General features: G+C 63.4%; 42 protein-coding genes. 24 read left to right on the plus strand and 18 right to left on the minus strand.

Annotated features, from left to right (window positions below):
* Positions 1 to 7: 7 nt before the first annotated feature.
* From NKI96_RS14170 to NKI96_RS14180, 3 genes are all read right to left on the minus strand, one after another.
* The gene (locus tag NKI96_RS14170) at positions 8 to 1,225 is read right to left on the minus strand and encodes an NAD(P)/FAD-dependent oxidoreductase (protein ID WP_023694630.1); all 1,218 of its coding nucleotides are present in this window, start codon (positions 1,223 to 1,225) and stop codon (positions 8 to 10) included.
* A gap of 16 nt (positions 1,226 to 1,241) precedes the next feature.
* Positions 1,242 to 1,556 (minus strand): MocE family 2Fe-2S type ferredoxin, encoded by a 315-nt coding sequence (locus tag NKI96_RS14175; protein WP_023672328.1) that lies wholly within the window; start codon positions 1,554 to 1,556, stop codon positions 1,242 to 1,244.
* Positions 1,557 to 1,641: 85 nt separating this feature from the next.
* Positions 1,642 to 2,745 carry a fatty acid desaturase family protein gene (locus NKI96_RS14180; protein ID WP_352580526.1) on the minus strand — a complete coding sequence of 368 codons (1,104 nt, stop codon included), beginning with the start codon at positions 2,743 to 2,745 and terminating at the stop codon, positions 1,642 to 1,644.
* A gap of 174 nt (positions 2,746 to 2,919) precedes the next feature.
* On the opposite strand from NKI96_RS14180, the gene NKI96_RS14185 reads away from it, so the two are divergent.
* From NKI96_RS14185 to NKI96_RS14240, 12 genes are all read left to right on the plus strand, one after another.
* On the plus strand, positions 2,920 to 3,951 hold the full coding sequence (locus NKI96_RS14185; RefSeq protein ID WP_023684066.1) for a LacI family DNA-binding transcriptional regulator: 1,032 nt from the start codon (positions 2,920 to 2,922) through the stop codon (positions 3,949 to 3,951).
* A 370-nt stretch (positions 3,952 to 4,321) separates the two neighbouring features.
* Positions 4,322 to 5,263, plus strand: coding sequence for a sugar ABC transporter substrate-binding protein (locus NKI96_RS14190; RefSeq protein ID WP_023684065.1), 942 nt, complete (start codon positions 4,322 to 4,324; stop codon positions 5,261 to 5,263).
* A gap of 107 nt (positions 5,264 to 5,370) precedes the next feature.
* On the plus strand, positions 5,371 to 6,447 hold the full coding sequence (locus NKI96_RS14195) for an ABC transporter permease (RefSeq protein WP_023710443.1): 1,077 nt from the start codon (positions 5,371 to 5,373) through the stop codon (positions 6,445 to 6,447).
* A gap of 2 nt (positions 6,448 to 6,449) precedes the next feature.
* Positions 6,450 to 7,232, plus strand: coding sequence for an ATP-binding cassette domain-containing protein (locus NKI96_RS14200; protein ID WP_027049093.1), 783 nt, complete (start codon positions 6,450 to 6,452; stop codon positions 7,230 to 7,232).
* Positions 7,233 to 7,345: 113 nt separating this feature from the next.
* Positions 7,346 to 8,341, plus strand: a complete 996-nt coding sequence (iolG, locus tag NKI96_RS14205) for an inositol 2-dehydrogenase (RefSeq protein ID WP_023672333.1) — start codon at positions 7,346 to 7,348, stop codon at positions 8,339 to 8,341.
* Positions 8,342 to 8,371: 30 nt separating this feature from the next.
* Complete coding sequence (locus tag NKI96_RS14210; protein ID WP_352710622.1) at positions 8,372 to 9,166, plus strand: SDR family oxidoreductase; 795 nt, start codon at positions 8,372 to 8,374, stop codon at positions 9,164 to 9,166.
* A gap of 71 nt (positions 9,167 to 9,237) precedes the next feature.
* Positions 9,238 to 9,501, plus strand: a complete 264-nt coding sequence (locus NKI96_RS14215; RefSeq protein ID WP_023672335.1) for a type II toxin-antitoxin system Phd/YefM family antitoxin — start codon at positions 9,238 to 9,240, stop codon at positions 9,499 to 9,501.
* Positions 9,498 to 9,920, plus strand: a complete 423-nt coding sequence (locus NKI96_RS14220) for a type II toxin-antitoxin system VapC family toxin (protein WP_023823981.1) — start codon at positions 9,498 to 9,500, stop codon at positions 9,918 to 9,920. Before NKI96_RS14215 ends, NKI96_RS14220 begins: the two co-directional genes overlap by 4 nt.
* Positions 9,921 to 10,177: 257 nt before the next feature.
* Entirely contained in the window at positions 10,178 to 10,303 is a 126-nt protein-coding gene (locus tag NKI96_RS14225; RefSeq protein WP_280800225.1) for a hypothetical protein, read from the plus strand.
* Between the two features lie 89 nt (positions 10,304 to 10,392).
* Positions 10,393 to 11,484, plus strand: coding sequence for a 3-deoxy-7-phosphoheptulonate synthase (locus NKI96_RS14230; protein ID WP_023672337.1), 1,092 nt, complete (start codon positions 10,393 to 10,395; stop codon positions 11,482 to 11,484).
* A gap of 75 nt (positions 11,485 to 11,559) precedes the next feature.
* Positions 11,560 to 11,919 carry an ArsR/SmtB family transcription factor gene (locus NKI96_RS14235; protein ID WP_023672338.1) on the plus strand — a complete coding sequence of 120 codons (360 nt, stop codon included), beginning with the start codon at positions 11,560 to 11,562 and terminating at the stop codon, positions 11,917 to 11,919.
* Complete coding sequence (locus tag NKI96_RS14240; RefSeq protein ID WP_023672339.1) at positions 11,897 to 12,412, plus strand: SRPBCC domain-containing protein; 516 nt, start codon at positions 11,897 to 11,899, stop codon at positions 12,410 to 12,412. Before NKI96_RS14235 ends, NKI96_RS14240 begins: the two co-directional genes overlap by 23 nt.
* Before the next feature lie 115 nt (positions 12,413 to 12,527).
* On the opposite strand, the gene NKI96_RS14245 is transcribed toward NKI96_RS14240, so the two are convergent.
* Positions 12,528 to 13,163 carry a LysE family translocator gene (locus NKI96_RS14245; RefSeq protein WP_023672340.1) on the minus strand — a complete coding sequence of 212 codons (636 nt, stop codon included), beginning with the start codon at positions 13,161 to 13,163 and terminating at the stop codon, positions 12,528 to 12,530.
* Between the two features lie 126 nt (positions 13,164 to 13,289).
* Between NKI96_RS14245 and NKI96_RS14250 the strand changes: the two genes are divergently transcribed.
* Entirely contained in the window at positions 13,290 to 13,988 is a 699-nt protein-coding gene (locus NKI96_RS14250) for a helix-turn-helix transcriptional regulator (RefSeq protein WP_023672341.1), read from the plus strand.
* An 11-nt stretch (positions 13,989 to 13,999) separates the two neighbouring features.
* Here the strand turns inward: NKI96_RS14250 and NKI96_RS14255 are convergent, their stop codons facing one another.
* Positions 14,000 to 15,109: a Gfo/Idh/MocA family protein gene (locus tag NKI96_RS14255; protein ID WP_023687403.1), complete on the minus strand. Its 1,110-nt coding sequence runs from the start codon at positions 15,107 to 15,109 to the stop codon at positions 14,000 to 14,002.
* 213 nt (positions 15,110 to 15,322) lie between these two features.
* Here NKI96_RS14255 and NKI96_RS14260 point away from each other — a divergent pair, with 213 nt between their 5' ends.
* The 9 genes from NKI96_RS14260 (at position 15,323) to phnN (ending at position 25,127) form a co-directional block, all read left to right on the plus strand.
* Positions 15,323 to 16,168 (plus strand): MurR/RpiR family transcriptional regulator, encoded by an 846-nt coding sequence (locus NKI96_RS14260; RefSeq protein ID WP_023672343.1) that lies wholly within the window; start codon positions 15,323 to 15,325, stop codon positions 16,166 to 16,168.
* Between the two features lie 152 nt (positions 16,169 to 16,320).
* Positions 16,321 to 18,255 carry a bifunctional 5-dehydro-2-deoxygluconokinase/5-dehydro-2-deoxyphosphogluconate aldolase gene (locus NKI96_RS14265; RefSeq protein ID WP_352804877.1) on the plus strand — a complete coding sequence of 645 codons (1,935 nt, stop codon included), beginning with the start codon at positions 16,321 to 16,323 and terminating at the stop codon, positions 18,253 to 18,255.
* Positions 18,256 to 18,288: 33 nt separating this feature from the next.
* Positions 18,289 to 20,139, plus strand: coding sequence for a 3D-(3,5/4)-trihydroxycyclohexane-1,2-dione acylhydrolase (decyclizing) (gene iolD, locus NKI96_RS14270; RefSeq protein ID WP_352609069.1), 1,851 nt, complete (start codon positions 18,289 to 18,291; stop codon positions 20,137 to 20,139).
* Positions 20,140 to 20,285: 146 nt separating this feature from the next.
* Entirely contained in the window at positions 20,286 to 21,203 is a 918-nt protein-coding gene (gene iolE / locus NKI96_RS14275) for a myo-inosose-2 dehydratase (RefSeq protein ID WP_023695973.1), read from the plus strand.
* Between the two features lie 9 nt (positions 21,204 to 21,212).
* A complete protein-coding gene (locus NKI96_RS14280) occupies positions 21,213 to 21,461 on the plus strand; it encodes a hypothetical protein (protein WP_023672345.1) in 249 nt (82 codons plus the stop codon).
* Positions 21,462 to 21,640: 179 nt separating this feature from the next.
* Positions 21,641 to 22,453 carry a 5-deoxy-glucuronate isomerase gene (gene iolB / locus NKI96_RS14285; protein WP_023821756.1) on the plus strand — a complete coding sequence of 271 codons (813 nt, stop codon included), beginning with the start codon at positions 21,641 to 21,643 and terminating at the stop codon, positions 22,451 to 22,453.
* Between the two features lie 151 nt (positions 22,454 to 22,604).
* Positions 22,605 to 23,312 carry a DUF1045 domain-containing protein gene (locus NKI96_RS14290; protein ID WP_023821757.1) on the plus strand — a complete coding sequence of 236 codons (708 nt, stop codon included), beginning with the start codon at positions 22,605 to 22,607 and terminating at the stop codon, positions 23,310 to 23,312.
* Positions 23,313 to 23,346: 34 nt separating this feature from the next.
* Positions 23,347 to 24,501 (plus strand): alpha-D-ribose 1-methylphosphonate 5-triphosphate diphosphatase, encoded by a 1,155-nt coding sequence (locus tag NKI96_RS14295; protein ID WP_023821758.1) that lies wholly within the window; start codon positions 23,347 to 23,349, stop codon positions 24,499 to 24,501.
* The gene (gene phnN / locus NKI96_RS14300) at positions 24,498 to 25,127 is read left to right on the plus strand and encodes a phosphonate metabolism protein/1,5-bisphosphokinase (PRPP-forming) PhnN (RefSeq protein ID WP_352804899.1); all 630 of its coding nucleotides are present in this window, start codon (positions 24,498 to 24,500) and stop codon (positions 25,125 to 25,127) included. Before NKI96_RS14295 ends, phnN begins: the two co-directional genes overlap by 4 nt.
* Positions 25,128 to 25,129: 2 nt before the next feature.
* Here phnN and NKI96_RS14305 read toward each other — a convergent pair whose 3' ends face one another.
* From NKI96_RS14305 to NKI96_RS14315, 3 genes are all read right to left on the minus strand, one after another.
* Complete coding sequence (locus tag NKI96_RS14305; RefSeq protein WP_023672350.1) at positions 25,130 to 26,116, minus strand: ABC transporter permease; 987 nt, start codon at positions 26,114 to 26,116, stop codon at positions 25,130 to 25,132.
* 44 nt (positions 26,117 to 26,160) lie between these two features.
* Positions 26,161 to 27,699, minus strand: a complete 1,539-nt coding sequence (locus tag NKI96_RS14310) for a sugar ABC transporter ATP-binding protein (RefSeq protein ID WP_352804881.1) — start codon at positions 27,697 to 27,699, stop codon at positions 26,161 to 26,163.
* 122 nt (positions 27,700 to 27,821) lie between these two features.
* Positions 27,822 to 28,784 carry a sugar-binding protein gene (locus tag NKI96_RS14315; protein WP_023672352.1) on the minus strand — a complete coding sequence of 321 codons (963 nt, stop codon included), beginning with the start codon at positions 28,782 to 28,784 and terminating at the stop codon, positions 27,822 to 27,824.
* Between the two features lie 580 nt (positions 28,785 to 29,364).
* Here NKI96_RS14315 and NKI96_RS14320 point away from each other — a divergent pair.
* Both NKI96_RS14320 and NKI96_RS14325 read left to right on the plus strand, forming a co-directional pair.
* The gene (locus NKI96_RS14320) at positions 29,365 to 30,468 is read left to right on the plus strand and encodes a LacI family DNA-binding transcriptional regulator (RefSeq protein ID WP_031198361.1); all 1,104 of its coding nucleotides are present in this window, start codon (positions 29,365 to 29,367) and stop codon (positions 30,466 to 30,468) included.
* A 146-nt stretch (positions 30,469 to 30,614) separates the two neighbouring features.
* The gene (locus NKI96_RS14325) at positions 30,615 to 30,869 is read left to right on the plus strand and encodes a hypothetical protein (protein ID WP_196815243.1); all 255 of its coding nucleotides are present in this window, start codon (positions 30,615 to 30,617) and stop codon (positions 30,867 to 30,869) included.
* A 358-nt stretch (positions 30,870 to 31,227) separates the two neighbouring features.
* On the opposite strand, the gene NKI96_RS14330 is transcribed toward NKI96_RS14325, so the two are convergent.
* The 10 genes from NKI96_RS14330 to NKI96_RS14375 form a co-directional block, all read right to left on the minus strand.
* The gene (locus NKI96_RS14330; protein ID WP_286461242.1) at positions 31,228 to 31,821 is read right to left on the minus strand and encodes a hypothetical protein; all 594 of its coding nucleotides are present in this window, start codon (positions 31,819 to 31,821) and stop codon (positions 31,228 to 31,230) included.
* Between the two features lie 547 nt (positions 31,822 to 32,368).
* The gene (locus tag NKI96_RS14335) at positions 32,369 to 33,280 is read right to left on the minus strand and encodes an ABC transporter permease (RefSeq protein WP_352804884.1); all 912 of its coding nucleotides are present in this window, start codon (positions 33,278 to 33,280) and stop codon (positions 32,369 to 32,371) included.
* Positions 33,277 to 34,377, minus strand: coding sequence for an ABC transporter permease (locus tag NKI96_RS14340; protein ID WP_023744943.1), 1,101 nt, complete (start codon positions 34,375 to 34,377; stop codon positions 33,277 to 33,279). The genes NKI96_RS14335 and NKI96_RS14340 overlap by 4 nt, the downstream gene beginning before the upstream one ends.
* Positions 34,374 to 35,897 carry an ABC transporter ATP-binding protein gene (locus tag NKI96_RS14345; protein ID WP_352804887.1) on the minus strand — a complete coding sequence of 508 codons (1,524 nt, stop codon included), beginning with the start codon at positions 35,895 to 35,897 and terminating at the stop codon, positions 34,374 to 34,376. Before NKI96_RS14345 ends, NKI96_RS14340 begins: the two co-directional genes overlap by 4 nt.
* Before the next feature lie 3 nt (positions 35,898 to 35,900).
* Positions 35,901 to 36,998 carry a BMP family ABC transporter substrate-binding protein gene (locus tag NKI96_RS14350; RefSeq protein ID WP_196814159.1) on the minus strand — a complete coding sequence of 366 codons (1,098 nt, stop codon included), beginning with the start codon at positions 36,996 to 36,998 and terminating at the stop codon, positions 35,901 to 35,903.
* A 26-nt stretch (positions 36,999 to 37,024) separates the two neighbouring features.
* Positions 37,025 to 38,404, minus strand: a complete 1,380-nt coding sequence (locus tag NKI96_RS14355; protein ID WP_352804890.1) for an amidohydrolase — start codon at positions 38,402 to 38,404, stop codon at positions 37,025 to 37,027.
* Position 38,405: 1 nt separating this feature from the next.
* Complete coding sequence (locus tag NKI96_RS14360) at positions 38,406 to 39,065, minus strand: glutathione S-transferase family protein (protein WP_023683611.1); 660 nt, start codon at positions 39,063 to 39,065, stop codon at positions 38,406 to 38,408.
* Positions 39,062 to 39,907 carry an aromatic ring-hydroxylating oxygenase subunit alpha gene (locus NKI96_RS14365; protein ID WP_023739725.1) on the minus strand — a complete coding sequence of 282 codons (846 nt, stop codon included), beginning with the start codon at positions 39,905 to 39,907 and terminating at the stop codon, positions 39,062 to 39,064. Before NKI96_RS14365 ends, NKI96_RS14360 begins: the two co-directional genes overlap by 4 nt.
* Positions 39,904 to 40,557, minus strand: coding sequence for a Rieske 2Fe-2S domain-containing protein (locus tag NKI96_RS14370; protein WP_352770085.1), 654 nt, complete (start codon positions 40,555 to 40,557; stop codon positions 39,904 to 39,906). Before NKI96_RS14370 ends, NKI96_RS14365 begins: the two co-directional genes overlap by 4 nt.
* Before the next feature lie 156 nt (positions 40,558 to 40,713).
* Entirely contained in the window at positions 40,714 to 40,980 is a 267-nt protein-coding gene (locus tag NKI96_RS14375) for an acylphosphatase (RefSeq protein WP_352804902.1), read from the minus strand.
* Positions 40,981 to 41,319: the final 339 nt, after the last annotated feature.

Consider the following 41,319-nt stretch of genomic DNA (forward strand, 5'->3'; position numbering starts at 1 on the left):
GTAAAACTTACGCTGCCAGCAACGACTTCAGCTTCACATCCGGCGACCCCAACGCCTCCGGCGCCGGCCTAGCCCGCTTGGCGATCAGCATCTCGGCCAGCCTGATGTCGCGCGCCACGGCATTGCCCGTACCGAGGCCGCTCGCCGCCACCAGCCTGCCATCCTCGGCCAGATGAAACAGAATAAAAGCACCGTCGCCGAGATCGCGGCGGACCGTGCTTTTGCCCTCGTCCGAAAGGCCGGCGATCTGCAGCGACAAACCATACTGATCCGACCAGAACCATGGCACCGCGGCATGCGCTTCGCGGGCGCCCAGCATGTTCTTCGCGGCCAGCGCACCCTGTTCCTGCGCATTGCGCCAGGCTTCCAGCCGCACCCGCCGGCCAGCATAGACAGCGAGCGGAAACGAGCAGCAATCGCCGGCGGCGAAGATGTTGGGATCGATTGTTTGGAGTTCGCCATTGACGGCGATGCCGTTATCGACGGTCAGGCCCGCTTCCGCGGCAAGCCCGGTCACCGGTACGGCGCCGATGCCGATGACGGCGAGATCGGCGACGATGTCCTGCCCATCGGCGAGCATGATGTGCACCTCAGCGCCGTCGTCGGCGATATCAGCGATGCCCTGACCGGTGAGCACGGTCACGCCTTCGGCCTCATGCGCCTGATGGATGATTTCAGCGATCTCCGCCGGCACCCCGCGCATGAGGATGCGCGGCTGCGCCTCAATGACCGTGACGCTGGCCCCGAGCTTGCGCGCCGAAGCGGCGAGCTCCAGGCCGATAAAGCCACCACCAATGATGGCGATGCGGTTTGCCGGGCTGAGGTGGGCGCGAATGGCCAGCGCGTCGGCAAAGGTGCGGAGGTAGACGCAGCGCGACCCCAATCCCGGCATCGGCAGCTTGCGCGGTGTCGAGCCGGTCGCCAGCAGCAGCTTGTCGTAGGGCAGGGCCGAACCGTCCGACAGCCGCACCATATGCGCCGGGCGGTCGATCGCCACCGCTTGAACGGAATGGATATGCCGGATCGATTTCTCGGCCAGAATTTCGTCGCTGGCGATCGTCTTGATCTCGGCCGCGTCGCTCGTCATTGCGTCCTTGGACAGGGGCGGCCGCTCATAGGGCAGATGGGGTTCGTCACCCACCAGCGTCACCGGCCCGTCATAGCCCAGTTCGCGCAGAGCAAGGGCTGCCCGCCCGCCGCACTCGCCGGCGCCAATGATGACCATTCCCGCCTGCATGGTCCTACCCGATCTGGATCAGCACTTTGCCGGCCTCGACCTTTACCGGATAGGTGGCGAGATTGACGCAAACCGGCGCGCCGCGTGCCGCCCCCGTCTTGTAATTGAAGCGGCCATTGTGCTTGGGGCACTCGATGATGTCATCCATCACCAGCCCGTCGGCCAGATGCACCTTTTCGTGCGTGCACAGGCCATCGGTGGCGAAGTAGTCGTCATCGGGGCTGCGATAGATGGCGAAGGTGCGGCCGCCATGATCGAAGCGCATCACATCTTCTTCGTCGATGTCGCCGGCAGCACAGGCTTCGATCCAGTCGCTCATGTGTTCCTCCCAAAAGCAATTCCAGGAAAAGTGCGTTGCGGTTTTCCGTTCGGAGTTGCGTCAAAACAAAAGCTTGATCGCGCGATCATTCCGCCGCGGCGGCGACGGCGTCGTTGTGGAGTTCCTCGCGGTACGGCCGCGCCGTCGGCGGCAGTTCGCGCTTGAGGAAATAGTCCTCGTTGCGCAGCTGGCGCAAAAAGGCCGGGATCATCTCGCGATAGCCCGCCAGGATCGACGGCGTCGGCGCCGGCAGATCGTGCTTGATCAGCGCATGCAGTTTAGGCAGCGCATGATAGGGCACCATCGGGAACATGTGGTGTTCGACGTGATAGTTCATGTTCCAGTAGATGAAGCGGCTGACCGGGTTCATGTAGACGGTGCGGCTGTTCAGCCGGTGGTCGACGACATTTTCCGCGAGCCCGCCATGCTGCAGCAGGCCGACCATGACATGATGCCAGGCGCCGTAGAGCCGGGGCAGCCCGACCAGCATCAGCGGCAGCCATGAACCGAAATACAGTGCGATCGCGATGGTGACGGCATAGATGGCCGTCCAGATTCGGGCGATGCGAATGGCTTTAGGCTGCTCCTGTTCGGGGATAAAAGTTTTTTCCGCCGCGCTGATATTGCCGGCGGCGTTGCGCAGCATGTCCGACATCGCCTTCCAGGCGTCGATCACGCCGACGAAAGCAAGCGCGACGCGCAACAGGTCCGGCGGGCGCATCACCGAGATTTCCGGGTCGCGGCCGACGATGATGGTGTCGGTGTGGTGGCGGGTGTGGCTCCAGCGCCAGGTCACCGGATTGCGCATGATCATGAAGCAGGCGATCTGGTAAACCGCGTCGTTCATCCACTGGGTGCGGAAGGCGGTGCCGTGGCCGCATTCGTGCCAGCGTGAGTCGGTGGAGGAGCCGTAGAGCACGCCATAGACGAAGAAGAACGGCACGCACCACCAGCTGCCCCAGAACCAGGCGCCGCCGGCGGCACTCAGGATCAGCGCGGCCAGCCAGATCGTGGTGTCGCGGATCGCCGGCCCATCGGAGCGCTGCATCAGCTCCTTCATCTGCTTGCGCGGAATATCGGTGTGATACCACTCGGCCGCCGACAGGCCGGTCTCGACGGCGAGCTTGGCGTCGCGGCCGATCAGGCTGTAGTCGCGCCGGGACGGTGGTGTGGATAGTGTCGCTTCCATAGGGGCTGCCTCCGTCGGCCACAGCATCCGTCAGGATGGATATGTCCATTACAGGCGCCTGTGTCCGAGCGCAAAATAGCGCCATGCGGTGATAGTCTCAATATCACAAAGATAGTTTCTATCATTTTGCATCAGAACGATGTAAGCAGTTGCAGGCACTCATGCGGGACAGTCATGGCAAAACGGCCAACCATCACCGATCTGGCGCGCATCTCCGGCGTTAGCGTCGCCACTGTCGACAGGGTGCTGAACAACCGGCTGCCGGTGCGCGAGGAAACCGCGCGCCGCGTCTATGAGGCGGCGACCGGCATCGGCTACCACGCCGCCGGGCTGATCAAGCGGCGCATGCGCCAGGAATTGCCGGAATATCGCCTCGGCTTTCTGTTGCTGCGGGGCAATGATGTTTTCTACGGCGATTTCGCGCGGGAGCTCGAAATGGCGGTCTCGCAATCGCAGCGCTTCCGCGGCGTCGCCACCATCGATTTCGCCAGCTCGCTAGCCGCCGACGAGATCGCCGCCCAGATGCGCAAGCTGGCAGCGAAATCCAGAGCAATCGCCGTTGTCGGTCCGGACCATCCGACGCTGACGGCGGTCGTGGAGTCGCTGAAAGCGAGGGGGCAACCTGTCTTCTCGCTGCTGTCCGACTTTGCCGCTGGCATCCGTGAGGGATATGTCGGCCTCGACAATCGCAAGGTCGGTCGCACCGCGGCCTGGATGATCGCCAGGGCGGCAAAGAACCCCGGCAAGGTCGCCCTTTTCGTCGGCAGTCATCGCTTCCACGGCCATGAACTGCGCGAGATCGGATTTCGCTCCTTCTTCCGCGAACATGCGCCGGACTTCACGGTGATGGAAACGCTGGTCAATCTGGAAGCCAACCAGGTCACCCACGATGCGATGATCGATCTCCTGGTGCGGTATCCGGATCTTGCCGGCTGCTATGTCGCCGGCGGCGGCATGGAAGGCGCGGTCTCGGCGCTGCGCGCAGCGAAGCCCGCAAACATGCCGGTGGTCGTCTGCAACGAGATCAACGCCGAATCGCGCGCGGCACTCGCCGACAACATCCTGACAATGGTGATCTCGACGCCGCTCGCCGCCTTGTGCCGCGAGCTTGTCGACCTGATGGCGCATTCCATCGAGGCCGGCGCCGCCAACGCGCCGGGCCAGACCTTTCTGCCCTTCGACATCTATCTGCCGGAAAATATCTAACGCGTTGCCGCGCCGACCCGTTCAGCGCGGGCTCTCCGGCGATGATAGGATCTATCAGAGTCTGCCTTCAGACTCGGCCTGTGCCGCTGTCGGCCTTGATTCGACGTGAAATCGCGGCGCGGCGACCGAAAATCCGCTTTCCGACTTAGGAATCGCTCTTGACGTCTCGCGAAAAAATGGAATAAATATTTCATCAGATTGGTATTTTGGTTCTTTCGTTCCGGAACATCTGTTTCAAACTGGGAGCCTGGCGTTCCATCCCTTGGGAACCGCCATACGGAACAGGAAGGCATCAGGGAGAGATTCCTCGGGCTATCGGGGATTCCGGGTAGATCGGTGCAGCCGGACACCAATGTGGAGGAGAAACACAATGAAGAAACTGATTTTGGGCGTCGCCTTTGCGGCGCTGATGAGTTCGTCCGCTTTTGCCGCCAAGGTCGGCGTGTCGATGGCCAAGTTCGACGACAACTTCCTCACCGTGCTGCGCAACGGCATGATCGAGCAGGCCAAGGGCATGAGCGGCGTGGAACTGCAGGTCGAGGACGCGCAGAACGACGTCGCCAAGCAGCTCGACCAGATCAAGAACTTCGCCGCCTCGGGCGTCGACGCCATCATCGTCAACCCGGTCGACACCTCGGCCACGCAGGCGATGTCGGACGCCGCCGCAGCCGCCAAGATCCCGTTGGTCTATGTCAACCGCCAGCCGGTCAATGTCGACACGCTGCCGGACAACCAGGCCTTCGTCGCGTCGAACGAGGCCGATTCCGGCACGCTCGAGACCAAGGAAGTCTGCCGCCTGTTCACCGAGGCCGGCAAGAAGGAAGCCAATGTCTATGTCATCATGGGCGAGCTTTCCAACCAGGCCGCCGTGCAGCGCACCAAGGACATCGAAGAGGTGATCGCCACGCCGGAGTGCAGCTTCATCAAGATCATCGACAAGCAGACTTCGAACTGGAACCGCGACGAAGCGCAGAACCTGATGACCAACTGGCTGTCGACCGGCAAGCCGTTCGACGGCGTCATCGCCAACAATGACGAAAGCGCCATCGGCGCCATCCAGGCGATGAAGGCCGCCAACATCGACATGAAGACGGTCGTCGTCGGCGGTGTCGACGCCACGCAGGACGCGCTTGCCGCCATGCAGGCCGGCGACCTCGATGCCACCGTGTTCCAGGATGCGGCCGGCCAGGGCGCCGGCGCTCTGGACGCAGCGCTGAAGCTCGCCAAGGGCGAGAAGGTCGAGCACAAGGTCTACGTGCCCTTCCAACTCGTGACGCCAGCCAACATCGACAAGTTCCTGAAGAAGAACTGAGCCGGCGACTCCTTCGACTAACGGAGCGGCGCATCAATCGCGCCGCTCCCGTTTCCCTCACCGCCCTTACGTGCGGGAGGGCAAATGCCGCCTCACGGAGGACAGACATGTCACAGACATCTCATGGCGTCGGCGGGGTCAGCTATGACGCGAAGAGGCGGACATGGCCGGCCGAATTCAACGTCTTCCTGGCGCTGGTCATTCTGGTCGTCATCTTCGAAATGATCGGCCGCATCTTTCTTGGCGACAGCTTCCTGTTCAACACGCGCGACAACGTCGCCGGGATCTTCAATGAGGCCCGCCTGCAGATCATCATCCTGCAGGTGTCGATCGTCGGCATCATCGCCATCGGCGTCACGCAGGTGATCATTTGCGGCGGCATCGACTTGTCCTCGGGCTCGATCGTCGGCGCCACCGCCATGATCGCCATGAGTTTTGCCCAGGTGGCGACGGTCAACGGTAACCCCAACCCCAAGGCGATGTTCCTGGCGCAAGGCTGGACCGACCTGCCGGTCGTCGTGCCGGTACTGGTCGCCATCGGCTGCGGTCTGCTCGCCGGTCTCGTCAACGGCTCCTTGATTGCATACACGCGCATTCCGCCGTTCATCGCCACGCTCGGCATGATGGTGACCGCGCGCGGCATTGCCAAATGGTGGTCCAAGGGTCAGCCGATCTCGTTTCCGACCGAAAGTTTCGCTGGTATCGGCAAGGGCCTGATGCCGGTCATCATCTTCCTGTCGCTGGCGGTGCTGTTCCAGCTGATCATGACCTACACACGCTACGGCAAGCACTGCTACGCCATCGGCTCCAACGAGGATGCCGCGCGCATGTCGGGCATCAAGATCGCCAACCACAAGATCCTCGTCTATGTCATTGCCGGCATCCTCGCCGCGCTGGCCGCCGTCGTGCTCTCCTCCAAGAACCTGACAGCACAGTCCGGCATGGGCGTCATGTACGAGCTCGACGCCATCGCCATGGCGGTCATCGGCGGCGTCTCTTTGTCGGGCGGCCGCGGCTCGATCGTCGGCACCGTGATCGGCTCGCTGATCTTCGGCGTCATCATTTCCGGCTTCACCTTCCTGCGCCTCGACGCCTACTATCAGGAGATGGTCAAGGGCGTGATCATCGTCGGCGCGGTCGTTCTCGACCAATGGCGCCAGCGCATGCGGGCATTGAGGGCTTGACCATGCCAGATATCTCCACGACAGACATCGTCCTGAAGACCGAAAACCTGACCAAACGCTATGGCGGCGTCCATGCGCTGGAAGGCGCGAATTTCGAGCTGCGCAAGGGCGAGCATGTCGCCATCATGGGCGACAATGGCGCCGGCAAATCCACCTTCGTGCGCCAGATCACCGCCGTCGAGCAGCGCACCAGCGGCCAGATCTGGTTCGACGGCAGGGAAGTGAATTTTGCCGGGCCGATCGAAGCGCGCACGGCGGGCATCGAGACCGTGTTCCAGAACCTGGCGCTGGCCGACGATCTCGACGTGCCGTCGAACCTGTTCCTCGGCCGCGAAAAGGTGCTTTTCAATCTCGGCCCGTTCTCGATCCTCGACCGCAAATACATGCGCAAGGCGACCGAGGCGGCGCTGATCCGCACGGCAGTGAAAATCCCCAATTTGTCCAACACCATTCGCCACATGTCGGGCGGCCAGCGCCAGTGCGTTGCGATCGCCCGGACCGCGACCTTCGCCTCCAAGCTGATCATCATGGACGAGCCGACGGCAGCCCTTGGCGTGCAGGAGACGGCGCAGGTCGAGAACATCATCCGCACGCTGAAGGACAATGGCGAGCCGCTGATCCTGATCAGCCACAACATGCGCCAGGTGTTCGACCTGTGCGACCGCATCGTCGTCTTCCGGCGCGGCCGCATCGTCGCCAACCTGCGCAAGGAAAACACCGACGGCAACGACATCGTCTCCTACATCACCGGCGCCAAGACCGGGGAGGCGGAACTCGCGGCCTGAACAGGATGGTCATCCTGTTTTCTGGCGTGCTCGAAAAATTATCTTGCCACCTTTCTCAAAAGGAAGGTGGAGACACAACTCTCTCGAACCCATCCCCCTAGAGGAAATACCCCATGACTGTTCGTTTCGCCCTCCTCGGTGCCGGCCGCATCGGCAAGGTCCATGCCCGCGCCGTCGGCTCCAACCCGCAGGCCAGACTGGTGGCCGTTGCCGACGCTTTTGAAAAGGCGGCGACCGAGTTGGCAACCGCCTATGGCGCCGAAGTGCGCACCATCGACGCGATCGAGAAGGCCAAGGACATCGACGCCGTGGTCATCTGCACGCCGACCGACACCCATGCCGATCTGATCGAGCGTTTCGCCAAGGCCGGCAAGGCGATCTTCTGCGAGAAGCCGATCGACCTCGACGTCAAGCGCGTCGAGAAGTGCCTGGCCGTGGTCGACAAGGCCAAGGCGACGCTGATGGTCGGCTTCAACCGCCGCTTCGATCCGCACTTCGCCGCCGTGCGCAAGGCGATCGACGACGGCGCCATCGGTACTGTCGAGATGGTCACCATCACCTCGCGCGATCCGGGCGCGCCGCCGGTCGATTACATCAAGCGCTCGGGCGGCATTTTTCGCGACATGACCATCCACGATTTCGACATGGCGCGCTTCCTGCTCGGCGAAGAGGTGGCGGCGGTCAGCGCCCATGCTTCGGTGCTGGTCGACAAGAAGATCGGCGAGGCCGGCGATTTCGATTCGGTCAGCGTCATCCTCGAAACCGCGTCCGGGAAGCAGGCCGTCATCTCCAATTCGCGCCGCGCCACCTATGGCTACGACCAGCGCATCGAGGTGCATGGCTCCAAAGGCATGGTCGCCGCCGAAAACCAGCGGCCGGTGTCGATAGAGGTCGCCAACGAGAAGGGCTATACGCGCCCGCCGCTGCACGATTTCTTCATGACCCGCTATCTCGACGCCTACGCCATCGAGATTGCCGCTTTCATCACTGCTGCAACCTCGGGCAAGAAGGCATCGCCGAGCGGCGCCGACGGCCTCGTGGCGCTGAAGCTGGCCGATGCCGCGCTGAAGTCGGCGACATCAGGCAAGACCGTCCGTCTCGACAAGTAAGAACCGGAACCAAGGCACAGGAGCAGAGCGATGAGCACATCCGCCGATCGCAATTCGAACACGCGCGCCATCGTCACCGGCGGTGCGCAAGGCATCGGCTTTGCCGTCGCCGAAGCGCTGGCCGACGAGGGCTGCAAGGCGCTGGCGCTCATCGGCCGCTCGCAGGAGAAGGGCGACAAGGCGGTCGCCCACTTCAAGAAGGCCGGCGTCGATGCGATCTTCATCAGCGCCGACGTCTCGAAAGTGGCCGACTGCAAGCGTGCCGTCGCCACCGCCGTCTCGCATTTCGGCACCATCAACGCGCTGGTCAACGCCGCAGCCACCTCCGCGCGCGGGTCGCTGGTCGAAACCTCCGAGGAGACCTTCGACCAGATTTTCCACACCAATGTGCGTGGTCCCTTCTTCCTGATGCAGGGCGTGGTGGCGCATCTGCTGGACAAGAAGGCGCCGGGCTCGATCGTCAACGTGCTGTCGATGTCGGCACATTGCGGCCAGTCGTTCCTTGCGCCCTATTCCTCGAGCAAGGGCGCGCTGGCGACGCTGACCAAGAACGTCGCCAACGCCTATCGTTTCAACCGCATCCGCTGCAACGCCGTGCTGCCGGGCTGGATGGACACCGAGGGCGAGGACATCGTGCAGAAGAAATGGCACGGTGCCTCCGACGACTGGCTGGCAAAGGCAGAGGCCGGCCAGCCCATGGGCCAACTGGTGAAGCCCGACCAACTGGCGCGGCTGATCAGCTACATGGCCAGCCCGCAATCCGGTGTCATGACCGGCTCGCTGGTTGACTACGACCAGAACGTCGCGGGGACCTCGCCGGAGTAGCCTCAAACCCTGTTGCAGCAACATCGCCATTCCCACATAGTCCTGATAGTCAGGCTAGTCACGAGCATGCGATGCTAACGTCATCCAAAGACACCAACTGGACGGTTGCCGGGGCAAAAGCCCGGCTCTCCGAGGTCATCGAGCGCGCACAGTCCTTGCCGCAGACGATCACCAAGAACGGCAAACCAAGCGTGGTTGTCGTCTCGGCCGAGGAATGGCAGCGCAAGATCGCACGCAAGGGTACGCTTGCCGAGTTCCTGCTGGACTCGCCGCTGCGCGGCGCCGATCTCGAGCTTGAACGTCAGCGCGACGAACCGCGTGACCTGCCGCAGTGAGACTGCTGCTCGACACGAATGTCCTGTCCGAGGTGACGAGGCCAGCGCCTGACGCACGTGTCCTGGGCTGGCTGGACGAGCTTGATGAGGACCGCTCCTTCATCAGCGTAGTGTCGATCGCCGAGATCCGGCGCGGCGTCTCTCTGATGGATGAGGGCCGCAAACGCGAGGCGCTGGCCGAATCGCTCGCCCGGGACCTGCCCCAGCGCTTCGAACAGCGGGTTTTGCCGGTGGACGATGCGGTTGCCTTGGCCTGGGGCGACCTGATGGGTCTTGCGAAGCGCCGCGGTCGTGGTCTGTCGTCGATGGACGGCCTGATCGCAGCCACTGCGATTGCGCACGAGCTCACCTTGGCAACGTGCAATACGAAAGATTTCGAAGGCTTTGGGCTTGAACTCTTCGATCCCTGGACCGCATGAGCCGCTCCGCGTTATACGTGTTGGCGATTGGCGAACCGCCGGCACTTCGTCATCCACGGGCGGAGCAAGGAGCGTGGCGACGCAGCGCAGACCCGAGGATCCATGCCGCGACTTCAGAGCGCTGCTACGGTCCAGAATTCTGCTCTGCCGCACTCCACGGCCCAGGTCACGGAATGGATCCCAGGGTCTCCGCGACGGAGCTTCGCTCCTGCTCCGCCCAGGGATGACGAAATCGCGAGGATTCGGCCAATCCCGAATTGTCTCCGCATACCCCACGTGACAAGCGCCTCGGCATCGACTATATGAACCTCATGATCAACCTGACCGCCACCTATTGGTACTTTACGAGCTCGCTGGCGGCGGGAGGATTGCGCTCGATCTGAAGATTGCAGCAACAAGTCCGAACAGCCGCCAGACCTGGCGGCTTTTTTGTATCAGCCGGCAGGTCTCCTAAAAACAGGAGCAGAAAGCCGTGTTGACCACCACAGACGATCTTCGGGTCAAGGAAATCCGAGAATTGAGTACGCCGGACGAGGTGATGCGGGAGATCCCGCGCACGCTGACGGCAACGCGCACCGTGAGCGCATCACGCAACGCCACCCATGCCATCTTGAACGGCACCGACGACCGGCTGCTTGTCATCGTCGGCCCGTGTTCGATCCACGACCCGGTCGCGGCCGTTGACTATGCCAGCCGGCTAGTGGCGCTGCGCGAGACCCTGTCCGACCGGTTGGAGATCGTCATGCGGGTCTATTTCGAAAAGCCGCGCACGACTGTCGGCTGGAAGGGCCTTATCAACGATCCCGATCTCGACGGCAGCTTCAACATCGACAAGGGGCTGCGGATGGCGCGCAACGTGCTGTCGGCGGTCAACAATCTCGGCCTGCCCTCGGCCACCGAATTTCTCGACATGACGACGCCGCAATACATTGCCGACCTCGTCGCCTGGGGCGCCATCGGCGCGCGCACCACCGAGAGCCAGATCCACCGCGAACTGGCTTCCGGCCTGTCCTGCCCGGTCGGCTTCAAGAACGGCACCGACGGCAATCTCAGGATCGCCGCCGAGGCGGTGAAATCCGCCGCCCAGCCGCATCATTTCATGGCGGTGACCAAGGGCGGACGCAGCGGCATTGCGACTACTACCGGCAATGAGGACTGCCACGTCATCCTGCGCGGCGGCGTTCAGCCGAATTACGATTCGGCGAGCGTCGAGGCGGCCTCGGTCGAACTTGCCCGCATCGGCGTCGCCCCCCGTCTGATGATCGATGTCAGCCACGCGAACTCGAGCAAGAAGCCGGAGAACCAGCCGAAGGTGGCGGCCGATGTCGCCGGCCATGTGGCAGCAGGGGACGAGCGTATCATCGGCGTCATGATCGAGAGCAATCTCGTCGCCGGCCGGCAGGACGTGGTATCAGGCAAGCCGCTCGTCTATGGCCAGAGCATCACAGATGGCTGCATCGACTGGGCGACCACAGAGACGGTGCTGCACGGCCTCGCCGGCGCCGTAGAATGGCGCCGCTCAGCCCGCCGCGCCATGATGGAGAACCGGCCGGGCGCCGCCTGATACGAGGCGATGCGCGGGAAGGACGCTGCGGCTCCCCTTGCACCCCGGCAACCGGTCTGCTAAATACTGAACCCTATGGTTCAGTATACCGACTTGGATTCCTCGTTCGCCGCGCTCTCGGACGCCACCCGGCGTGGCGTTCTGGAGCAGCTCGGACGCGCAGACGCTTCGATCACCGAGCTTGCCGGAAAGTTCCACATGACCCTCACGGGCATGAAGAAGCACGTCGGCGTCCTGGAGCAGGCGGGGCTCGTCACCACGCAGAAGGTTGGCCGCGTGCGGACCTGCAAGCTCGGCCTGCGCGGACTGGAGGAAGAGGCGGCCTGGATCGAGCGGCACCGCCTGCTCTGGGACGCACGCTTCAACGAGTTGGACAAGGTTGTCGAGGAATTGAAACGGAAGGAGAAAGCCGATGCGCCAAAGAACCGAGAGTGAGCCCACGAACAGCCGCACCACGGTCGAACGGAAGTCCGAACGGGAGCTGGTCGTCACGCGAACGGTCAACGGTCCGGCGCGCATCGTGTTCGAGGCGTGGACCAAGCCCGAGCTGTTCAAGCAGTGGTGGGTGCCGAAGTCGATGGGCATGTTCCTGCGTTCATGCGAGATGGATGCTCGTACCGGAGGCACGTACCGCCTGGTGTTCGGCCACGACGCCTCGGACCTTCACGAATTCTTCGGCAGGTATATCGAAGTGACACCCCACTCACGCCTCGTCTGGACCAATGAGGAAGGTGGTGACGGTGGACCCGTCACCACGCTGACCTTCGAGGAAAAGGGTGGCAAGACGCTGCTGGTCATGCACGAACTCTATCCCTCGAAGGAGGCTCTCGACGCGGCCGGTACCGGGGCGGCGGATGCGATGGGCGAGACGTTCGAGCAATTGGACGAGCTTCTCGTCGTCTTGGGCGAGGGCGTGAGGCGGTCATGACGTCATCGGTCTCGCGGACGGGGTAGCTGCCGCCCTCGACGACGAAAAGACCGGGACAGTGGTCCGCAAGCGCCGCACCGAGGCGAAGAAACGCGGCGTCATCGCTTGATCGGGATCACGCTGCCCTCAACCCTTCCCATGCCGTAAACACCGAGACAGCAAACAGCAGCAGTCCGGCCGCCCGGCCCGCAAAAGCGGTCGCCCGCGGATTGGCCACCAGCAGATTGCGGCTGCGGCCGGCGGTGATGGCGAGCCCGCCATAGATGGCGGCCTGCGTCAGCATCGTCAGCAAGCCCATGACCGTCGCCTGCATCCAGATCGGGCCGTAATCCGGCTTCAGGAACTGCGGATAGACGGCAAATATGAAGAGATAGGCCTTCGGGTTGATCAGGCAGGTCACCAGTCCCTGGCGAAAGGCCTTCCAGGCCGTACGGCTGCCGGCGGGCCCGTCGTGGCCGACGGTGATGGAACTGCGCATCAGCGAGATGCCGATGAAGGCCATGTAGGCGGCGCCGGCTATCAGCAGCGGCTTGTACAGGATCGGTACGAAATGCATCAGCAGGCCGACGCCGATGGCGCCGTTCAGCGTGTGCACGATGCCGCCGACCATGATGCCACCGGTGGCGGCGAGGCCCCGGTCGCGGCCGCCGGTGAGCGCATTGGCAAGCACGAACAGCATGTCCATCCCGGGTACGATGATGATGCCGGACAGCAGGATAAAGAACAGCCAGAGATTTTCCGCGTAGCTCATGTCAGTTGCCTGTCGCTTCCTGCTGGGGTGCCGTGGAGGAATTTGTTGATTTTCAACCCGATAGGCAGTCCAATAAATCATCCCAACTGACGGGGATGTGTCAGTAGCGTTCATCAGGGAGAGGAAATGCGCAAGGCGTCGCGGCTGTTCGAGATTATCCAGATCCTGCGGCTGGCGCGGCAGCCGGTGACGGCAGCCATGATCGCCGGGCAGCTGGAAGTCACGATGCGTTCGATCTATCGCGACATCGCCGCACTGCAGGCAATGCGCGTGCCGATCGAAGGCGGGCGCGGTATCGGCTACATATTGCGGCCCGGCTTCGACCTGCCGCCGCTGATGTTTTCGATCGAGGAGATGGAAGCGATCGTCCTGTCGCTCGCCCTGCTGGAGCGCACGGGAGACAGCGAACTCAAGCAGGCGGCCAAGCGCGTCAGCGCCAAGATCGCCAGCGCCGTGCCGCCGCCGTTGCGCCAGGCGTTCGACGCCAACGCGCTGCATGTCTGGGGGTTCGCAGCACCGGCAATCGGCACCATCGATCTGGCGCTTGTGCGCCGCGCCATCCGCGACGAGGAAAAGCTCGACCTGTCCTATCGCGACGAAATCGGCCGCGCCTCCGAGCGGCTGATCCGTCCAATCGCGCTGATCTACTATTCAGAAACCGCCAACATCGTCGCCTGGTGCGAATTGCGCCAGGCCATCCGCAATTTCCGCAGCGACCGCATCGCGGATTGCCGGGCGACCGGCCTGCGCTTCAAGGGCGAAGGCGATCGCCTGCGCCAGGTCTGGGTCAGTGGCTGGGAGGCGAACGCTGTCGCTGGCGGCTGAAGCGAGCGGGTTTACCGCACATCCACCCAGCGCTCTTCCTCGAACGACCTCGCCATCGCGTGCACGGTGCGCTCGATCTCCAGCCCTTCGGCAAATTCGATGACCCGTGCCGGCTTGCCGGCAAGCCGCGTCAGCAATTCGTGGCACTCGATGATCTTGAGGTCGTTGAAACCGAGCCCATGGCCCGGCGCCGGGAGGAAGGCGTCGTAAGGCTTGTGGTGCGGCGCCACCAATATGGTGCGGTAGCCCTGTTCGGTCGGGCGATCGGCGGTGACGTAGAGCTGGATTTCGTTCATCCGCTCCTGGTCGAACAGGATCGATCCCTTGGAGCCGAAAATCTGTATGGCGATGCGGCCCTTGCGGCCCCAGGCCGAGCGGTTGACCAGCAGCGTGCCGGCAATGCCGTTTTCCAGATGCATCAAAACGCTGGCGATGTCGTAGGTCTCCACCGCACGGCGGCCGCCGCTGGCCAGCTTGCGGTCGACATAGGGTTTGGCCATGTCGCAGATGACTTTTGCGACGCGGCCGAACAGCGTCGAGACCAGCGACAGCGGATGCACGGCGAAATCGTCGAGCGCGCCATAGCCGGATGCGGCCTCATGCTTCCAGAAGAACAGCGCTTCGGGGTCGGCCATGAAGTCCTCGTCCATCTCGATGCGCAGATGGTTGACCTCGCCGATGATCTTTTCCTCGAGCAGCGCGCCGATGTGGCGGATGGCCGGGCTCTGTATGTAGTTGTAACCAAGCGCTGCGACCTTGCCGGACTTCTTCGCCGCGGCCGCCATCGCCGCTGCTTCGGCAAAGCTCGGCGCCATCGGCTTCTCGCACCACAGATGTTTGCCGGCTTCGAGAATAGCGATGGCCATCTCCGGATGGAACTGATTGGGCGTGGTCAGCGAGACGATATCGACCTCGGGGTCGTTGACGACGGCACGCCAGTCGCCCGACGCCTTGGCGAAGCCGAACTCACCGGCCTTGCGCTTGGCCAGCTCCTCGTTGACCTCGCCGAGATGGACCAGCTTCGGCTTGGCGACATCGGGAAAGACGGCGCCGACGGCGCTCCACGCAATGGCGTGGCATTTGCCCATGAAACCCGTGCCGATAAGACCAACGCCGACCATTTCTTTCTCCCAATACCTGAAGCGATCGATGGATGAATTAGTCCATTTCTTCTCCGAATGGAATGTCTGCCTCATTTTTTATGGCCTTCTTGCGCAGGCTCGCTATGATGGGGCAGAGAGGACGTCACTTGAGTTAAAGAGAGCATGATGTCGTCCGAAAACCGCTGCACACTTTTCGGCATCATGCTCTAGATGAGCTTGGACGGGGCGACGATGGACGAACGGGTACCTCGCGACTTCGAGACGCTGCGCGCCACGATCCTCGATCGCCGTGAAACCTTGCCCAAGCGCATCGCCCAGATCGCCGCCTATGCGCTCGACAATCCCGATGACATCGCCTTCGGCACCGCCGCCAGCATCGCCGCTTCGGCGGGCGTGCAGCCGTCCACCTTGATCCGCTTTGCCCAGCAACTAGGCTTCGACGGCTTCACCAGCCTGCAGCAGGTGTTTCGCGAGCGGCTGCGCGAGCGCAATTCCTCTTATGACGAACGCCTGCAGGCGCTGCGCGCCAAGGCCGATGCGGGTGCTGGACACCGCGCCATCTTCGACGGCTTCGTCGCCGCCGCCAGCACTTCGCTCAACGACATCTCACGCTCGCTGGACGAGGCCCATCTGGAAGACGCAATTGCGCTGCTGGCCAAGGCCGAGACCATCTATGTCCTGGCCAAGCGCCGCTCCTATCCGGTGGCGAGCTACATCGCCTATGCGCTGGGCAAACTGAAGATCCGCAACCAGCTGATCGAATCCGCCGCCGGCCTCAATGCCGAAATGGTCGCCTTCGCCACCCCGGCGGACGCCGTCATCGCCATCAGCTTCTCGCCCTACGCACCGGCCACCATCGAGGAGGCCCGCACCATTTCCGAACAGGGCGTGCCGATCGTCGCCATCACCGACAGTTCGTTTTCGCCACTCGCCCAGTTCGCCAAGGTCTGGTTCGAGGTCGCCGAGGCCGATTTCGCCGGCTTCCGCTCGCTGTCGGCCACCATGGCGCTGGCCATGGCGCTCACCGTCGGCGTCGGCGAGAAGCGGCGCAGCACCGGAAAGAAGCGTAAGGCCTAGGCCGGCGCCCGGCGCTCGAATTCGCGGAGGAATGCTCATTCCATATTGACTATGGATTGGAATTATTATTTCATATTCCCGGCGCCACGCTGCCGCTCGCGCGTGTCCCCCAACTACGTTGCTCAAGACAACAAGACCGACGGGAGGTTCCAATGAGCGAAGCCATGGACGCCAAACAGGCGACGCTCGATGTCATCACCATCGGTCGCGCTTCCGTCGACCTTTACGGCCAGCAGATCGGCTCGCGGCTGGAGGACATCACCTCCTTCGCCAAATCGGTCGGCGGCTGCCCGGCCAACATCTCGGTTGGCACGGCGAGACTAGGCCTGCGCTCGGCGCTGCTCACCCGCGTCGGCGACGAGCAGATGGGCCGCTTCATCCGCGAGCAGCTCAGGCGCGAAGGCGTCAATGTCGATGGGCTCAAGACCGACCAGGAACGGCTGACGGCCCTGGTGCTGCTTTCGGTCGAGAGCGAAGGCGTCTCGCCAATGATCTTTTATCGCAGCGACTGCGCCGACATGGCGCTCGCCGAAGAAGACATCGATGAAGCCCTCATCGCCTCGGCCCGTTCCATCGTCGTCACCGGCACGCATTTTTCCCGGCCCAACAGCGACGCCGCCCAGCGCAAGGCGATCCGCATCATCAAGGCCAGGGGCGGCAAGGTGGTGTTCGACATCGACTACCGCCCCAACCTCTGGGGCCTCGCCGGCCATGCCGAAGGTTTTGAGCGCTATGTCAAATCCGACCGCGTCTCAGCCCAGCTGAAGACGGTGCTGCCCGATTGCGACCTCATCGTCGGCACCGAGGAAGAGATCATGATCGCCTCGGGCGCCGACGATTGCCTGAGCGCGCTGAAGACGATCCGCGCGCTGTCCAAGGCAACCATCGTACTGAAGCGCGGCGCCATGGGCTGCATCGTCTATGACGGGCCGGTCAGCGACGATCTGGAAGACGGTATCGTCGGCAAGGGCTTTCCGATCGAGATCTACAATGTGCTCGGCGCGGGTGATGCCTTCATGTCCGGTTTTCTGCGCGGCTGGCTCGGTGGCGAAAACCTGGCAACGGCGGCGACCTGGGCCAATGCCTGCGGCGCCTTCGCCGTGTCGCGGCTGCTCTGCGCGCCGGAATATCCGACCTTCGAGGAATTGCAGTTCTTCCTCAAGAACGGCAGCAAGCACTTAGCGTTGCGCAAGGACGAGGCGATCAACCACATCCATTGGGCGACGACCCGCCGCCGCGATATCCCCTCGATGATGGCGCTCGCCTGCGACCACCGTGTGCAGCTTGAGGACGTCGCGGCAAAGACCGGCGCCGATCCGGCGCGCATCCGCGATTTCAAGGTGCTGGCGGTCAAGGCTGCGGCGAAAGTCGCCGCCGGCCGCGACGGCTATGGCATGCTGATCGACGAGAAGCATGGCCGCGAAGCGATGTTCGAATTCGCCCGCCACCCCTTTGCCTGGCTCGGCCGTCCCGTCGAACTGCCGGGCTCGCGGCCGCTGCGCTTCGAGTTCTCGCAGGACATCGGCTCGCAACTGGTGGAATGGCCGGTCGACCACTGCATCAAATGCCTGTGCTTCTATCACCCCGACGATCCGGCAGCGCTCAAGGATGAGCAGCAGCAGAAGCTGCGCTCGCTGTTCGAAGCCGCGCGGAAGGTCGGCCGGGAGCTTCTGGTCGAGATCATCGCCGGCAAGCACGGCAAGCTCGACGAAACGACCATCCCGCGCGCCCTGGAAGAACTCTATGCGCTTGGCATCAAGCCGGACTGGTGGAAGCTCGAACCGCAGGCGTCGGCCGGCGCCTGGGCCAAGATCGAAGCGGTGATCCTGAAGCACGATCCCTGGTGTCGTGGCGTCGTGCTGCTGGGTCTCGAAGCGCCGCAGGACGAACTGGAAGCGGCCTTTGCCGCCACCGCCAAGGCACCGATCGTCAAGGGCTTTGCCGTCGGCCGCACCATCTTCGTCCACGCCGCCGAACAATGGCTGGCGGGCAAGATGACGGATGACGAGGCTATCGCCGACATGGCCGCGCGCTTCGAACAGTTGACCGAAGCGTGGCTTGCCGCGCGTGGCCGTAAAGCAGCATAAAGGCGCGGCAAGAGGACTGCGGAGGAAAACACCATGAGCAAGACAATCCGCCTGACGATGGCGCAGGCGCTGACCCGCTTTCTGAGCAAGCAGATGACCGAGATCGACGGCAGACGAGTGCCCATCTTCGGCGGTGTGTGGGCGATCTTCGGTCACGGCAATGTCGCCGGCATCGGCGAGGCGCTGTACCAGCTGCGCGACGAATTGCCGACCTTCCGCGCCCACAATGAGCAGGCGATGGCGCATGCGGCGATCGCCTATGGCAAGGCCAATTTCCGCCGCCGCTTCATGGCCGCGACCTCTTCGATCGGCCCCGGTGCGCTCAACATGGTGACGGCGGCGGCGCTCGCCCATGTAAACAGGTTGCCCGTCCTGTTTTTGCCGGGCGATGTCTTCGCCAACCGCATTCCCGACCCGGTGCTGCAGCAGGCCGAGGACTTTTCCGACGGCACCGCGACGGTCAATGACTGCTTCCGTCCGGTGTCGCGCTATTTCGACCGCATCACCCGTCCCGAGCAGATCATCCCGGCATTGGCGCGGACCATGCAGGTGCTGACCGATCCGGCGGAATGCGGCCCGGTGACGCTGTCGCTCTGCCAGGACGTGCAGGCCGAGGCCTATGACTATCCCGAGAGCTTTTTCGCCGAGCGCGTCTGGCACCAGCGCCGTCCGCGTCCGGACCGGCATGAATTGGCGGCGGCGGTCACCGCGCTGAAGGGTGCGAAAAAACCGCTGATCATCGCCGGCGGCGGCGTGCTGTATTCGCAGGCTTCGGATGAACTGGCGAAATTCGCCGAGAGCGCCGGCATTCCGGTCTGCGAGACGCAAGGCGGCAAATCCTCGCTGCCCGACACACATCCGCTCAACATGGCGGCGGTCGGCGTCACCGGCACGTCCGCGGCCAACCGGCTGGCGGAAGAAGCCGATGTCGTGCTCGCCATCGGCACCCGCCTGCAGGATTTCACCACCGGCTCGTGGGCGCTGTTCAAGAACTCCGGCAAGACCATCATCGGGCTCAACGTGCAGCCTTTCGACGCCGGCAAGCACCGCGCGCTGCCGCTGGTCGCCGATGCGGCCGAAGGGCTCGCCGAACTCGGTGCTGCGCTGGGGAAGTGGAAAGCACCGGCGACATGGACCGACAATGCGACCCAAGGCAAGAAGGCCTGGCAGGCCGAAGCCTCCAAGGTGACGGCGTCGACCAACGCCGCCTTCCCTTCGGACGCGCAGGTGATCGGCGCCGTGCAGCGCGCGCTCGGGTCCGGCGTAACGCTGCTGAATGCGTCGGGCGGCCTGCCGGGCGAGTTGCACAAGCTCTGGCAGGCAGGCGCGCCCGGCTCGTACCATGGCGAATATGGCTTCTCGACCATGGGCTACGAGATTGCCGGCGGGCTCGGCGCCAAGATGGCCAAGCCCGACCAGGAGGTCGTCGTCATGGTCGGGGACGGCTCATACCTCATGATGAATTCCGAAATCGCCACGTCGGTGATGCTCGGCCTGAAGCTGACCATAGTGGTGCTCGACAACAGGGGTTATGGCTGCATCAACCGGCTGCAGATGGCCACCGGCGGCGCCAACTTCAACAACCTCCTGAAGGACGCGCGCCACGAGATCCTGCCCGACATCGACTTCGCCGCGCATGCGGCGAGCATGGGCGCTATTGCCGAGAAGGTGCCGTCGATCACCGGCCTGGAGACCGCGCTGCAAAAATCGAAAACCAACGACCGCACCACCGTGCTGGTCATCGACACCGACCCGCTGATTTCCACCGATGCCGGCGGCCATTGGTGGGATGTCGCGGTGCCGGAAGTCTCCGCACGGCCGCAGGTCAACGCAGCCCGCAAGGCCTATGACGAAAAGCGGCAGATGCAGACTATTGGCGATTGATGCTAAGTCAGCGCTGCCCCCTACCTCCCCCTTGTGGGGAGGTCGGACCGAAGGTCCGGGTGGGGGTCTGGCGCCGCACCCCACCCCGCTGCTTCGCAGCGACCCTCCCCACAACGGGAGGGTGAACAAGAAACCGGAGCTAAAACTTGAAAGCCAAACTGGGCATGTCCCCCATTGCGTGGTGGAACGATGATCTTGCCGAACTCAGCGACGACGTCTCGCTGGAAGAGTGCCTGCGCCAGTCGCGCTCGGCAGGTTTCACCGGCATGGAAATGGGCCGGCGTTTTCCAAACGACCCCGAAATCATGCTGCCGATCCTGAAGCAGGCCGACGTGACGCTGTGCGGCGGCTGGTTCTCCGGCACGCTGGTCGATGAGGACATGGGCAGGAACAAGGATCGCATCCAGCCGATGATCGACCTGTTCAAGGCGGTGAATGCGCCTTGCATCGTCTATGGCGAGGTCGGCCGCTCGATCCAGGGCGATCGCTCCAGGCCTCTCGCCACCAAGCCGAAACTGTCGAACGACGAGATGAGGGCCTATGCCAGGCGCCTCACCGAATTCGGCGAATGGTGCGCCGAGCAAGGCATGCCGCTGTCCTATCACCATCACATGGCGGCAGTGGTCGAGACTGAGCCGGAGCTCGATGCCTTCATGCGCCATTCCGGCGAAGGCATTCCGTTGCTGCTCGATGCAGGGCATCTCGCCTTTGCCGGCGGCGACGTGCTGCGCGCCATCGACAACCACCACAAGCGGATCAGCCATGTCCATGTGAAGGATGTGCGCATGGGCGTGATCGACGGGCTCGACCGCACAAAGCAGTCCTTTCTCGACGCCGTGGCGCTCGGTGCCTTCACGGTGCCTGGCGACGGTTCGCTCGATTTCGGCGCCATCGTGCAGCGCTTCGCCGACCATGGCTATGAAGGCTGGTTCGTCGTCGAGGCCGAGCAGGACCCGAAAAAGAACCCGCCGCTGAAGATGGCCCAAGTGGGTTACAAGGAGCTGATGCGGGTGATGACGGCGGCCGGCTACACGGTCGAGACGCAAGGCTTTCCCAATGCGTAAGCCGGTCCGATGAAGGATTACGAGCACCCGTTCTTCCGGCCGCTGTGGCGGCGCGTTGCCGTTGTCGCCGTCTGCGTGATCTGGGCCGGAATAGAATTCGCCTCCGGCACCCCATTCTGGGGCATCATTGCGCTCGGCTTTGCCGCCTACGCCGTCTGGCAGTTCTTCTACCTTTACAAGCCGGTGGAGGAGAGCAAGGCTGCGCCTGATCGACCGAAGACCGGCGAAGCGAAGGCGGACGCCGAACCGAAGGAATGAAGCGGCCGTGGCTCGGAAGGGCTTGCGGGTCGGACACTCGACACCTGGCGTATCGCCTACGTCGGTGATTGGCCGGAACGTCCCTCGCTTCGTCATCCTAGGGTCTTCGCGACGGAGCTTCGCTCTAGGATGACGAAGTTGAGAGGCCGACCTCGAAGACTTGCGATAGGAGACAAAACATGTCGAAACTGCTCGTCAAAGCCGACAAGGGCCATGGCCGCGTCGCGCATGTCACGCCCAACAGCGCCGGATGGACCTATGTCGGCTTCGACCTGCACCGGCTGAAGCCGGGCGAGACCGCATCCGGCAAGACGCAGGATCGCGAAGTCTGCCTGGTGTTCGTCACCGGCAAGGGCACGGCAAAGGCCGGCGGCCGGGAACTCTGCCTGCTCGGCGAGCGCATGTCGCCCTTCGAGGGCAAGCCGTGGTCGGTCTATATCCCGGAGGGTTCGGACTGGTCGGTCACCGCCGACACCGATCTCGAACTCGCGGTCTGCTCGGCGCCGGGCCTGGGCGGCGGCTTGCCCGTTCGCGTCATCGCACCCGACGACCTCGGCCAGGAGACTCGGGGCAAAGGCACCAACACGCGCTACGTCACCAACATATTGCCCGAGGGCAGGCCCGCCGACTCGCTGCTGGTGGTCGAGGTCATCACGCCCGGCGGCCACACATCGAGCTACCCGCCGCACAAGCACGACCAGGACAATCTGCCTGCCGAATCCTATCTTGAGGAAACCTATTACCACCGCCTCAACCCGCCGCAGGGCTTTGCCTTCCAGCGGGTCTACACCGACGCCGACAAGTCGGGCGCCCGCGAACTGGACGAGGCGATGGCGATCGAGGACGGCGATGTCGTGCTGGTGCCCAAGGGCTATCATCCGTGCGCGGCCTGTCACGGCTACGACCTCTATTACCTTAACGTCATGGCCGGGCCGAAGCGGACGTGGAAGTTCCACAACGCGCCCGAGCACGAGTGGCTGATGAAAGCCTGATCGGCCTTCGCTTGCGGCGGAAGCTGTTGGTCCAGCAGCGAAAAATCGTCGGCTAAGGACCTGCGGGGTCGATTTGCCTTCGAAAACCCGCATAAGCTTCGTCAATCCGTCATGGAAATCACCTATGGCAGCGGGCTGACGAGGATTTTCGATGCGCTACGCCATCTATTTCACCCCGATGCAGGACGAGCCGCTGGCGCGGATCGCCGCCAACTGGCTGGGTCGCGACCCCTTTGGCGCCGCCACCAGGCCGGTCGAGGCGGTGGGCGAGCTGTCGGCGGCCGAAGTCGCTTTTCACACCGCATCGGCGCGGCGCTACGGTTTTCATGCGACGCTGAAAGCGCCCTTCCGGTTGGCGGCCAACGAAACCGAAAGCTCGCTGCGCGCGGCGCTGGACGCCTTTGCCGAAGCAACGCCGACGGTCACCATCCCGCGCCTGGTCGTCAGCCAGATCGATGGTTTCTTCGCTTTGGTGCCGGAACGCCCGCTGCCGCCGCTCAACCGTTTCGCCGACGATGTCGTGCTTAGCTTCGACCGTTTTCGCGCGCCGCTCACCGAGGCCGAGATCGAGCGCCGCAGCCCGGATTCGCTGAACCCCGCCGAGTTCCGCAATCTCTGTCAGTGGGGCTACCCCTACGTGTTCGAGGCCTTTCGCTTCCACATGACACTGTCCGGCCGGGCCGGGCCGCAGGAAAGCCAACGTCTGCGCGCGGCAATTGACAGCCTGTTCGGCGATGTGCTGCAGCAGCCGGTGCTGGTGGATGCGCTGACGCTGTTCGTCGAAACCGAACCGGGCGCTCCGTTCATGGTGCTTTCGCATCATGCGCTCGGCCGCCGCGCTGCCCGAAAAACCGCCTGACCGCAATTCGTCCGAGTAAGCAAGGACTGCCTGAATGACCGCCGAAACTGTTCTCCACAACGCCCGCATCGTGCTTGCCGACGAGATCGTCGAAGGGTCGCTCGTGCTGCGCGACGGTTTTATTTCCGGCATCGACGCCGGCACCGCCCACACCGGCGGGAACATGGGCGGCGAGGACATGGGCGGCGACTACATCATTCCCGGCTTGGTCGAGCTGCACACTGACCATCTCGAAGGCCACTATGCGCCGCGCCCGAAGGTGCGCTGGAACCCGATCGCCGCCGTGCTCGCCCATGACGCGCAGGTGGCCACCGCCGGGATCACCACTGTGCTCGACGCGCTGCGCGTCGGCATGGACGAGGACGCGGATCTTACCTCCGACGATATTCGCAAGCTCGCCGACGCGATCGAGGACAGCGTCGCGAAAGACCGGTTGCGGGCCGACCATTTCCTGCACCTGCGCTGTGAGGTCTCGGCGCCGGATTGCTTGCGGGCTTTCGCCAATTTCGATGGCGACCAGCGGGTCAAACTGGCGTCGCTGATGGACCATGCGCCGGGACAGCGCCAGTTCGTCAATCTCGAGACCTACGCCCATTACTATCAGCGCAAGCTGAAGCTGACCGATCGCGACTTCCAATTGTTCTGCGAAAAGCGGATGTCGGAATCAGCGAAGAATTCGGGACCGAACCGGGTGGCGATATCAGCCGCCTGCAACGAGCGGGGCATCGTGCTGGCGAGCCATGACGACGCCACATCAGGCCATGTCGACGAGGCGATCGAACAAGGCGTGCGCGTCGCGGAATTCCCGACCACGCTGGAAGCCGCCAAGGCCTCGAAGGATGCCGGGCTCGGCGTGCTGATGGGCGCGCCCAACGTCATGCGCGGCTCCTCGCATTCGGGCAACGTCTCGGCCCGCACGCTGGCCGGCGACGGCCTGCTCGACATATTGTCGTCCGACTACATTCCCTTCAGCCTGATCCAGTCGGCCTTCTTCCTCGGCGACGTCGTCGAGGGCATTTCCCTAACGCAGGCGGTTGCGATGGTGTCGAAGAATCCGGCCGAGGCGATCGGCCTAAACGACCGCGGCGTCATCGAACAGGGCCGCCGCGCCGACCTCGTGCGGGTGCGCCTCGACGATCATGTGCCGGTCGTGCGCACCGTCTGGCGCCAAGGGCGGCGGGTCGCCTGATGGTCTCGGCGTCGATCGAGCGCGAACTCAGCAGCGAGGCCTTTCCGGTCCGCAACGGCGTCTTCGTCGCCGTCGTCGGCCCGAGTGGCGCCGGCAAGGATACGGTAATCGGTTATGCCCGCACCTTGTTTGTCGACGAGACGAGGCTGGAGTTCGTCCGCCGGGTCATCACCAGGCCGAGCGATGCGGCAAGCGAGGATCACGACACGCTGGCCGACGCGGCCTTTGTCGAAGCCGAGGCCGACGGCGCCTTCGCCATTTCCTGGGAGGCGCACGGCCTGCGCTACGGCATTCCGGCCGATGTCGACTGGTCCATCGCCAACGGCTATGTCGCGGTCGCCAATGTCTCGCGCGCAGTCATCCCGGTGCTGCGGGAGCGCTATGCCAATCTGGCTGTCGTCGAGATCACCGCCTCGCCGGAAATCCTCGCCGAGCGTCTCGCCCAGCGCGGCCGCGAATCGCGCGGCGAAGTGCTGGCTCGGCTCGCCCGCAGCGCCAATATCGCTTTGTCCGGCTCCGGCGTCACCTCGATCGACAATGGCGGCCAGCGCGAAGCCGCCGGAGAACGCTTCGCCGAGGTGCTGCGCAAGGCGATGGCCTTCTCGGATATATCCGGCGTGATGTAGCGCTACTCCGCCGCGACAGTCTTCCGGCTGGCATCGAGCATCAGCCGCCTTGCGCGGAACACGCCCCATTGCTGGTCGACCAGCACGCCGATCAGGATCACTCCGCCCATCACCGCGAAGTTGAGCGAGGACGGGATGCCGAGCAGATTGACCAGGTTCTGCAACTCCTGCAGCAGCACGGTGCCCAGGATGACGCCGACCAGCGAGCCTTCGCCGCCGCGCAGCGAGAAGCCGCCGAGAACGGCGGCGGCAATGGCGTAGAGCTCGTAGAACTGGCCGTGGCTGGCCGGCGAGATCGAGCGCGTGTACATGGCGAAATAGATCGCCGACAGCGCCGTCAGCACGCCGCAGATGACATAGGCGGCCATGACGACACGGCCGGTGCGAATTCCCGAATATTTCGCCGCCTCTTCGTTCTTGCCGATGGCATAGAGGTAGCGTCCGAACACCGAGCGGTGCAGCACCACCCACATGACGATCGAAATGACGATCAGTGCGATGAAGCTGTTGGGCACGCCATAGCTGCGGCCCGCGGTGAGGAATTCGAGCTCGGGAAAATTCTGGCCGAAGGCGAAGCCGGCGGTGCCGTCGGCGGTATAGAAACGGGCGACCCCGCGATAGATCAAAAGGCCGCACAGCGTGACCACGAAGGGCTGCAATTTCAGCCTTGTGATCAGCCAGCCATGCGCCAGTCCGATGATGCCGCCCAGCACCAGGATCAGCGGCAGCGCCAGCGGCCATGGCATGTCGCGCACGGCGATGAAATCGATGAATAGCGTGCCGAGCAGCGCCACCAGCGATCCCACCGACAATTCGATGCCGCCGGTAATGATGACGAAGGCCTGGCCGATGGCGAGGATCCCGAACAGGCCGATCAGGTTCGAGGTGTTGGCGAGGTTGATCGGCAAAAGAAAGCGCGGGTTGATGGCGGTCACCACGGCGCCGACCACCAGGATCAGGATCAGCAGGCCGAGATCTTTTTTGCTCATCGTCTTCTCCCCAATGCGCCGGACCGGCAATCGCCTGAAGCCCGCTAGTTTGCCGGCTTGCCGACCGCCAGCAACAGCACGTTTTCCTGGCTGAAGTGTTCCTTGTCGAGAATGCCCGAGATCTGGCCCTCATGCATGACGGCGATGCGGTCGGACACGCCGATCACCTCTTCCATGTCGCTGGAGATCATCAGCACGGCGACGCCGGCGTCGGCCAAGGCTCGCATCAGCCCGTAAATCTCGGCCTTGGCGCCGATATCGATGCCGCGCGTCGGCTCATCGAGGATCATCACCTTCGGGTTCATCGCCAGCCATTTGCCCAGCACCACCTTCTGCTGGTTGCCGCCCGACAGCGTGCCGGTTCGCGTCTGCACCGACGGCGCTTTGATGCCGAGATTCGTCTTCTGCTTCTCTGCGGTGGCGGCCTCGGAGCTTGCCGACACCAGTTGACGCTTCGCATGCGCCGGCAGGTTGGGCAGCGAGATGTTCTGCGCGATCGACAGGTCAAGCAAAATGCCGGTCAGCTTGCGGTCTTCCGGAACCAGGAAAATGCCATGCGCGACCGCATCGGCCGCCGAACCCAGTACAAGCGGCTTGCCGTCGAGTTCGAGCCCACCGCCAAGCGTGCTGTCGATGCCGAAGAACACCCGCGCCAGTTCGGTGCGGCCGGAGCCGACAAGACCGGCAAGGCCGAGGATTTCACCGCGCCTGATGTCGAGGTCGACCGGCCGGGCAGGGTAGGCGGGGGTGCGGATGGCTTTGGCCGAGAGAGCCGTGGCGCCCGGCGCCCGCGCCGCCTCGGAGGCCTTCTCGCGCTCCTTCAGCATGCGGCCGATCATCAGCTTGACCATCTGGTCGTGGTTGATGGCGCTCTTCGGCAAGGTGCCGGCCAGCATGCCGTCGCGCAGCACCACGACGCGGTCGGCGACGCGCTCGACCTCATGCAGCCGGTGCGAAATGAAGATGACGCTGATACCATCGGCCTTCAGCGCCTTGATGACGTCGAGCAGCTTGTCGGTTTCGGCAAGCGGCAGGCTCGATGTCGGCTCGTCGAGGATGACCAGCCGTGCCTTGATCGACAGCGCCTTGGCGATCTCGACCATCTGCTGCTGGGCAAGCGACAGCGAGGCAACCGGCGTATCGGCGGAAAAGTTGGCGCCGACACGCTTCAGCAGCGGCGCCACCATTTCGCGCAGCTTGGCGCGGTCGACCAATCTCAGCGGCCCGCCGCGCAACGGCTCGCGGCCGAAGAAGATATTGGCGGCAACATCGAGGTTTTCGAATAGATTGAGTTCCTGGTGGACGAAGGCGATGCCCGACCCCAGGCTGCCTTCGACGGTGAGCCCGTCATGCGCAACGCCGTCGACGGTGATGGCGCCGCTGTCCGGCCTGGTGACGCCGCCGAGGATCTTCATCAAGGTCGACTTGCCGGCGCCGTTTTCGCCGACCAAGCCGATCACCTCTCCCGGCCTGACCTCCATGGAAAAACCATCCAGCGCCACCACGCCCGGATAGGTCTTGCGCACGTTCTCGAGGCCGAGGAACGGGGTGGTTGCGACGATGGATGGGTCGGAATAATTCATCACGCCATATTTGATCAGGCTTGCCAGCAGCCGGTGGGCTACAGACTGACGGGCCTTGGCCGGCCCGTCAACACGATCGCCGGCTCAAGGCGAACCCTGAGCCGGCGCAACTGCTCGTGGTCTCAGTTTCCGGACATCGCCTTCAGATTGGCGGCATAGGTGTCGACATCGTCCTTACCGATGATCTTGGTCGGGATAATGATCAGGCCGCCTTCCGGAATGCCTGATTTGTCGCCCTTGAGATAGGCGGCCATCAGCTTCATGCCCTGATAGGCCCATTCGAAGGGCTGCTGCACGACGGTCGCCGCCACGGTGCCTTCCTTGACGCCGCCCAGCGTGATCGGATCGTCATCGAAGCCGACGACCGTGATCGAGCCGAGCTTCCCGGCGTCGCGCAGCGCTTCATAGATGCGCGGCGTGTTGTAGGAATAGAAGCCGACCATGCAGGTGATGTCGGGGCTGGCGACCAGCGCGTCCTCGACATTCTTCTTGGCGCGCGCCTGGTCGATGTCGTCGCCGCGCACGTCCACCAGTTCGATCTTGCTGCCGGCGAGGCCGTCCTTCATGCCCTGGATGCGTTCCTTGGCATTGTCGGCGCCGAGCAGGCCGACGAAGCCGAGGCACTTGCCGCCGTCCGGCATCGCCTTCTTGGCGATCTCGGCCGCCTGCTTGCCGGCGTCGACATTGGACGAGCCGATATAGGCGACGCGCTTGGTCTGCGGGGCATCGGAGTCGGTGGTGAACAGCGCCGTTTCCGACGCGATCTTGTTCAGACCGTCGGTCGAGGTCTTGGGGTCGACGGCCGAGACCATGATGCCCTTGACGCCGGCGGTCACCAGATCGTCCATCAGCCGCTGCTGGATGGCGACCGAGGACTGCTCGGGATATTTGAGTTCGAGATTGTAGTCGGGCAATTCGGCCTGCGCCTTCTTGACGCCGGCTTCGGCGGCCTTCCAGAAATCGGAAGCGCCGTTGACGACGAAGGCCAGCGTCGGTTTGTCGTCGGCGCGCGCAATGGCTGTCGCGGTCAGGCCAAGCAGCAGGGCTGCGGTGGCCACGGATGCATGTCGTATCAAGGATTTCATGTTCAACCTCCCGTTTTGGCTCAGTCGTCGGACTGAACCGATCTTGCATTCACTGACTTGCCGCTCGCGATTTGGACGCCCTCCTCCTCAGGGGTTCCCGGCGCTGAAGAATGGCGTCGTCGGTCGCGATCACGGACTTTAGAGACTCATCCCGTGCTCGTAAATAGTCTGATTTGTCTGACATATCACATGTCCGAGACCAGGCTTGCGGAGGCAAACCCCGCTCGCCATCGGGCCATTCACGTGCACTTCTCGCCGCACGGGGTCCCACCTGACCGGACACGGCGGATTGACGTTACAGCGTCGTTTTGTATTAGTAAACACTATTAGCAGAGGTCTCGCGCGGACACTCGGCGTGGCCCTAGGTCTAGTTTGCCCGAACAGGTGCAGCACGGCTTCGCGCAAGCAGATGCCTTGCAGTCCTCGAATTTCACGCGGCCCGAAGCGGCATGGCGGCGAACTTCAAAGCTGCTAATAAAGATAAACGCCTTCGACTATTTCCATTGGTCGACGGCGCCACACCATCTTGTCGGTGTGGCAGGCTTGCGACTAGACAGGCTGGGGATTGGGACGCAATGCCATGAGCGAGACGAGGGATCCGGACGACACGGCGAAGCGGCGCAAGGCGCCGGCGAGAGCCGCCAAGGGCGGCCGCGTCACCATGACCGACATCGCCAGGGCAGCCGGTTGCTCGCAGGCGACCGTCTCTTTCGTGCTCAACGATTCGCCCGGCATCCGGCTGTCGCAGCAGACGCGCGAGCGGGTGATCGACGCCGCGCGCTCGCTCGGCTACGCAGCACCCGCCTTCTCGGCGCTGCGCAAACCTGTTCCCGCCTTCGATGGACTTGACGGTGTCATCGGTTTCGCTGTCGACCAGCTGGCGACAAGCCCGGAAGCCGTTGTCGCCATCGAGGGCGCGCGCCAGGCGTCGTGGAACGCCGGCAATGTGTTGCTCGTGGCGCAGACGATGGGCGACTCCGTCATGGAGCCGCGCGCCATTGCGGCGCTCACCAGGCGCGGCATCTCGGCGCTGGTCTACATGACCATCTTCACCCGCGAGATCACGGCACCGGACTTCCTCTACGGCCTCGACATCCCGGTCATCCTGCTCAACTGCTACACGGCCGATTATGCCTTCCCGGCCGTGGTGCCGTCCGAGATCGCCGGCGGCCAGAACTCGACCCGGCATCTGATCGGCCACGGCCACCGCCGCATCGCCACCATCACCGGCGAGCCGTGGATGCAGGCCGCGCAGGACCGCCTCAAAGGCTACCGCAGGGCGCTCGCCACCGCCGACATCCCGTTCGATCCCGAACTGGTGGTCGAGGGCGACTGGTCGGCGAGCGCCGGCTACGCGGCGACCGTGAAGCTTTTGGCGCTGAAAGAGCGTCCGACCGCTATCTTCTGCCAGAACGACCGCACGGCCATCGGCTGTTACGAAGCGCTGAAGGAGGCGGGCCTGCACATCCCGCAGGACATCTCCGTCGTCGGCTATGACGACGAGGAGATCGCCCGTCACCTGTTCCCGCCGCTGACGACATCGATCCTGCCGCACATGGCGATGGGCCAATGGGCGATCGAACAGCTCGAAGTGCCGCCGCCTGCCGGCCGCGGCCGCTATCCCATCACCAAGCTGGAATGCCCGCTGGTCGAGCGGGAGTCGGTGGCAGCTGTGGCTGGATAAAGCTGAACCAATCCATCCCGATGCAAATCGGGATGGGTCTGTTTGGTGGTTGCGCCTCAGGGCAGGGACTATCCGGGAACGTGCCGCGGTTAGAACCGCAAGACGACAAAGGAGCGCCTGCGATAGCAGCGCCGGCGCAGCCGGCCATGCCGCCAGAACGTGCGGCAGTGCCGTCTCCAGACATGCCGCCTGTGGTGGCGACGATGGTGCCATCGCCGATGCGAGATCTGCTCAACATCGCCAGCGCCTTCGTCGTCATCAAACGAATTGGCATCCTGCTTGTCGAGTTCATCGAGAATGCCGTTACCGACATTGGGAACCCCGGCCACGGCCTCGAGAGGCCGAACCGAGGTAGCAAGCGCCGCGGCCCCCGCAACGCCAAACAATGCTGTCAAGAATGATCGCCGATCCATCAAAACCTCCATCAGCAAGACAAGGCTAACATGACGAGCCTAACACAATGCAGCTAGAGCGGGTGATACAAAAGGCCAGAGGCGAATCTTCGAGCCGGCCCAACCGGGTGACCGGACGGACGGTAGAGGTCAGATTAAGGCCGCAACCGGGCGGCGCGCTTCCTTCGGCTCGGTGACCAAGCCATGCAGAATGCCGCCGATGAAAGCGCACAGCCTGACCGGTTCCGCCTTTCCGCGAAACGCTGAACCGCTCGGCAAAGCTCTCTCCCTAAGAATGCCCGCCACCTTGCGGCATTGGGGCTGGCTGAGAGACTGATGCCCCACGGCACATGCGATGTTGCGGTACTCAGCGCCGCGCCAATATCCGGCAGAGCTCCTTCAGGTCCCGGTCGTAGGTGCCCTTGCCGCTGAGCACGCTGGCGCAGCGTTTCTTCATCTTGGCGATCTGGCCGGCCGACATGGCGCTGATGGCAACCACCGCCGGTCGCGTCGGCACCGCCGGCGTGTTGGGATCCCGAGGGCTGGTGGGCGCGGTCGGTGCGCCAATGCCGACCCCGACCCCGGCCGTCACCCCATTGCCCACCCCGACACCGGCGCCGACCCCGACACCGCTGCCGACGGTTGCGCCGACCCCGACCCCGACGCCCGTGCCCACCGATGCGCCGACGCCGGCCGCAACGCCGCTGGTGCCGCCAACCGTAGCGCCGACACTGGCGGTGGTGCCGCTGGTGCCGCCGACCGTTGCGCCGACATTGGCGCCCTTGCTGCCGCCGACCGAGACGCCGACGCCAAGCCCGCCGCCACTGCCGCCGACCGAGACGCCCACCCCACCGCTGCCGCCGATGCCCACACTGAGCCCGCCCGCGCCAGCCGGAAAGCACAAAGCCACGGCAACAGCGCCACCGGCCAAGGCCTTTGTTAAGCTTTTAAAGAAATCCATAATGACGCTCCCCGTGTTGGTTGCCTGGACGCAGGTTGAACAGCATCCGTTACCAATATGATTACGCGAGTGTAGCGTTTTTAGTTTCTGCAAGAATAGGTAGTATTGGGAATCGTTGTTATGGCTTCTTGCGACGACCGGAATATATATTTTGGAATTGGCGGAAAAAATCGAGGATTTGCGGTTAGACTCGGAACCTTAGACAGGCAGGACGAGTGCTCGCATGCGGGAATTTACCGGGCGCATGCCTCAGGCCATCTTGCGACGCCGCTTCGCTAGGCTGCGGTGGAGAATGGACCCTCGAGAATGGGGCTCGTACTGCAGAAAAGGGGACGACCCAAGAAACCCGCGACGATCTCCACCGATGTCGGGCGCGTTGTGCGTCACATCGTTCCGCTGCTCGCAGTCGACGGCGTCAGCGCTACCCTTGCGGGCATACCTTCGCCCCGTTTGGCGTTTCTGCCCTTTGGATCGGATGCCGATCGTCCGCTGGCGTTTCGAATCTCTTCAACTTACGCCGAGTTTCGCAAATCCACTTTCATCCCGACTAACGTTCGAAGGGTTCGCCAAGCGAGGCGACACCGTTCAGCCTGAGCAAGCGGCGGTCCGCCGAGATGACACCGAGCACGACGATCGTAACGAGATAGGGAAGGCTGGAAAGCAGTTGCGATGGCAAGTCCAGACCGGTCGCCTGGGCGGCGAGGCTCATCAGCGAAACCGCACCGAAGAGGCAGGCACCCAGGAAGATGCGGCCAGCGAGCCACGTACCAAAGACAACGAGTGCGATCGCGATCCAGCCACGTCCGGCAATCATACCGTCCGCCCAAAGGGGCGTGTACACCGCCGCCGCATAGGCGCCGGCAAAACCCGCCATCATGCCACCAAAAGCTATGGCCGCGATACGGATAGCGATGACCGGATAGCCGATGGCATGGGCTGCCTTGGGATTCTCGCCGATTGCCCTCACGACAAGGCCGACTCTCGTATAGGCAAACATCGCCCAGATCGCAAACGTCACGGCAAGGGAAAGCCATACGACGACGTCCTGGACAAACAGCCTGCCGACTACCGGGATTTCCGAGAGGCCGGGAAAGGCAAGTTTCGGGAGCCCCTTGACCGTCAAGCTCTCGTAGCTTTTGCCTAACAGCGCCGAAAGGCCCTGGCCGAGAATGCCGATCGCAAGGCCTGTCGCGACCTGGTTTGCCCGGAATCCGAGTGCCAGCACTGCAAAGACGAGGGACAGGACGGCGCTACCGAGGCCGGCGGCAACGAACCCCAGCAGGTGTCCACCGCCGTGGTAGACGACGATGAACGCGAGCACCGCGCCGAGGGCCATCAGGCCCTCTACGCCGAGGTTAAGAACGCCGGCGCGCTCGACCACCAACTCGCCGAGTGCGGCAAGGAGAAAGGGGGTTGCCGCTGCGAGCATGCCCGAAATAATGAACTCGACGGCGTTCATGGCTGGCTCAGGTGATGGGGGCGGCGCCACTCGATGCGGTAGCGCACGAAGGCCACAGCGCCGAGATAGGCGAGCAGCAAGCTGCCTTGGAAGACGCGGACGGCGGCGATCGGCAGGTTTGCCGACACCATCGCATTGTCGCCGCCGATATAGAGGACAGCCATAAAGAGCGCGGAAAAGATGATGCCGACTGGATGCAAGCCGCCGAGATAGGCGACAATGATGGCCGCATAACCGTAGCCGGTCGAGATCGAGCGCTGCAGCTGGCCGAGCGGCCCCGCGACTTCCGCCGCGCCTGCCAGTCCCGCCGCCAAGCCACCGATCAGAAGCGATAGCCAAATCGCACGCCCTTCGCTGAAGCCGGCGTAACCGGCCGCGCGCGGGGCAAGACCGCCGACCTTGAGCTTATACCCCATGAAGCTTCGCTGCATGAAAACCCAGGCCACCAGCGAGAGCGCAAGTGTGATGAGCAGCGAGACGTTGACGCGGGTACCGGTGATCAGGGTCGGCACCATCGCGTCGTTCTGAAACATGACGGATTGTGGGAAATTGAAGCCGGCCGGGTCCTTCCATGGGCCGAGCAGCAGGTAGTTGAGGACTTGCGCCGCAACGAGGCTCAGCATCAGGGAGACCAGGATCTCGTTCGCATTGAGCCTGACGCGCCAGAAGGCGGTGATAGATGCCCAAAGTGCACCGCCGAGGGCACCTAGAAGCAGCATCAGCGGCCAGATCCACTGCCCGGTCGCCTGCGGAAACCAGACGGGGATCGCCGAGGCGAAAATAGCGCCCAGGATAAACTGGCCCTCCGCGCCGATGTTGAACACTTTTGCGCGGAAACCGATCGCCAGCCCCTGAGCAATGAGGAGAAGGGGCCCCGCCTTCAGCAGCACCTCCGCAAACGATGCCCAGGAGAGGAACGGCTCGAGAAGCATCGCGTACAGGACGGCCGCCGGATCTCGGCCTATCAGCACATAAAGGCCCAGATTGAGGATGATCGCCATGCCAAGCGCGACAGCCGGGGCCAGCATGGCCGCGACGAGCGAGGCATGCTCCCGACGGACGAGCGCGGGGAGGAACGTCGCGGCCCAAACGCTCATGCAGGAACCTTCTCTGGCGAGGCATGTGCTCCGATCATGTATCTGCCGATGTCTTCGGGGCGCGTGTCCCGCGTGACCAGAGGCGGACTCAGCATTCCATGATGGAGCACCTGGATGAAATCGCAGAGTTCGAAAAGTTCCTCGAGTTCCTCGGAAATTACGAGGATCGCCACGCCCAGGTTGCGCAACGCGATGAGCCGCCTTCTGATGGCGGATGCAGCGCCAATGTCTACACCCCAGGTCGGCTGCGCCACGAAAAGCAGTTTTGGCGACAGCATCATCTCGCGACCGACGATGAATTTCTGCAAGTTGCCGCCGGACAGCGAGCCCGCTTCGGCATCCGGGCCGGAGGCGCGGACGTCGTACCGACGGATGCATTCGCTGGTGAAAGCCGTCGCTCCGGCGCTGTTGATGAGGCCGCGCCTCACGAGATCGAAAGGATGGGCGGTAAGAACGGTGTTGAGCACGAGCGACATTTCAGGGACCGCGCCGCGTCCCAGCCGGTCTTCGGGCACGAAGGCGAAGCCAAATCTCCTGCGCGCGGCCGCATCGAGTGTGCCTACGTCGCGGCCCATCATGTAGATCCGGTCGCGTTGTTCCTTCAGCAGCATCGCTTCGCCCGAGATGAGCGCGGCAAGCTCGCCTTGGCCATTGCCCGATATTCCGGCTATGCCAAGGATCTCGCCTGATCGTACCGTGAGGCTGATGCCGGAGAGCGGCGTGGCAAAGGGGTCGTCCGGCGTGTAGTCCATGTCGATTATTTCCAGCCGCTTCTCCCCCTCGGGCATGGCCAACGCGGGCATCACCTCGGGCATGTCGCGGCCGATCATCATCCGGGCGAGGTCGTGCGCATCATAGTCGCGTGGGTCGACGGTGCTGATAACGCGCCCTCCACGCAGGACGGTCGCCTGATCACAGATCGTGCGAATTTCCTCCAGTTTGTGGGAGATGAACAGGATGGACACGCCGCGGTCGCGAAGGCGCCTGAGCGTGTCGAACAGCTTCTTCACCGCCTGCGGCGGCAAGACCGAGGTCGGCTCGTCGAGAATGAGCAGCTTCGGGTCGGTCATCAGGCAGCGGATGATCTCCACCCGCTGCCGTTCGCCGACCGAGAGCGCGTGCACATCGGCGAGAGGATCTACTTCAAGGCCGAAATCCTGGCCGAGGCTGCGGATGCGCCCCGCCAGCTCCGCCTTGCCGCCGGGGACGACGAGCTGGATGTTCTCGACGACAGTCAGCGTCTCGAACAGCGAGAAATGCTGAAAGACCATGCCGATGCCCCTGCGCCGTGCCTCAGCCGGCGAGGCAAGGCGCAGAGGCTCTCCGTTCCAGACGACGGTGCCTTCGTCCGGCTGTTCAACGCCATAGATGAGCTTCATCAGCGTCGATTTGCCCGCCCCATTCTCCCCGAGGATCGCATGGATCGATTGGGGCGCCACGTCCAGATCGATGGCTTGGTTGGCCCGGATCTGGCCGTAGCTCTTCGAGATGCCGCGGAGCGACAGAAGGGGCGGGGTCATGACTTACTTCGGCAGTGGTGTGGTGACACCCTTGACGTGCCAGTCCATCGCGACGATCTCGGGATCCGCTATCGTCGCACCGGCGGCGGCGGCTTCGCTGCCGTCGGCCTTGGTGATTGGACCTGTGAAGGGCGAGAAGCTGCCGTCGGCGATCTTCGCCGCCACTTCCTTGATCTTCGTCATCGTGTCGGCTGGGATATCTGAGTTCCAGTCCACGACCTCCACCACCTTTTCGGCGACGCCGAGGAAGGTGTTGGCGCCCTTGAAGGTTCCGGCCAGATGGGCATCCACGGAAGCCTTGAAGAAGGGCGACCAGTCCGTCGCGATGCAGCCGAGATATTTCTTCGGTGCATATTTCTTCATCGACGAATTGAGGTTGAACGCGTAGACGCCAGCCTCCTCGCAGGCCGAGATCACGGAGGGTGTGTCCTGCGCGTTCGAGAAGATCACGTCGCAGTTCTGTGCCATCAGCGCCTTGGCGGCTTCCTGTTCCTTGGCCGGGTCGAACCAGGAGTTCACCCAGACGACCGATACCTCGATATCGGGATTTACGGTCTGTGCGCCGAGCGTAAATGCGTTGATCGAGGTGATCAGCTCCGGAATGGCGAAGGCCGAGACGGAGCCGACCTTGCCGGTCTTGGAAAGAGCTGCGGCGGCTATGCCGAGCAGGTAAGTGCCCTGGAAATACTTCGCCGCGAAGGGCGAGAAATTCGGCGCAGTCTGGAAGCCGGAGGCATGCAGCACGGTGACCGCAGGATCGCGGCGGGCGATCTGTAGTGCACCATTCTGGTAGCCGAATGAGCCGGCGATCAGGAACTTGTTACCGTCGGCGACGGTCTTGTTCATGATCCGGTCGGCGTCCGGCCCTTCGGCGATGTTCTCGATGACGGTGATCTTCACCTTGTCGCCGTATGCGGCCTTGACCGGCTCGAGGCCGGCGGCGAGCGCATGGCCCCAGCCGACATCGCCGACCGGCGACGGGAGCACGAGCGTGATACCGAGCGGCTCGTCGGCCGCAAAGGCGGGACGGCTGCCAAGCGCGCCGGCAAGCCCTGTTGCGGCAAGGCCCTTCATCAGAGTTCTGCGGGTCAGATAGTTCAGCATGTCAGTTCCCCTGTCTTAAGTTGTTAGAATTCCACCGCGGCAAAAGCGGTTTCCGCGTCCGCAGCAAGCCGGGCCTCGTTCAGCCCGGTAAACGCACCCTTCTCCCAGACGATGCGGCCGTTGATCATGGTCATGTCGGTGGGCATGCCGATGCCGACCTTGGCGATCAGGCTCAATGGATCGTGGCGCGTGCCGACATAATCCATGCGGCGCGTGTCGATCGCGAAGAGGTCGGCGGCCATGCCGGGCGACAGTCGGCCGATGTCATTGCGGCCCAGAAGCGCGGCCCCGCCCGTTGTCGCATAGCCGAGGAAATCGACCGGCGCAGGCACGGGATGAGCGCGCGTCGAGGCCGCCAGGCATTGCAGCATGTAGGCGGAATGGACGCAGTGCATGAGGTTGGAATTGTCGTTCGAGGCAGCACCGTCGCAGCCGAGACCGACGCGCAGGCCAAAGGCGGACATGGCGGGAATATCAGTCACCTCCGCACCCACCAGATAGACCGGCTCCGGGCAATGCGAGACACCGGTGCCGCTCGCCGCCATCAGCCGCAGTTCGTCATGCGTCAGCTCCCAGCAATGGGCATAGAAAGTGTCTCGGCCGGCAAATCCGAGGTCCTCGAGATAGTCCACCGTACGCATGCCATGGCGGGCCTCGATGATCGGGCTTTCGCCCTCGCCGACATGGGTGTGCATCCGCACCCCGCGATCACGCGCCAGCGAAACCGATTCCACGAAGGTCTCGCGGTAGCAGTTGACCGGCTGGCAGGGAGCGACCACGACCTGACGCATGCTGAAGGGACTGGTGTCGTGATAAGTGTCGATGAGGCGTGCGCAGTCGGCAATGAATTCGTCCGTGGTCTCCAGCATCTCGTCTGGAATGGTCGAGCCTTCCGATTTTGGCAGCGTGTTGCCGCCGCGGCCGGCATGGAAACGCATGCCGAGAAGATCGGCCGCTTCGAACTGCCGGTCGATGAGCCGTTTTCCGGCATGGCGCGGAAAATTGTACTGGTGGTCGAAGGCCGTTGTGCAACCGTGCTTTATCAACTCTGCCATCGCCGTGATAGAGGCGTGGTAGAAACAATCCTCGTTGAGCCGGGAGAAGATCGGATAGATCCGGTCGAGCCATTCGATGACCGAGAGCTTCGTCCAGTCGAGTTCGGCACGGTTGCGCATAAAGCACTGAAAGAAGTGATGGTGCGTGTTGACGAGGCCGGGATAGACGAACCAGCCGTCGGCATCCTGCACGATAGTACCGGCCGGCAACTCGCTTCTGTGCAGGCCTTCGCCGATTGCCTCGATCTGCGGGCCATTCGTCAGCACACCGACATTGCGCCGGACGCTCGGACCCCTGCCCTCGTCGGTGATGACCGCTGCGCAATTCTTCAGGAGATAGCCGGTCACCTCACGCCTCGTCCAGCATGGGTCGCGGTTCGGGCTTCAACTCGTGCAGCCGGTGGATACCGGGCATCTCGATGAAATTGTCGAGGCTGCGGAGCGCTCGCGACCAGAGCCGGATCGTGGGATACGGATCGAGGGAAACGCCACCGTCGGGCGCGAGCGCGACATAGGGAAAGCAAGCAATGTCGGCAATCGTCGGCCGGTCGGATGCGAGAAACCGATCGCCACGCATTTTTTGTTCGAAAAGGCCGGCTTCCAGCTCACGTAGTGCCGCTATGCCATTGGCCTGAAGCGCACCGATGTCACCGGGGCGCAGCAGCATCTCATGCAGGCGCGCGCCGCCGAGGTTGGCGGTCAGCCTGTGCGAGAAGGAGAGCCATTGCTGGATGCGCGCCGTCTCCTCGGGGGCGCCGCTGCCGAGCCAGGCCGGTGCTGCCTTCGCGGCGAGATAGCCAAGCATGGCGGAAGACTCGGTCAGGATCAGGTCGCCGTCTTCAAGGATCGGGATGGAGCCTCCCGGATTAAGAGCCATAAGCTCGGGGCCACGATGCTCGGCGCCGGGATGGAAGTCGACCGGGCGGATTTCGAGCTTCACACCTGACAGCGTCGCCATCAGGCGCACCTTGTAGCAACTTGGGGAGAGGACGTAGTCGTAAAGCCTCATTGTGCCACCAATTGCGCGCCGTAGGTATAATCGTGGCGCTTCAGCCAGCGGCGATAGGCGACCGAGGTCAGGTCGGCGCGCGTCGGGATTTCCATGCCGGGATCGAGCGGCAGAAGACGCGGGATCTGGTTTTCGAGGATCGAGCGGTCCTGCAGGAAAATCGTCTGCTGGAAATGGATGAGATCGGTCAGTGGTGTCTCGTCATCGAAAAGCGCCATCCATGGCCAGACGTCGCAGAGATCCTCGGCAAGCGGCTGGACGAATAGCGTAATGACATCCCATTCGCCCGGGCGCGGCGGGCAGGTCTTGTAGAGGACTGAGCAGGTCGGAGCCGGCACGCGGTACATGTATTCCGTCGTGATACCTCCGCTCGCGGATTTCGCCGCCTGCGGCTGGTAGAACTTCACCTGGGTCGCCCAGACCTCGTCCTCCTCCTCGCGGATCTCGACCTTGTAGTTTTCGACCTCGGTATGCGGCTCCGAGCCGAGGATGTCGGTATGGACGAAGGGGAAGTGTGCGATGTCGAGGAAGTTCTCGACGGCGCGGAGCGGCGAGCAGCGCACCCGCACCACGCCGACATCGACGAAGCGGCGCCCGGGCTGGTCTGCTTCGGGAATCGGGAAGACCGGTTTCTTCGGTTCGCCGAGCGACGACCAGATATGGCCATAGCGCACCGAAACCGGCAGCACGCGCCCGTTTTCGCCTGTCACTTTCGCCGCGCCATTGGCGTCGAGCGCAATCTTGATCGGCTCGCCCATCAGGGTGGTCTCGCGTCCTTCGCGGTCGAGCCGGCTGAAAAGCCCGACCGGATACCATTCGTCGCGCATCGCATCGTTGATCATGGCACAGCCCCTTTCGCCTCGATCCCTTCGGCCACGCGCCGAAGGCTCTCGGCGGCTCGCGAGGCGGCGATGCGCTCGGACGCATCGCAATCGGCTGGAACAAGGACGTGGATCAGCGTCTCGCCGGCTTCCTGCGGGATAGGCAGCAGGCGAATTGCCGGCGCGCCGGGCGCCTGCCAGACGTATCCTTCAACGGTGGCCTTCGTACCGGCAGCGACCGAGAGCGCCGAATGTCCGGCACGGGCCGTCAATGAACGGAGCGGCACGTAACCCTCAAAAAGGGGTGGCTTGCCATCAGGCTCTCCATCAGCGACCCAGATGATCCCGCCGGCCTCTTCGACCAACCGGGTCGCAACGCGAATCGTCTCCGGCGGCGTGAGGCTGGGATGGGCCGGAATGCGCAGGCACTGACCGGCCTGCGAATAGGTCCAGCCGTGATAGATGCAGGAGAGCGCCTCGCCGCGCACGAAGCCATGGGAGAGGCGCATGCCGCGATGCGGACAGCGATCCGCCGATGCCGCCAAGCGCCCCGATTGGCTTCGCCAGAGGGCAATGGGACCGGCGGGCGTCCGCGCCGGCATTACCTGTCCTGTTGGCAGATCCTGGGTAAGGGCGACCGGCACCCAGGTGTCCGTCTTGTCGGACAGCATGACCTTACTTTCCGTACTGATACTAGTGTTTCCCGACCAGAGAGATGCCGGCGCAAGGAGTTGGCGAACCGCTCGATGCGGCTGACGTATGCATAATAATTTCGCAATTGCAATATTGGTTAAATTAAGTGCAAACCGAGGTAACCACACGCAAAGCTATGTGTTTTTTTGCTCGACAGGCGCGCGGTCGATCGTCTCGACCCAGACCTCAATGGGCCCAAGCGAACATCCCATCTCCATCATGTCGATCAGCTCCGCCGCACCGGCAATATCGATTTCGATGCGATCGGTGCTTGCATGAGCGATGTGGTGCGCGAGACCGAGCTTGGCCGCATGGCGCATGATCCAGGGCACGAAGGACGCGGGTTCGAGGTGGCCGCGAATGGTCATCCGCTCATGCAAGCGGTGTTGACTTTGCTTCATCACGAACGGAACGCGCGCCTTGGTGTCACGGTCAGCAGCATAGCGTCTGACTGAACGGGCGGAAGTGGTAATCGACGCGCCAATAACACCGAATATCGACTGATCGCCCGTGCCTAGACCCGGGCACTCATGCATGTCGCCCAGAAGTGCCGAGGTTGTGGGACAACGACATGCATTAAACAAAGATTTCAAGCGGTCGCATGAATCCGTTCAGCGCGACGCTCTTTAGGGTTATCCAAGCTATTGTAATGCATCTGCCCTTCCCGAGAGATGGGTGACAGTTCATTCCGGAGACATGGGTTACACTTTCGGCCCTTTGCAAGGAGAGCAAGGTGCCTT

The sequence above is a fragment of the Mesorhizobium sp. M0292 genome, from assembly GCF_040321695.1.
Taxonomy (GTDB): Bacteria; Pseudomonadota; Alphaproteobacteria; order Rhizobiales; family Rhizobiaceae; genus Mesorhizobium.

What these genes read in the sequence shown, in the direction of transcription:
- NKI96_RS14170 (WP_023694630.1), bottom strand. Translation starts at nt 1,225, where the DNA reads ATGGTCATCATTGGCGCCGGCGAGTGCGGCGGGCGGGCAGCCCTTGCT.
- NKI96_RS14175 (WP_023672328.1), bottom strand. Translation starts at nt 1,556, where the DNA reads ATGAGCGACTGGATCGAAGCCTGTGCTGCCGGCGACATCGACGAAGAA.
- NKI96_RS14180 (WP_352580526.1), bottom strand. Translation starts at nt 2,745, where the DNA reads ATGGAAGCGACACTATCCACACCACCGTCCCGGCGCGACTACAGCCTG.
- NKI96_RS14185 (WP_023684066.1), top strand. Translation starts at nt 2,920, where the DNA reads ATGGCAAAACGGCCAACCATCACCGATCTGGCGCGCATCTCCGGCGTT.
- NKI96_RS14190 (WP_023684065.1), top strand. Translation starts at nt 4,322, where the DNA reads ATGAAGAAACTGATTTTGGGCGTCGCCTTTGCGGCGCTGATGAGTTCG.
- NKI96_RS14195 (WP_023710443.1), top strand. Translation starts at nt 5,371, where the DNA reads ATGTCACAGACATCTCATGGCGTCGGCGGGGTCAGCTATGACGCGAAG.
- NKI96_RS14200 (WP_027049093.1), top strand. Translation starts at nt 6,450, where the DNA reads ATGCCAGATATCTCCACGACAGACATCGTCCTGAAGACCGAAAACCTG.
- iolG (WP_023672333.1), top strand. Translation starts at nt 7,346, where the DNA reads ATGACTGTTCGTTTCGCCCTCCTCGGTGCCGGCCGCATCGGCAAGGTC.
- NKI96_RS14210 (WP_352710622.1), top strand. Translation starts at nt 8,372, where the DNA reads ATGAGCACATCCGCCGATCGCAATTCGAACACGCGCGCCATCGTCACC.
- NKI96_RS14215 (WP_023672335.1), top strand. Translation starts at nt 9,238, where the DNA reads ATGCTAACGTCATCCAAAGACACCAACTGGACGGTTGCCGGGGCAAAA.
- NKI96_RS14235 (WP_023672338.1), top strand. Translation starts at nt 11,560, where the DNA reads ATGGTTCAGTATACCGACTTGGATTCCTCGTTCGCCGCGCTCTCGGAC.
- NKI96_RS14240 (WP_023672339.1), top strand. Translation starts at nt 11,897, where the DNA reads ATGCGCCAAAGAACCGAGAGTGAGCCCACGAACAGCCGCACCACGGTC.
- NKI96_RS14245 (WP_023672340.1), bottom strand. Translation starts at nt 13,163, where the DNA reads ATGAGCTACGCGGAAAATCTCTGGCTGTTCTTTATCCTGCTGTCCGGC.
- NKI96_RS14250 (WP_023672341.1), top strand. Translation starts at nt 13,290, where the DNA reads ATGCGCAAGGCGTCGCGGCTGTTCGAGATTATCCAGATCCTGCGGCTG.
- NKI96_RS14255 (WP_023687403.1), bottom strand. Translation starts at nt 15,109, where the DNA reads ATGGTCGGCGTTGGTCTTATCGGCACGGGTTTCATGGGCAAATGCCAC.
- NKI96_RS14260 (WP_023672343.1), top strand. Translation starts at nt 15,323, where the DNA reads ATGGACGAACGGGTACCTCGCGACTTCGAGACGCTGCGCGCCACGATC.
- NKI96_RS14265 (WP_352804877.1), top strand. Translation starts at nt 16,321, where the DNA reads ATGAGCGAAGCCATGGACGCCAAACAGGCGACGCTCGATGTCATCACC.
- iolD (WP_352609069.1), top strand. Translation starts at nt 18,289, where the DNA reads ATGAGCAAGACAATCCGCCTGACGATGGCGCAGGCGCTGACCCGCTTT.
- NKI96_RS14280 (WP_023672345.1), top strand. Translation starts at nt 21,213, where the DNA reads ATGAAGGATTACGAGCACCCGTTCTTCCGGCCGCTGTGGCGGCGCGTT.
- iolB (WP_023821756.1), top strand. Translation starts at nt 21,641, where the DNA reads ATGTCGAAACTGCTCGTCAAAGCCGACAAGGGCCATGGCCGCGTCGCG.
- NKI96_RS14290 (WP_023821757.1), top strand. Translation starts at nt 22,605, where the DNA reads ATGCGCTACGCCATCTATTTCACCCCGATGCAGGACGAGCCGCTGGCG.
- NKI96_RS14295 (WP_023821758.1), top strand. Translation starts at nt 23,347, where the DNA reads ATGACCGCCGAAACTGTTCTCCACAACGCCCGCATCGTGCTTGCCGAC.
- NKI96_RS14305 (WP_023672350.1), bottom strand. Translation starts at nt 26,116, where the DNA reads ATGAGCAAAAAAGATCTCGGCCTGCTGATCCTGATCCTGGTGGTCGGC.
- NKI96_RS14310 (WP_352804881.1), bottom strand. Translation starts at nt 27,699, where the DNA reads ATGAATTATTCCGACCCATCCATCGTCGCAACCACCCCGTTCCTCGGC.
- NKI96_RS14315 (WP_023672352.1), bottom strand. Translation starts at nt 28,784, where the DNA reads ATGAAATCCTTGATACGACATGCATCCGTGGCCACCGCAGCCCTGCTG.
- NKI96_RS14320 (WP_031198361.1), top strand. Translation starts at nt 29,365, where the DNA reads ATGAGCGAGACGAGGGATCCGGACGACACGGCGAAGCGGCGCAAGGCG.
- NKI96_RS14325 (WP_196815243.1), top strand. Translation starts at nt 30,615, where the DNA reads ATGCCGCCAGAACGTGCGGCAGTGCCGTCTCCAGACATGCCGCCTGTG.
- NKI96_RS14330 (WP_286461242.1), bottom strand. Translation starts at nt 31,821, where the DNA reads ATGGATTTCTTTAAAAGCTTAACAAAGGCCTTGGCCGGTGGCGCTGTT.
- NKI96_RS14335 (WP_352804884.1), bottom strand. Translation starts at nt 33,280, where the DNA reads ATGAACGCCGTCGAGTTCATTATTTCGGGCATGCTCGCAGCGGCAACC.
- NKI96_RS14340 (WP_023744943.1), bottom strand. Translation starts at nt 34,377, where the DNA reads ATGAGCGTTTGGGCCGCGACGTTCCTCCCCGCGCTCGTCCGTCGGGAG.
- NKI96_RS14345 (WP_352804887.1), bottom strand. Translation starts at nt 35,897, where the DNA reads ATGACCCCGCCCCTTCTGTCGCTCCGCGGCATCTCGAAGAGCTACGGC.
- NKI96_RS14360 (WP_023683611.1), bottom strand. Translation starts at nt 39,065, where the DNA reads ATGAGGCTTTACGACTACGTCCTCTCCCCAAGTTGCTACAAGGTGCGC.
- NKI96_RS14365 (WP_023739725.1), bottom strand. Translation starts at nt 39,907, where the DNA reads ATGATCAACGATGCGATGCGCGACGAATGGTATCCGGTCGGGCTTTTC.
- NKI96_RS14370 (WP_352770085.1), bottom strand. Translation starts at nt 40,557, where the DNA reads ATGCTGTCCGACAAGACGGACACCTGGGTGCCGGTCGCCCTTACCCAG.
- NKI96_RS14375 (WP_352804902.1), bottom strand. Translation starts at nt 40,980, where the DNA reads ATGAAGCAAAGTCAACACCGCTTGCATGAGCGGATGACCATTCGCGGC.